The organism is Planctomycetota bacterium (genome assembly GCA_016125255.1).
Lineage (GTDB): Bacteria > Planctomycetota > Phycisphaerae > Phycisphaerales > Zrk34 > RI-421.
This window is the reverse complement of sequence record WGMD01000029.1, coordinates 1-57,671: the sequence shown is the minus strand read 5'-3', so window position 1 is coordinate 57,671 and position 57,671 is coordinate 1. Positions and strand designations below refer to the sequence as shown.

Sequence of the window (57,671 nt, the reverse complement as noted above, 5' to 3'; positions counted from 1 at the left end):
ACGCCCGACGGCCCGGAAATCACCACCAATAACCCGCGCGCCTCACTCATTTCCCATGACTCCCGCATATTGCGCTCCATGCACTAAAAATAACGTCGCCATCCTGACGGCCAACCCGTGCGTGACCTGCTGCAAAATCGCCGAGTTGGGCCCGTCCGCCACCGCCGACTCGATTTCGAGTCCGCGATTGATCGGCCCCGGGTGCATCACGACGACATTCTTCTTCATCCGCGCCAGCCGCGCCGCGCTCAATCCGAACACCGCCGAGTACTCCCGCAGCGACGGGAACGCCTGGCTGGTGATCCGCTCGAACTGCACGCGCAGCATGTTCACCACGTCGATGCGATCGAGCACCGAATCGAAATCGTAATGCACTTCGCAGCCGAGCTTCTCGAACGCCGTGCTGACAAGCGTCGGCGGACCGACGAGCAGCACCTTCGCGCCCAGCTTGTTGAGCCCGATGATGTTCGAGCGGGCGACGCGCGAATGCGCGATGTCGCCGACGATGGCGACCGTCAGCCCGCTCAGATCGAAGTCGGTGCGGCCATAGCGCTGCGCGATGGTGTACATGTCGAGCAGCGCCTGCGTGGGATGTTCATGTTGTCCGTCCCCCGCGTTGACGACCGAGCAGTTGACCGACTCGGCGAGCAGCTTGGGCACGCCGGACTGGCTGTGACGCACGACGATGATGTCCACACCCATCGCTTCGATGTTCCGCGCGGTGTCGACGACCGTTTCGCCCTTGCTGACGCTCGAACCGCTCGACGAGAAGTCCAGCGTGTCGGCGCTCAGGCGGCTGGCGGCGAGATAGAAGCTGCTCTTGGTGCGGGTGGACGGTTCGAAGAACAGGTTGACCACGACCTTGCCGCGCAGCGCCGGAACTTTTTTGATGCTTCGCGTCGACACCGCCTCGAAGCCCCGGGCCGTCTCGAACAGAAAGCGGATGTCCGCGGCGGAAAGCTGCTCGATGCCGATCAGATGCTTGTGAGGCCAGACATAGGGCGCGGCTTTGGCGTTCATGGCCGGCCCTCCGCGGCTTTGCGTGTCGGCCGGGGGAACATCACGATCTCGTCATCCGGGTCCGTCGGCGCCAGCCGCACCTCGACCAGTTCGTCCGAATCCATCGCCACGCGCTGCCCGACAAAATCCGGCGCGATCGGCAGCTCCCGCCCGCCCCGATCAACCAGCACCATCAGTTTGATGCACCGCGGCCGACCGAAGTCCAAGAGCGACTGAATCGCCGCGCGCACGCTCCGCCCGCTCATCAGCACATCGTCCACCAACAGAATGTTCGTCCCGTCCACCGGAAAATCGATCTCCGTCGTCCGCACCACCGGCTGCGGCCCGACCTCCGACAGATCATCCCGATACAACGCGATGTCCACCGACCCCAGATAATCGACCTTGACGCGCTTGGCCAGCCGCTCCGCCAGCACATCGCCCCGGCTCCGAATGCCGACGATCGCCCACGGACGATCCGACTGCTTCATCGCCGCCTCAAGCTCCCGCGCCAGCCGGGCGACCAGTTCCGCCACCTGCTTTTCATCCGCAATCACACGCATGAACCATACCTTTCGAGTTGCCCATCGTAGCCGACCCGGCGGGTGACGCCAAACACGCGCACGACTTGGGGATGGGCCGTCGATTTGTGACAGGCGGGGGGACTTAAGTCCCCCCGCCTCATGAGAATCGGGATCAAACGCAAACGCTCCTCATGGGTTCATTCATCAATCAGCTTCGCATCCGCGACGATGTTGATGGGGATCTGCACTTCGTCGACGGCCTGGCCGATCTGGTCGGTGACGGTGAGTTTGAGGTTGTATTTGCCGACGCCGAGGCGCGCGGGCAGGGCGACGACCTGGATGATGAAAAAGTCGCGGCGGCGATTGCGCGAGCGGTCGATGATCTCCGTCGGCGCGATGCGCCACACGGGCAAACCGTCCGCCTGATTGTAAAGGACAAGCTGCTGCGTGAGACTCACTTCGTAAAGTCCGTCCGAGTCGATGCGCGGCTTGAAGTTCTCCAACTCCGCATACACGATCGCGCGCTGCTCCTGACCGGCGAGGAACGTGTTGGACTTGAACGGCGTGAAGACGCCGTAGCCGTTGACGCGCGTGCACAGGTTGGCGTTGAGCAGCTTGAGCGTCTTGTGGCCGGAGCGCAACTGTTCGAGCAGTTCATCCGCGGCGATCTGAAGATTCTGGCGATCCTCCTCCGGGCTCTTGCCCAGCGAGCGGCCGAGCATCGTGAACGCTCGCTGATAGGCGAGCACGATCTGCCGATCCTCCGGCTTCAGGGACGCCATGTCCTTTTCCGTCAGCTCACGCCGCGGGTCCAGCAGCGTCAGCGCCGCATCCGAAATGTACGGCTTGAGCCCGTCGCTCCCGCTCGACGCCGAGGCGCGCAACTGCGCATCCAGCGCCTCGATCATCTGCGCCGGCGTCATCGCCTTGGGCTCCTTCGCCGTCGCCACGGGCGCGGGGGCGGTCGCCGGCTCGGCGGGTTTCTCCGGCGCCGTCGTCTTGGGCGTGGACGGGTCGGCCTTCTTGAGATTCGGGTTCGCCGCATCACCGCCGCTGTTCGGCGCGGGCGTCGTCCAGTTCACCTCGACGTTCTGCCGCGGCGGCGGTGCATTCTCGAGGCGCTGCGCAAATTGATCCGCATCGGTATTGAGCTTCTGAGCGGGCGTGGCCTGCGCGGCGGGCTTGGCCGGCGGGGGCGTCGTCTGACACGCCGCTAAAAGCAGCGCGATCAAAACGGCGGGCACGAAACATCGGAAGGGGATATCGAACATGAGATGCCTCCGCATCGTCGCCCTGTTGCATCCTGCGGGCGGTTCGAGGTCGAATCGATCGTCAGATCGTAGTCTACTTCATTTGATGGTATCGGCAAACTGCACGACAAAACGCTCAAGATTCCGCGTCGGATCGCCGAAACCGGACTTGGCCCGCTGGTCGAGCGAGACGATCTGGTCGAAGAGCTTGGCCGCACGGTGCGGTCCGAGCCGGCGCGCCGCCGACATGAACGGCCGCGAGCGGTCGCCCCACATTTTCAGCGTCCCGCAGATGCTCGCATCGCCCTGACCGGCGGCGAGCATGGCCGTCGCCTGACAAAGCTTGCGCATCAAGTCCGCCACGAAATACCCCACCAGCACGTCCGCCTGTTTCGCCAGATCCGTCAATTCGTGCAGTTTCGTCATCGCCGCCGCCGCGTTCCCCGAGAGCACCGCTTCCTGAATCGCCCATGCCGCCTCGTCGCTCGCCCGGCCGACGAGCACATCGACCTGTTCCGCCGTGATCGACCCGCCCGCCGGGACGCCTGCCGCGAGCTTGGCCAGCTCGCTGTCGATGCGACCCAGGTCCACGCCGACATGCTCCAACAGCGTCCGCGCCGCGTTGGGCTCGATGGCGACGCTGTATTTCTTCTTGCAGTATGCGACGGTCCATTTCATCGTGTCCGCCTCGCTGGGCGGGTCGCATTTGACGAACTGGCCGACTTTTTCGATGGCCTTGTCGATGTTGCCCTTGTTCCACTTGTCCGCCCGCAGGACGAGCGTCGCCGTATCCTCGGGCGAATCCACATAGCGCGTCACCGCCTCGCGATGGTTCTTGACGAACTCGTCCGCCGCGTCGACGACGATCATGCGATGCTGCTGCATCAGCCCGAAGCTGCGCAGCTCGTCGAACACATCGGACAGCGAAGCCGTCTTGCCGTCGCAGCGGACGGTCTCGACTTCCGAGCCGGTCTTGGATTCGATGGCGGCGCGAAGCTGCTGAAGGTAATAGGTGCGCAGGAAGTCCTGCTTGCCGTGAAACACGACGACGCGCTCGGCGCCGGTGAACGCAGGCGGGCCGGAGGATTTGGCTGTGGAGCGTCGGGCCATGGCGTGATTCTACACGAAGCGTCGGGCTTCTTACTCCTCCCCCTTCCAGGGGGAGGCGGGGTGGGGGTAAGACACATCAGTCCACGTTTGCGATCGCATCGATGCGGAAGCTGAATTGACTGATACGCCTCACCCTCCCCCAGCCCCCGCCCTCAAGGGCGGGGGTTTACGACTTGACCAGCAGCACGACGACATGACACGCGATCGAGCGGTTTTCGCCGAGGGAGTCGACTTTTTCGTGGGTCTTGCCCTTGATGTTGACCTGCGAGAGATCGCAATGGAGCAGGCGGGCGAGGTTCGATTTGATCTTTGCCTTGTGCGGGCTGAGCTTGGGGCGCTGCAGGATCACGGTGATGTCGATGTTGCCGATCGCATACCCCGCGGCTTCCATGCGCTTGACCGCTTCTTCGACGAAGATGACGGAGTCGGCGCCTTTCCACTTCGGATCGTTGTCGGGGAAAAGCTGCCCGATGTCATCGAACCCGAGCGCGCCGAGGATCGCGTCGACGACCGAGTGATACACGACGTCGCCGTCGGAGTGCGCATCGCATCCGCGATCGTGTTCGAGCTGCTCGCCGCCGACGATGAGCTTATGCCCGGGTTCGAGGCGGTGCAGGTCGAAGCCGTGGCCGATGCGGTAAGGTTGGTGAGGGATCGACAAAGTGAAGTCTCTATGAAGGGCAAATGACCAATGACCAAGCACCAATGACCAAGGGAATGTTCAAAGTCCCAATGTCAAAATGAAAGGCCGCAGGCCGTTCCTTCATTGGTCATTGGGATTTGGTCCTTGGTCATTCTCATTTCAAACCATATTCCTTGAGCTTCCGATACAGCGTCCGCTCGCCGATGTTGAGCAATTTCGCGGCTTGTTCGCGATTGCCGCCGGTCATGCGGAGGGTGTTGCGGATGGCTTGTTTTTCGATTTGTTCGAGACTCAGGCCGGCCAGGCCGTCGAGCGAATCGCCCGATGCGGCGGCGTCGCCGGCGGCGCGAATCTCCGGCGGGACATGATGCAGTTCGATCGTGTCGCCGTCGGCGATGACGACCATGTTCTGCACGACGTTGAGAAGCTGCCGCACATTGCCCGGCCAGGGATACTGCATCAGTGCCATCTGCGCCGGCTCGCTGATGTTGCGGACGGGCTTGTTCATCGTCTTGGCGAAGCGTTCGATGAAGCTGTGGACGAGAAGCGGGATGTCTTCGCGGCGCTGGCGGAGCGGGGGCAGGTGGATCTCGACGCCGCGGATGCGGAAGTAGAGATCTTCGCGGAATTTTCCATCGGTGATGAGCTTCTGAACATCGTGATTGGTGGCGGAGATGAGTCGGACATCGACATGGCGCGGGGCATTGTCGCCGACGCGGACGACTTCGCCGCTTTCGAGCACGCGCAGGAGCTTGGCCTGCATGTCCATGGGCATGTCGCCGATTTCGTCGAGCAGGAGCGTCCCGCCGTCGGCGTACTCGAAGACGCCCTCGCGTTCGCGCTCGGCGCCGGTGAAGGCGCCCTTCACATGTCCGAAGAGTTCGGATTCGAGGATCGAAGCGGAGAGGCCGGCACAGTTGAGCGGCTTGAAGGGTTTTTTGGCGCGGTTGGAATTGGCGTGAATCGCGCGGGCGATGAGTTCCTTGCCGGTGCCGGATTCACCGGTGATGAGGATCGGGATGTCGGAGGCGGCGACCTGTCGGACGGTGGTGAGGATGCGCTGGATGGCGGGGCTGTGGCCGATGATGCCTTGCAGGCCGAAGCGTTCGTCGACCTGCTGGCGGAGCTCGGTGTTCTGATTGCGGAGGATAACGGTCTGAGCCGCCCGATTGACGAGATTGCGGAAAACGTCGAGGTCGAGGGGCTTTTCGATGAAGTCGTAGGCCCCGCCGCGGAGGGCGGCCTTGGCGGTGGGTACGTCGCCGTGCGCGGTGACCATGATGACCTCGGCATTGGGCTGGGTCTCGGCGGCGACCTTGAGCACCTTCATGCCCGCATCCTCGCCGTCCATCACCAGGTCCGTCACGATCACGTCAAACGCCCCGTGCCGCAGTTCATCCGCGGCGGCGGTCGAGTCGTGCACGAGGGTGCACACGTGGCCGAGTCGCTGAAGCGCTTCGGCCATGACCTCGGCGTGCGCGACTTCGTCGTCGACGATCAGAATCTGAGCACTGACTGGTTCGCTTGGCTGACTCATCGCCCACTACTGTAGGCGCCGTCGCGGAACTGGCAAGTGGGCGCGATCAGCGGGGCGAATGCATGGGTTCGCCGGTCCGATGCACCGCGTCCGAAGTGCCGATGCGGGTCTGCACGATGCGGAACAGCAGATAGCCGCCGCCCAGATAGCAGGCCGCCAGATACGTGCTCAGCAGGACGATGCCCATGTGGTCACCCGTTCTTGGGCCGGCGGGGCCGACGTTGTGTGGTGCGTTGCATGATGTTCGCCTCGATGTGATGTGCGTGATGCACATGAAACACCATCGGCCGCGCACGTCGGACCCGTGCAGATTTTGCGGCGGGCGAAAGTCCGTCGTCGGTTATTTGGGGCAATAGATTGACTGAAAGTAGAGCAGGTCGGCGCTGCCGGGGGCGGGGGTGAAGAACCAGGTGATCTCCATCGTGAACGGATCGCGATGCTTGTAGTATTCGACGTGCGTGTCGGCGAAGCCGATGTTGACGCCGTCCAGATGCCAGGTGGCGGGCCAGTCGGTCCAGTTGCCGCCGGTGGCGGGGATGACCCATGACCCGGTGTTGGATCCGCGCGGGTCCTGATCGCCGAGGAAGACCATCGTGCGCGCCGGCTGCTTGAACCCGGTGATGCGCGTGATGGAGAAATGCGGCGTATCGCCGCCGGCGTACTCGCTGAACGAGTAGCTGCGGTAATAGGGCGGGCAAGGCACGTAGGTCGTGCCGTTGAAGCTCATGTTGCGCCGGTCGGAAGGGCATTTGTAGACGCTGGTCTGACCGATGTATTTGTAAAGTTTGCCGTCGAGGATGTTCTGAAGCTTGTCGGGATTGGAGCTGCGGGCCCATGCGTTGGCGACGCTGGTTTCGGCGCCGACGAGTTCCTGCTTGTTGTCCTGCGCGTACATGGCCCATGCGATGATGATCTGCCGCTGCTGGGAGCTGCACGCGGTGATGCGGGCGATGGCGCGCGCCTTGGTGAGCGAGGGGAGCAGGATCGCGATGAGCAGGGCGATGATGGCGACGACGACGAGGAGTTCGATGAGCGTAAAGGCGCGGTGCGAATCGCGCCCCGCACATGAATACGTTTCGAGATGGGTGGGTGTTGTATTCATTTGCGACGACGCATCGTGACCAGTCCGATCAGCGCCAATCCGCCGGGCAGCGCGGCCGGGGTCGGGGCGGCGACGGCGAAGACGACGTCCGACAGCTCCAGCCCGTTGGCGCCGTTGGACCCGCCGCCGAAGAATTGCACCTGAATCGTATCACCGAAATCGGAGGCGAGGAACAGAGGGTTGAAGCTGTTGTACTGCCACACGGAGGCGGTGCCGTTGAAGGTGATGTTCGTGGCGGCGAGGATGGTGCGGTTGTCGGTGATGTTGACGATTTTGACGGTGGGCGTGGCCTGGCCGGAGCCGGGAAGGCGATACGAGGCGAAGAAGTCGAGCAAGCCGGCCTGCGTGACGTCGAACGAGTTGGGCAGCGTCAATTCCGCGGTCAACGTGACTTGGCCGGCGGAGTCGTTGACTTCGATGCCGCCGCGGATGTTGATCGCTGTCGTCGCCGCATCGTTGTCGTGGTCATAGGTCGAGCTGACGGAACGGGCGCCGGCGCCGGAGGAATTGTAGAGTTCGAAGGTGCCGCCGGTGGTGTCGAACCAGTGGGGCGAGACGCCGGTCGAAGTCGGCAGGGAGGAACCGTTGAACAGTTCGTCGATGAGCACATCCGTGCCGGAGGCGTTGGTAGGCACGGCGCGGTGGACGCCATAGGTGACTTGATCGACGTGGGCCTGTCCGGAAGTTTTCAGCGCGACTTTAATGGTTTCACCCGGATCGATTTGAAGCGCAGCGACCTGAACACGGGTCCAGACGGAGGTGGACCCGCCGCTTGTCGTTCCGGTGGCGATGACGCCGGAACTGGAGCCGGTCACGGTGTAGGTCACCGGGTCGCCGGCGGTGCGCTGCCAGAAGTCGAAGGCCAGATCGCCGCGGACATCGTTGGCGTTGGTCACGATCTGCCAGTTGTCGACGTTGGCCTGCGAGGAGTTGAGCTCCAGGTGTTGGCCGGTCGGATTGCCGTCGGTGCCGTTGGTGGGTGAACTCGTGAATCCTTGCGCCCAGATTTCCAGCTTGTTGTCATTGGCGTCGGTACTCCAGCCCGGCACGGTGGCGGCATTGACCTGACTGAACGATGCGCCGACGTTGGGCGTCTCGAATTCACCGTTGACGATCAGATTCGTCGGCGCGGCGAAGGTCGAGGACGAAGCGACGAAGGCGAGGCCCATCGCGGCGGTCACCGAAGCGGCGCGACGCACGCCGCGGAATCGCAGCGCCACGATCAGCACCAGCAACACCAACCCCGCCGGCAGCGCCCCGGGCGTCGGGATCAGGAAGAACTCCAGTTCGCCCAGCGCGTGCTGGGTTCCGCCGGTCGCCAGCGCGACGTAGCGGTAGCTGATGAAGTAGTCGGTCACGGCGTAGTCGATGCCGGCGTCGAACTCGATGGTCTGGCTTCGGCCGGTCCACATCGTCGTCGCGGCGTTCTGTTCGAAAACGGTCGTCCAGTTCGTGCCGTCGTTGGAGCCCTGAATGAGCCAGTGGATCGGATCGCGGGCGGGGGTGTCATTGCTGGAGGTGACGGTGAATTTGTCGAGCTTGCCGCCGGAGGCGAAGGTCGCGCCGACGAACAGGAAGCCCTCGCTGGGCGTGCTTACGCCATCGCAGCACCATTTGTCACTCGTCGGCCCGGTGCGATTGTCGAAGACGTTGAACGACTGCTCGGGGGCGCCGAAGCCGGGCTTGTTGTTGGAGAAGAAGGTGGCGTTGTAATTGACGTTCGCATCGGCGGCCCCGTTGTTCTCGGGGTCGGTCGAGTCGCCGCCGATGAGGCCGGAGCGGAAGTGACCGGCGTTGACGGCGTAGGTGCTGCGCAGGTAGTCGAGGACGGTGTAGTTCTCGTCGGCGGTCAGGACGCGATTGAAGATGATGACCTCGGCGATCTGGCCGTCGAAGAAGCGGCCGTTGTACGGGGAATCCGCGTCCTTTCCATTGCCCAAGGCGAACGTGGCATAGTTCTGGTTTGCGGCGGCGACGGAGGTGACGATGTGCGGCGTGTTGACGACGTAGGGGTCGCCGATGTGACCGTTGATGGCAAAGGTACCGGTGCCGCCGGCGCCGGAGAAATCGTTGCCGTCCTGGCCATGACCGGGTGAACGGTAAAAGCTGGTGTCGTTGAGGCGGATGTCCAACTGATCATTGCCATTGGATACGACGCCCTTGAGCGACCCGCCGGTTTCAGCGTTGGTGACGACGAAGATCGTTCTTGCGGAGACGTTGGCGCCGGCGGCGGCGAGATAGTCGCCGTTGGCCTGTCCGTTGGCGCCGTCGAAGTCCACGACGGATTGGCCGTTGAACTGCGAATCGGAGGCGACGAAGATCGGCTGCTTGGCGGCGCTGCCTTGGGTGAGCGAGCCCCATGCCGACACGGACGCGCCGTCGCTCAGCGCCAGGTCGCCGGCTTTTAAGCGCAGCGAGATGGAGCCGATGTCGGTGATGACATCCGCATTCGCGGCGGCGGTCAGGGCGGTCAGCAGCAGGGCGGACAGGGTCGTGATTTGTCGGGTGATACGCATGACTGATTCTCCATTCGGGGTTCTCATTTCGGGCCTCGCTCTCGGTGAGACTCATTCTGGATTTGCCGGTTTCGCCGGCGTCGGACGCGGCGCCGGTGCCGCGATTTTCTGAATTTCTTCATGGCTCAGAGCGCGGTTGTAGATCGCCAGCTCGGCGATCGCGCCAAGCAGCGCGCGCTGGGCCGGCGGCTGGCTCGACTCCGGCAGCCATCCGCCGATGTGCGCCGCGCCGGGCTGGACACGCACCGCGTGCGCGATCGGTTGCTCGCCGATCAGTTGGCCGTCGCGGTAGGCGCGCATGAGTCCGTGCTCCGTGTCGTACGTCATCGCCAGGTGCATCCACTTGTGAAGCTGATCGGCGGTGACGGCGTCGGGGAAGGCGTAGCGATGATCGCCGGCGAGATCGAAAACCAGGTCGCCATTGCGTTCAATCTGCCAGTGCACGCGGGACCCGCCGCTGTCGCTCATGAGCAGCCCGTTGAAGTCGGGGCCGAGGGCATCGAGCCGGACGCGCACGGCGAATGTGCAGGCCTTGTAGCTGTCGCGAATCGGAAGCGCCACCAGATCCGCCCCGCTGGCGATGCGCAGCCCCCGCATGCCGTCGACCTCCGTCATCCGGGCGTTTTCGAAGGCCGCGTCACCGGCGTACCTGGGACCGATCAGGTTCACGGCATAGTCGTCGGCTGAATTCAAATCGAACCGGTACCAGACGCTCAATCCCACGCGCACCGGCGTCGTCGGCATCGCCCGGCCCGTGCGGACGAGCGTCCAGGTCCGCGCATCGTCCACATCCAATTTCCCCAGCGTGTCGCCGCCGGTGATGCTCCATCCGTCGCCGGCCTTGACCCATGTGGCGTACTTGTCTTCGTGCCGCACTTCGACGAGGCCCTGCCGCACGTAGCCGTACACGTTCCCGTCGGCGGTCCGCACAACGTCGAATTGCGTACCCAGATCGCGGACGGACCAGTCGCCGGGCAGGTCGATGGTGAACCCGCGCGCCTGCTCGGGCACATACGCGCTGAGCCAACCGGATTCGAGACTCGCCCGGTTCTGATCGGTCATGCGCATATTGCACGGCGCGCACAGGTCCACGACCGCACCGCTGTTGAAGAGCACCTGCGTGGAGCCCGATTCGAGACGCATCAGGCCCGTCGAAATCTGGTCGCCCTGCTGGCTGTCGGCGTTGACGATCGACCCCTGTCCCCAAGCCGTGTCGTGCATCTGCGTCAGAACCGCCACGGAGCGCACGCGCGTCAAATCCGTCTTCGTTGCGTCGCCCAGCGGGCGATACATCACCGCCAGCGCCGCCATGAGCACGATCGCCGCCGCGATCCCGAACCACGTCGCCCGCCGCCGCGGATAGACCATCAGCCGACGCGCCGGCACGGTCGCCGTCCTGGCCTTGACCGCGTGCATCCGCTTCATCACGCGCATCTGATAAAGCATTTCGACGAACGCCCGCCGCGCCTCGTCGCCTTCGCGGAGGAGGTCTTGCAGCGCCGCATGGTCGGCGTCATCGAGCAGACCGTCGCGATAGCGCAGGCAAAGTTCGTAGAGCTGTTCAGACATGGCGCTTCTCCATGTCCGCCAGGCGCAGCCGCACGCAGTTGGCCAGCGTGCGATGGGCGCGGCTGAGGGTGACGTACACCGTATTGAGCTTTTGGCCGACGACGTCCGCGAGCTTCTGGCCCGACAGGTCGTCCTGATAGCGCAGCTCGACGAGCCGGCGGATGTTCGGCGCGAGCTGATCCATGCACTGACGCAGGGCGTCCATCGTGTCCGTGCTTCCGTTGGCCGGAAGCTCATCGAAATGGCCTTCGAGCCGGTCGATCACATCGTCATCGAGGCGGCGGGGCTGACGCACGAGTTTGCGGATGGCTTCTTTGGATTTGTTGCGGGCGGTCACGCGAAGCCAGCGGACCAGATGGTGCTCATCGGCGATGGCGATGCACTGTTCGATCGCGGCGGCGAAAGTCTCCTGAAACACGTCCTCCGCGGCGTGATCGTCGTTGACGATGGCGTGAATATAGGCCAGCAGGCGATCCTGCTCACGCAAACCGATGCGAACGACGTCCTGTCGGCTCATGCCCATGGAAATGCCTCTCAATGGGCCTATGACCATCGCGGGGGCGCTTTGTACAGGGCCGCGAAAATATTTTTTGACTTTTTTTCGGCCTCAAAATGCCAAACTTCGGCGGCCGGTCAGTGACTGACCGCGTAAACGAGCAGATTGACGTTGACCTGCCGGGCGACTTTCACCTCGTTGCCCCCGCAGCAGCAGCAGTTGCCCCCGGCGTTGGCCGTATCGTTGAGTCCTTCGGGGCTGAATACGACGGCGATCCGCCCGTTGATCGTCAGACCGTAGAGCGTCGCCTGCACGGACCGCGACTTGGTCGGCAGTTCATTGATGTCGTAGACGGTATGAAAGATCGGATGCTTGAAGGGGATGGGCTCGAGCTTCAGATCGGGGAAGACTTCGCCGATCTCGCGGCGGAAGCTTTCGTTCCATTCCGGGGCGCTGCATCCGGCGGACGCCAGCAGGAATCCGCCGCCGGCAAGATACTGCTTGAGCGATTTGCGCTGTGCTTCGGTGAAGGTGAACTCGCCATTGCCGCTCATGACCGCGAACGGATGCGCAAATAAATCCTCGCTCTCCATGCGCACCATGTCAAAATGCTGCGCCGTCCAGATGTTCGTCCGTTGCTGTACGTCCGCCAGGAAATGGTCTGAGAAGCACACGGACGACTTGTTGTCGCCGTAGATCAGATTCGCGCATCGCACGACACCCGGTCGATCCTCGTGTCCGTCGTTCTCCGCCGCCAGCGCCGCCGTCAGAACGCACAGCAGGGCGGCCAAGCTCAGAAGCGATCGCTTCATGGATGATCCTCCGCGAGTCGACGGAAGTAGTCCTCGGCCAGTTGGCGATAGGGGGCGGGCACGCCCGATGTCGCCGCGTTCGTCGTCCTCTCAAGCGTACGCGCGTCCGGGTCGAATTTCTCGGGGCCTTCGCCCGCCGCCTGCGTCGTCGTCGATCGGCCGACCTCGTTGAAGCTGCGCGTGTCGTTGAGTTTCTTCGCGCCCGGCCGGGTCGAATTGGGGTTCGTGTACGGACCGACGAGCCGCGGTTCGCCATTGCCGCCGGTCGTCGACGCGCTGCTCCCGGCCGTCGTGCCCCCTTGCCCATTCGCGCCGGAGCCGGAGCCCTTGCCGCTGCTGCGTCCCTGCCGCGCCCGCGCCATCTGACTGAGGCACTGACCCAGCGCCGAGCGCGACATGTTCAGCGCCCCGTCCAGATCGTCACTCTGACACTGGCTCATGCTCTTGCAATCGGACAGGAGCGATTCGAGCTTTTTCGCCGCGCTGTCCGCCGCCAGCGACGCGACGAATCCCTGTCCGAACGCCGCATGTTCCTCCGCATTCTTCTGATCGCCGGCGATGTCCAGATCGCGGATCGTCATCACGATGTCGATCGCGCTGTCGGACATCTTCGGCAGTTTCGTCACCGACGCCTTCGCCGCCGCCTCCAGCTTGTCGACCGCATCGGTCAGTTCCTGCCGCAGCGCCCGCTGATCCTCGCTCAGTTCGTACATGCGAAGCTGCTGCGCCGGCGTGGGCTCGTCCGTCTCGCTGAACGCCGCGAGCTTCTCCGCCAGTTCCCGCTGACGCTCGGCGATCGACATGATCCGCTCCGACTGCCCCATCATCGCATCCGCCAGCCGCAGCTTCTCCATCTCCGCCGCCGTCCGCTCGTGCTGCTCGCGCTGCGCATCCTCCATTTGTCGATGCTGCTTGAGCTGCCGGATCGCGCGGTCCAGATCCGACGCATCGGGCGTCGTCGCCGCCTGCTGCGCCAACTGTTCCGACCTCTGCCGAAGCTCCTCCTGCACCGGTTTCTCGAAATCGTAAAGCGGATCCTGCTTCGCCCGCTCCGCCATCCTTTTCGCAAGTTCCTCCGACTGCTTCTTGTAGTCCTCGAGCCGATTCCCGATCGCTTCGAGCTGCTTCTTGTCCTCCTCCGTGGGCTTGCCGCCCTGAGCGTCGATCTTCTTCTTGAGCGTTTCCATGTCCTTGATGAGCGTGTCGCGCATCGCTTCGATCCGCCGCATCTGGCTCATCAGACCCTCGAGTTCCTTGAGCACTTCGTCCGCCCGCACTTCCTGCCGGGCGCGCTCTTCGTATTCCGCCTTGCTGATGACGTGAATCTCGAAGATCGGCGTGTCGGTCGAGTGGGGCGTCGGCGGGAAATTGTCGAAGGCCGTGCCGAACCCATAAATGACATCGCCCGCCGCGGCGTCCAGCTCGTCCAGATCGAGCGACGACGCACCCGTCGCATAGGTCGGTCCGCGACGCTCGATCGCCATCGCTTCGATCACCGGCTCCCGATCGCCCAGACGCGCCTGCACCATCACCCGATCGATCGCCACATCGTCCGAAGCCCCGATTTTGACCGGCACTTTCCAACCCACCGGCGCGACCAGCCGAAGGTCCGGCTCCATGAGCTGCACCGTCGGCGGCGCATCCGGCACCGCCTTGATCACGCCCGTCAGCGTCCCCTCGCCCGGCGCGCCGTCCGCCCCGGTCAGCGCGATCGTGTACGACCCGTCGTGCGTGATCTCGAAAGATCCGCTGACGGTCGTCGGATCGCCCGGCGTGGGCAGCAGCGTGAGATTCACCTCGCCCGCCGCCGCCCGCAGCGTCAATGATCCTTCCCGCAAGGGGAGATTGGCCCAAAGCGTCAGCGTCGCGCGCGTGCCGACAAGCGCCTTGATGCCCGCTTCGCCCAGCGCCTGCGTCGTCGTCGGCCATGTCGTGTAAAGCGGATATGCGAGCGTGACGGTCGCCTTCTCGACAATCGGCGTGGGCAGCACTTTCAGTTCGTATTTCCCTGACCGTCCCTCGGGCGTGTCGACGAAAAAGACCTGCGAATTCGTCGCGCGGTCGATCGGCAGGACGAACACGTTCTTGTCCCGCCGCAGCATCGCCGCGCGCGTCCGCTTGTCGCCGTCGACGAAGACGACGCTCGCCTGATCCGGCACGAGGGGGCCGCCCAGCTTGGCGGTGATCGAAGCGGGATGACCGTAGTAGATGTGCTCCGGTCCGGTCGCCACGTCGAACTGAACGAGCGTAAACGGCGGGAGGTCCGCCGTCGGATTCATCAGCCGCGGCAACACCGTCGAAAACACGCGCGGCGCGAGCATGATGAGCACGAGCATCCCCGCCACCGACCCGTTGGCCGCCAGCATCGCCCGCTTCATCGGCCGGCGATTCACGACGCACCCCGGTTTCACCACGCGCGCCGCCGCCTCGCCCTCGCCAATCACCATCCGCCGCAGCGCTTCGCTTGTCGCGCCGTCGGGGGCGTCCATGTCGATGGCGTTGATGAGTCGATTGTCAGCCAGGCCCAACCGTTCTTCGACGAGCCGGGCGATGCGCCGCCGGTCGTAACCATGACGCATCGCGCTTCGCATCAGATAGGCCGTCGCCGCACCCGCCGTCGCGATGAGCAGGGCGTCGAGTCCGATGAGCCCCCAGCTTTCAAGTCCCATCAGTGCGTCAATCGCCACCGCCAGCAGGAACGCCCCCATCAGCGCCGCCGTGACCAACCCCGCCGCGCGCAGCATGTCCAGGCCGCGCACCATCGCGTTCGTCTTCCGCAGCACCGATTCGAGCGTCGCCGCTTTCATCGCCGTACTCCGCTAGAGCCAGCCGCTCTGTCGCCGGACGATCCATTCTAGTCCCGCCCAGACCAGCAGCGTGGCGAGCAGCCACGGCGCATCCCACACATATTCCGCCCGCGGCGGAACGCGCTTGGCCGCCATCTGTCTTTCGAGCTTGTCCGCCAGATCGACCCGCTCGCCCGCCGCGATGAACATGCCCCCCGTCCGCTCCGCCAGATCGCGCATCACCGCCGGCCGCGCCCCGCTCTGTAACCGCTCCAGATCGACATCGTACACGTTGAACTTCCGTACGATCGGCTCCTTCGCCATCGCCGGCGCGTCAAGCCGAACCGACCACACGCCCGCCGCCCGCGGCTCGATCGTCGCCGTCATGCGCGTCGCCACGCCGTCCGTCGACTTGAGCGACAAATGCTGCGCATTGCCCGCCGGGTCGGTGAGCGTGACCTTCGGCTCAAAGTCCGCCGGCGGATTGAAACGGGTCGTCACATCGACGCTCAACGTGTCGCCGAGGCGCACCGATGATCGCCCCAGCTTCATCGCGATCTGCTGCCCCGGCTCCATCTCCCCGCCCGAAGCGAGCCACCGCACGCTGTTGGACCAGAACGCATCGAACACACCGCGGTACTGCTCCGACCCCGGCGGCAGAAAGCTCCATCGCCACAGCCCCTCGCCCAGCACCGCCATCACGCGCCCGCGCCCGTAGTCCATCGTGACGATGACCGGCTGCATGTTCGCGCCTTTGCCGATGCCCGCCAGCGTGATCGTCGCCGGCTTGAGCTTCGCCGTACGCAACACCACCGACAAATTCGGCAACGCCTGCACCACCTTGTCCGCCTCCGCCGCCACGCCCGCGAACGAGAACGCCGGATGACTCGCGCCCGCCGGCGTGAGCGAAAGCGGTTGATCATGCAAAAGCCCCGGCGCCCAATGCACCGGCTCGATGACGCCCAGCGACGCCTCCGCATCATGCCCCGCCGGCGTGACCGGATCGTACGCCCGGCCGCGCGCGAAGATGATGTGCCCGCCGCGCGCAACGTAATCGGGGAACATGTTCATTTTCGCCGGGTCGATCAGCCGCTCGATCCCTCGACCCAGCACGACGATGTCGTATGGCGCGAGTGCGTCCGCCGAGGCCGGCATCTTGACGGACGAATCGCCGCCGCGCGTGACAATCTGTTCGCGCCGCTCGGGAGAGACCTGCGTGATCTGCGTCAGCTCGACGCGCGGATCGGTCCGCAGCGATTGGGCCAGGAACTTGGTATCCCAGAACGGCTCGCCCTCCAGCAATAGCACCTTGACCATCTTCTGTGATACCTGCACGAAGACGCTCTGCTCATTGTTGCTGGTGATCGTTTCGCCGTCGGCCGGCTCGACGCGCAGCTTGTACTCGTAAAGCCCCGGCTCCTTGGGCATGATCGGAATCGGCACGGCGATCGACGCCTTGGCATCGAACGTGATCTTCCTGACGATCGCGCCGCCCGGCAGACCGGGCCCGTTCACATGCAGCACCGTCGACGCGCCATCCATGTCCGTCTGATAGATTTTTGCGATGATCCGCCCCGGTTCGCCTGTGAAAAGCACTTCCTGTGCGGGCAGGGCGACGAGCGCCAGATCGCGCGGCGTGGTCGCATCGCCGACCGCCACGACATGAATCGCGATCTTCTTGGACTGCGCCAGCGCGATGGCCGGCTCCATCGGCGCGTCCTGCGAATCGTGCCCATCGCCGATGAGCAGCAGCGCATCGGCCCCTTCGCCGCCGTACATGTCGATGAGCGTCTGCGTCAGCGCCTGCGCGTAGTCCGTGCGCTTGCCCGTGTCGAGCGACGCATCGTTGCCCGTCAGCGCGGACTTGGTGATCGCCCGCACCGATTCATCGAAGGTGGAGATTCGAAGGTCGTACAGATCGCCGAGGCGCGTCAATTCGTCGGCGTTGAGGTAGTCGTCGATGGCGTTGCGAAGGCGCGTCCGCGGCTGATCGCGATCCTGTGTGAGCATCGAGCCGGAGACGTCCAGGAGGATGCTCAGGCGCGGGCGGGCCGGCGTGGTGGTGACGGCGGGGAGGACGCTGGGGCCCAGGAGAATCGCGCCCAGCACGAGGATGACGATCAGGCGCATGAACCCCAGCAGGGCGGCGCGGAGGGGCATGCGGCGCGCCGCACGGATGTAGATCCACGCCGCCAGGGCCGCCAGCACCAGCACCACCACCGCGACATGCAAGGGAGCCAGCGCGGGGCGCCAGAGGATGTCCAGCGGCGCGAGCATCATCGGCTGTACTTCCGCAAGAGTAGCATTTCGACGGCGAACACGCCCATCGACGCGAGGACGAACCAGTACCACAGCGGCCGACCGCGCAGCTCCAGCGGCACATCGTCGGTCGCGCCATTGACGGCGACGGCCGCGCCCCCGGCTTTGAGTGACGCCTGCAGCACCCGCGGGTCGCTTTGCCGCAAATCGCTCTCGCGCGGATCGGGATTGACGGCCAGGTAGTGCACCGGCCGCTCGCCGTCGAAGATCGTGTAGAACCCGGTCTGAGATGCGTCGGGAAGCGTGAGCGTGGCGGAACCGAGGGTGCTGACGACCTGAATGGGAACGGTGCGATCATCGGGGCCGAGCGCGGTAAAGCGCGAGGACGGATGCGATATTGTGATCGAAAGCGGTTGTCCGGCGAGGCGGGTGTCATTGGACAGATGCTTCGGGCGCAGATGATTCACGAGCGACTGCATCAAGGCGACGAAGACGCCGCGACGGGCCAGATCGCCGAAGCGCGGCGAAGGCGAAAAATTGGCGAGCATGAAGCGGCCGTCGCCGAGGGATATTTCGGCGAGGGCGGGCGTGCGATCGTCGTAGCGGAGCAGGGCGGCGGCGTCAGCGGCGAGCGGACCGGCGGCGTAAGTGTGCGTGATGGGCAACTGGCTGATGGCGAGCTGGCTCAGTTCATCAAAGACATCAAGCGGCGGGCGGGACCATTTGCCTTCGTCGATGTGCACGAGGGCATCCTCGCGCAGCGTCAGCGGCGCGAACGGCGTGAGCCCGTCGGGCAGGGCGGTCGCCGCGAGGGACTGGACGTTGGCCGCCACAGGGCCGGGCCCGGCGAACAGGAGCACGCCGCCGCCGTGACGGATGTAGTTCACCAGCGACCGGACCGCCGTTTCGGGCAGGGGGCCGACGTCGCCGATGAGCACGGCTTGAGCGCTGCGCAATGTCACGTCGGACACGGCGTCGGAACGAAGATGGGTCACCTGCAGCGCATCGGTGGCGTCGCCGCGCGGCGCCAGGGCACGGAGCAGGTAGTAGCTGCTCCCGTCCGGCTGCGACGGATCATCATCGCCGACGACGACGATCGGCACGCGATCGACCGCTTCGACGACGAGGCCGACCGAATCATCGCTCGGCAAATCGTCCGGCGAGACGGATGCGGCGATGCGATGAAACCCCGGTGAAAGCAGCATGAGATCGGTCACGACATCGCGCTGCTCCCATGGGGCAAGCTCGATTTTCGTCGAGGCGACAAGCTGATCATCGACGCGCCATTGCAAGAGCGTCGTTCGCGCGGCGGCGGAGTAGTTCGACAGCGAGGCGCTGGCCTGAGCCGGTCTATTGACAATCGGTTCGGCGGGCACGAGCGTCAGATGCGACATGCCGATATTGGCCGCGTCGTCCCGCGCGACGCCCATGATCGAAAGCGTAATCGGCGCGGGCACTTTGACGGCGACATCGGCCCAGTTGGTGTGCTGAAGGTCGCTGATCACGACGATGCGGCGGGGACCGGTGCGCGCCGCGAGCGAAGTGGCGGCCATGTCGATGGCGGCGGCGAAGTCGGCGCGCTCGGTGGTCGTCGTCAGCTTGTTCACATCGTCGCGAAGCGCCTCGATGTTCAGGATCGGCTCATCGAAGGCGGGTTTGGGGCGAGCGCGGGCGATGATGAGATTGGCGCGATCGAGGCCGGGCGTCAGATCATTGAGCACGCGCAGGGCGGCTGCGCGAATCTGGCTGACGGCGCTGATGCCGGCGGCGATTTGGGCGGTGGAGGCGCTGGCGTCGAGAATGAGCGCGACGGAGGCGCCGTCGCCCGCGTCGGCATCGGCGGCGGCGAGCCAGACGGGACGCGCAAAGGCCATCGCGATCAGCGCGACCGCCAGCGCCCGCAGAAGCAGAAGCAGCGGACGCCGCATGCGAAACAGCTTCGACTGATCGGCGGCGGCGTCGCGGAGGAGCACCAGCGTCGGAAACACGATGCGCCGCCGCGCCCGGCGATTCAGTAGATGCGCAATGAGCGGCAGCGCCGCCGCGCTGACGCCCAGCAGCATCAGCGGTGAAGTCAGCGAAATGACGGCGAGCATCCTCATGTACGGGCGGCTCGCTTGAAAAGGTATTGCTCGAGCGCGGCGTGATAGTCGGCGGCGGTGCTGACAAGGTTGTAGTCGATGCCGCGACCAATCAAGGCGGCGGACCACGCATCGAGAAACGCCCGCATGCGCTGCTGATAGGCGTCGCGGAGATCATCGAGATTGAGCGTGAGACGCTGATCGGTTTCGGCGTCGATGAAGATGGCGGCGTTGTCGTCCGGGAGCGACAGCTCGTCGGGATGGAGCACGTGAAACACGATGACTTCGCCGCCGCGCGCTGTGAAGGCGGACAGCGCCCGCAATGATTCGTCACGATCATCCAGCAGATCGCTGAACACGACGAGCAGCCCGCGGCGGGGCGAGAGGGCGGTCACGCGCGCGATGGCGTCCGGCAGGTCGGCCCGCTCGCCGAGCTGGGTCTTTTCCAAGGCAGTGAGGATGTTCATGACATGCGTCAGCGCCCCGGCGGGCGGGTGATAATGACGCAGGCCGTGACGCGCGATGCCGAAGGCGACCTTGTCCTGCTGACGGGTGAGGAGGAAGGCGATGGCGGCGGCGAGGTGAGCGGCCTGGTCATACTTGCTGAGCGTCCTGGTCGGGCCGTCGCCTCGGTAGGCCATCGATGCGGAGGCATCGACGAGCAGATGCACGCTCAGGTCGGTCTGATGCTCGAAGCGTTTGACGACGAGGCGATCGGATCGGCCGTAGACTTTCCAGTCGATCGCGGTCAGTTCGTCACCGGGCATGTAGGGTCGGTAGTCGTTGAACTCGACGCTCTGTCCGCGCTGCGGCGAGGCGTGTCGCCCGGCGTAGCGGCCTTCGATGGGGCGGCGCGCGGCGAAGCGCACATAGCGCAGGCGGCGCAGATCAGCGGGGCGGAGATATTTGTGGGTCAGTTCGTTCATGATCGCATCGCGCCGCCGGGCGAATCAGGCGTACGCCGGCTCGCGCACTTCGGTGAGCACGTGGCGGATGATCTGCTGCGAGCGGATGCCTTCGCCGGCGGCGTTGTAGTTGGGCAACACGCGATGACGCAGCACCGACTCGGCGGCCTGACGGATGTGCTCGCTCGTCACCGCCGGCCGACCGTCGAGCGCCGCCAGCGCCTTGCCCGCCAGCACCAGGTTCTGCCCCGCCCGCGGCCCCGCCCCCCATTCGACGTACCGCTTCACATAGTCGCCCGCCTCCGCATCGTCCGGCCGGGTCGCCCGCGCGATCGCCACGGCGTACTTGACTACATGCTTGCCCACCGGCATCCGCCGCACGAGTTGCTGCAGCGCCATCATCTGCTCCTGCGTGAACACACGCTCGATCGACACGTCGCGCGGCGAAGTCGTCTGAGCGACGATGTCCTCCTCTTCCGTGCGCGACGGGTAATCGATCCACAAACTGAGCATGAACCGATCGAGCTGCGCTTCGGGCAGCGGATAGGTGCCTTCCTGCTCGATGGGGTTCTGCGTGGCGACGACGATGAACGGCCGGGCGAGCGGGTAACTTTTGCCCATCGATGTCACGTTGTACTCCTGCATCGCTTCGAGCAGGGCGGACTGCGTCTTGGGCGGCGTGCGGTTGATTTCGTCGGCGAGGACGAGGTTGGCGAAGACGGGCCCGTGCATGAATTGCCAATGCCGCCCGCCGGTCGGATCTTCTTGAAGCAGTTCCATGCCGATGATGTCGGCGGGCATCAGGTCGGGTGTGAACTGAATGCGCTTGAACGTCCAGCCGAGGGCCTCGGCGAGCGTTTTGACAAGCAGGGTTTTGGCCAGCCCCGGCACGCCGATGATGAGCACGTGCCCTTCGCAAAACACCGCGGAAAGAAGCTGGCGCACGATGGCGTCCTGTCCGACGATGACTTTGCCGATCTCGGCGGTGAGACGTTGGCAGCCGTCATGGGCTTGTTTGAGCAGGGCGACGTCGGACGGGTCGATCGAAGGTAGTGCGGTGCTCACGTGTGCTCCCGGTTGAAGGGGCGGGCGTCAATTGTTCTGGTCCATGATACCTCTTTCAATCAGACGCTGTCACGATGGTTCCGGTTCACCGTCCGGTATGTATGATGCACGCCATGACCGACCCCGCGACATCCTCGACGACTGGCGAGACGCATCAACGCCGGCGTAAATGGCCGTGGATCGTCGCGGTACTCCTGCTCATCATCACGGCATACGCGACATGGGTCGCCACGGTCAGGCATCAGGTCAATCTCATGCTCTCCGACATCCGGACGCGGGGCGAGCCGGCGAACGCCGCGGAGCTTGATGCGTGGTACGAGCGGGTTCCCGCGGGCGAGCCGAATCAGGCGGAGGCGATCCTTGACGCGCTGACGTACATGTGGATACCCAGCGATGACGACACGCTGGCGAAACTGCCGCTCATTGGGAAGGCAAGTTTGCCGAAGGCGGGCGAGGCATGGCCGCCGGAGGTGCGGGAGGCCGTGGATGATCTTCTGAAAACGGATAGCGGGGCGATTCAACGGCTTGTCGCAGCGCGGGGGATCCAAAAGTCGCGCTACCCGGTGAATCTGTCGCTGGGGTTCATGACGCCGTTGGCCGATCTGTCGCGGCTTCGCACCGCAATCAACCTGCTCGAACTGTATGTGTTGACGCGTATCGAAGACGGCGACGCGGAAGGGGCGATCAACGGCATTGAAGCGAGTGCGGGGCTCGCGCGATCCTTGCAGACGGAGCCCGTGCTGATTGCGCACCTTGTTCGAATCGCGATGGTCGGCATCGTCATACGGGATATCGAGCGTCTGTTGAATAACGCGACGCTGACGAAAGCGCAGCTCGTGCGCCTTGACGATCTGCTCGCACCGATGGATTTGTCAGTACCACTGGCGCGAGCGATGGCCGGCGAATTGGCGATGGGGAATGACATCTTCGCATTGTCGCCGTCCAAGATGATCGGCACCACCGGTATATCGCCCGGCGGCGGACTTGAAGGGGCGATCTTCGCGGCCCATGTCGCCAGCGGCATGATTCACCTCGATCATCTGACGTACCTTCAGATCATGGAGGATTACAAGGCGGCGGCGCAGGAGCCGGAGGAACGGCGCACAGCCGCGATGGAGGCGGTGGAGCGGCGAGCCAATGAATTGGGGGCGTACCCGGCGGTGTTGACGCGACTGATTGTTCCCGGGCTCGCGCGTTCGTTTCTGATCGATCAACGATACCGCACGAGTCTGCGTGTTGCGCGCGTGGTCATTGCGATCGAGCGATATCGCCTTTGTCATGGCAAGCTGCCGATGGTGCTGGATGAATTGACGCCGGAATTTTTACCGCAGGCGCTGATGGATCCGTTCACCGGCAAGCCGCTCATCTACAAGACGACGGCCAACGGCTACGTCGTCTACAGTGTCGGCGAAGACGGCGTGGACAATGGGGGTGTGCGTACCAATCCGGCGGGCAAAGAGTATGAAGCGGGTTCAGACATCTCCATCGAGATCAAGCGATAAGAATATTTGCGATCGCACAGAACCGCATCGCATCCTCGAACGTCTTTTCAATAGTGACAATTCGAAGGGGACGATTGGCGAATATGGTCAGACGGCTGGATGTTTTGGTTCGGATGGCGGATAATGTGTCGAGCCCTTGCGGGAGGCGTTCGCCGTGGATCAGAGCCAGGTCGGGATTTCGCAGTTTCGCGGACACGTCATGCGTGTGATGAGCATGCGTTTCGCCCTTGCGGGCATGGCGGCGTGGTTGCTGCTGCTGGGCACGGTCGTGCTCGTGTCGCGGGCGGCGGTCGGCGTGGCGCGGGAGCCCATGTTGTGGGGCTTCGCGGGGTTGGTGCCGGTCTTGATCGGGGCGATGGCGATGGCGCGGCGGCGCGTGCCGGAGGCGGCGAGCGTGCGGGCGCTATTGGATCGTCACGGGCGTGCGGGCGGATTGATCATGGCGGCCAACGAGACGCCGCTGGGGGAATGGGGGGCGCGGACGCCGCAGGTGCGCGGGCCGCGGGTTGAGTGGCGGAGCGGCAGGGCGTGGACATTGCTTTGGTGTGCGATGGCGTTCGCGGCGGTGAGCTTCGCGGTGCCGCAGCGACTGATGACGATTCACGCGCCGCGTCCGCTGGACATCGGCGACCAGGCCGACAAGATCGCCGAGCAGATCGACACGCTCAAGGAAGAGAAAGTCATCGACGAGAAGCGGGCCGACGAGCTGACCGAGAAGCTCGAACAGGTCAAGGCGGAGGCGTCGGCGGACGATCCGGTCAAGACATGGGAATCGCTCGATCATCTGAAGGACACGCTCGAGAAGGCCGCACAGCAGGCGGCGGAGCAGGGCGTGGCGCAGACGCAGAAGATGGCGCAGGCGCAGGCGCTGGCGGAAGCGGTGGCGGCGGATCAGCAGTCGCCTCAGCCGATGCTCGATGCGCAGCTCGCCGCCGCGGCGATGTCGGAGCTGAGTCAGACACTCAAGCAGCTTGCCGACCAGAATCAGCAGTTCAAGGAAGCGCTTAACAAGGAAAAGGCCGACCCGAGCAAGATGACGCCCGACGAGGCGAAGCAGATGAAGCAGGTGTTCCTGAGCGACAAGCTCGATCAGGCCACACTCGACAAGATTCGCGACGCCATGGAAAAGCTCGGCCTCTCGCCCAAACACATGAGCGAGGTCGATGAGAACCGGCTCAAGGAAATCCGCGATGCGCTGACGGACAACAAGATCGACAAGGCGGAGCGCGAGAAGCTCAAGAAGGAACTTGCGGACATGGAGATGGCCAAGTCGGAGCTTGGGCCGATCTCCGACGAGCAGCTTCAGACGCTGGAGCAGGCGCTCAAGGACATGGGACTCAAGGAAGATCAGTTCGCGCTGATCCCCAATGACCAGGCCCAGCGGCTCACCAGCGAGGAGCTCAAGCAGCTTCAGGAACTGATGCAGGCGGCGGCCAACGGCAAGAAGTATCGGCAGATTTACCTCCGCGAAGGCATCGACCCGGCGACGGTGCTCAAGGTGCATCTGGCGCTGATGCGCGTGCAATTCGAGGCGGAGCACACGACGATGGCCGAGCGCGCGGGGGCGAAGCTCATGTGGCAGCTCGCCACGCGGCAGATCGACGAAGCGGCCCTCAAGGGCGGCGAAGGACTGATCGATCCCGAAGGGCTGGCCCCGGCGGTCGAGTCGCTGACCGATCAGCTTCCGCAGATCGCCGAGCAGGCGAAGGCGGCGGGCGTCGTCAGCGACGAACAACTGGCGGACGTCAAGAAGCTGCTCGGCGGGAAACTGCCGTCGGCGAATCAGATCGGCGCGGCCTTAAGCCAGGTCGATCCGGCCATGATGAAAGCCGCCATGGGCGAGGCGGCGAAGCAGATGTCCAATGCCGGCGGGTTCAGTCGGCACGTGGGCATCGTCGATTCGCAGGCGATCGAGTTGATCTGGCGCCTGCTGGCTGACGACTGGCTCGAAGACGACGAGATGCAGATTCTCGAAGCCAAGCTCGAGTCGCATCAACTTGAGGCGAACCAGTTGCCGACGCTCAATGACGAGACGCTTGGGCTCATCGACTCGGCGATGCGCGACCTGCATTTGACGGAAGACGATTATGCGCTGCTTCCTCCGCCGCGGCAGCTTACGCCGGAGGAGCTCAAGCAACTGCTCGCCTCCGCGGGCGCGTGCCAGAACGGCAAGCTGGGGCTTTCGAATCGGATGGGCCGGCTGGTGAAGGTCAAGCTGGTGGACCCGAAGATGCTCAGCAAGATGGGAGAGGCGGGCCAATGCGATTCGAAGGGATTGGCGGCGTTCTTGGCGGAGAACGCGGGCAGTTCGTCGATGTCGTCGATGATGAGCGCGTGGGGCATGCCGGGGCAGGGCGGGATCAGCCGCGGGCGCGGCGATGCGCCGCTCACATGGAAAGACCCGGCCAGCGAGTCCGGCGCCAAGTTCACGCAGCAGGAATTGCCTGAAGCGGACATGGACGCACTCAAGAAGAGCCAGATGGTCGGCGTGAGTCTGGGCGCGCCGCAGCTTGTGGATGCCAAACCGGTCACCGCGTCGGGCGCCCTGTCGGGAACCGACGCCGGCGGGGGCTCGGCTGTGAAGCAAACCGTTCTGCCCAAGCATCGCGCGGCGGTGCAGGCGTACTTTCAGCGTGAGTAATTCGTCCATGAATCAGGCGACGCTTCTCCAACCCGCCGAACTCGAGCCCGCGTCTCAGGTCACCGGCAAACTGCTCGAACAACTGGATCGCATACTTCTGGGCCGCGCCGATGTGCATCGCATGGTGCTCGTCGGCATCCTGGCACGGGGGCACATTCTGCTCGAAGGTCTGCCGGGCGTGGGCAAGACCGCGCTGGTCAAAGCGCTGGGCGAACTGATGCATCTTCAGTTCGGCAGCGTGCAGTTCACGCCCGACCTCATGCCCGGCGACATCCTCGGCAATCACATCCTCCAGGAAGACGCGCAGGGTCAGCGCCAGATGGTCTTCCAGCCCGGTCCGGTGTTCACCAACCTCCTGCTCGCCGACGAAATCAACCGCGCTTCGCCCAAGACGCAGTCGGCGATGCTCGAAGCGATGCAGGAGCGCAGCGTCACGCTCATGGGCGTCACCCGCAAGCTGCCCGACCCGTTCTTCGTGCTTGCTTCGCAGAACCCCATCGAACTGGAAGGGACGTATCCGCTGCCCGAAGCGCAGCTCGATCGCTTCCTCTTCAAGCTGCACGTCGGCGACGTGAACGCGGAAGTGCTCGAGAAGATCATCGGCACGCGCCGCCGGGGCGAGACGCCCAAGGCGGAATGGGCCATGAGCGATCAAGATCTCCACACTCTTTTCGCCGTGATGGACCGCATCTTCTTGCCCAAGCCGGTCGCGCGTTACATCGCCCGGCTTGTGTCGGCGACGCATCCGGGCAACGCGGAGGCGACGGATCAGGTGACGCAATATGTGTCGTACGGCGCGTCGCCACGTGCGGCGATTGCGATGGCAGAGGCATCGCGCGGGTACGCCCTGCTTGCCGGGCGTCCGACGGTCGGGTTCGAGGATGTGCGGGCCATCGCCGCCGCGGTCCTCAATCACCGCATGATCCTCAACTACAAAGCCCGCTTCGACAAGGTCGGAACGCGCGACGTGATCGCCGGCCTGCTCGAACAGATGGACGAAACCGGGCTGAATCTTCCCGCCGACATGCAGATTTCCGGAGCGGCGCAATCCACATGATCCAATCACGATGGTCCATCAGGCGCCGGCGGGTTCTCGCCGGGGCGTGTCTCTTGATGTCTCTGATCGCGCGAAGCGCGAACGCGGAAACATTCGATGATCTGGAGATCACGCAGCAGTCCTATCCCGCCGGCGACACCGAGCACAGCTACGCCGAATATGCGTTCACGGTGGTGAACCACTCCGCCAAGTCGTCGCATGAGGTGACGCTGTTCGCACCGCGCGAGCAGGGGTACAACGCGGGCCTTTACCGCATGAGCCGCACGGTGACGGTCGCTGCGGGCGCGACGGTGCATGTGAGTCTGCTCCAGCCGCCGCTGGCGATCACGGGCAACAGCGTGGGCGTGACGATCGACGGCCGCGTCAGCCGCAAGACGCTGCACGGCGGCGGGTTCAGTCATATGGACTCCGCCAGCTACGCGGGCATCTACGGGTACGGCGGATACGGCGGCGGCGGGTCGCCGGTCACGATGGAGTTCTTCATCTCCAACACCATGAACCAGACCGACCTTGAGCGCAGCTACGACGCCGCCTATCCGGCGCCTGCGAGCGGATACAGCGGCTACGGCCGACACAGCGGATCAACGCGCGAATTCATCCGCAGCGATGTGCCGACGAGTGCATGGGGCGATCAATGGCTGGCGTACTCGCGGTTCGATGCGGTGATGGTCACGGCGCCGGAGATGAGCAAGCTCACGCAGCCGGCCTTCAACGCGCTGCAAAACTATGTCGAAGTGGGCGGATCGCTGATCGTCGTCGGCGACTACACCCCGCCGGCCGATTGGCGGAGCACGCCGGTGCGGCTCAATGCCGGCAATACGCGCTACTTCCTCGGCTTCGGCGTTGTGCAGGTCATTGCCGGAGACAATCCCGGCAAGTGGAACATCAGTCAGTGGTCCGCCGTCACACAGATCGCCAGCGCTTCCGCTGCGCCCTACGCGGGCGTCATGACCGTCAGCGACGCCAACAAGGCGATGCCCGTCATTGAAAACATCGGCGTGCCGGTGCGCGGGCTCTTCGTGTTGATGCTGCTGTTCGCCGTGCTTATTGGGCCGGTCAATCTCGTGGTGCTGAGCAGGATGAAACGGCGGATATGGCTGCTGTGGACCGTGCCGGCGATTTCATTCGTGGCCTGCGCCGCGGTGTTCACTTACAACTTCCTCGCCGAGGGCTGGACGCCGCACCGCCGCGCTCAGACGATCACCATTCTCGATCAGCGGACGCACCGTGCGGCGACGATCGGATGGACCGCGTTCTACGCCCCGATCGCGCCCGGCGACGGCCTGCATTTCAGCTACGATACCGAACTGATCCCGCAGATACGCAGCGCCAACTACAACGAAGGCGGCCAGCTTCGCGGCATCGACTGGACGACGGATCAGCATCTTGAAAGCGGATGGGTCACATCGCGCGTCCCGGCTCATTTCCGCCTCCGCAAGCCGCATTTGGAACGTCAGCGCATCGCCGTCGCCGTCGAGCCCGACGGCACGCTGACCGCCACCAACGGGTTCACCGCCGATCTCCGCCGGTTCTACTACGTGCACACCGACGGCAAGGCGTACGCCGCCGAGCATGTCGCCGCGGGGGCGAAGATGAACCTCGAGCCGTCGAAGATGAAGATCGCCTCGACGCCCGAGAGCCGCCGCATGATCTTCGGATCCAACTGGCTCGATTCGGAAATTCTATACAACGGCGAGAACGAAACCGTGCCGATGTTGGGACAGGGCGAATACCTGGCGGTGCTCGACAACGCGATTTTCCTGGAACCCGGCCTCGAAGGCGCGGCCGTGCGTCCTTCAACCAGTCTTGTCTACGGCATCACGGAGCTCGCACCACGATGAAAGTCGAAGTGACCCATCTTCAGCGATACTTCGGCACGACCAAGGCCGTCGATGACATCAGCTTCAGCTTCGAGTCGGGCCAGATCTTCGGCTTCGTCGGACCCAACGGCGCGGGCAAGACCACCACGATGCGCATCCTCGCCACGCTTGACGAACCGACCGCCGGCGACGCGACGATCAACGGGCACAGCGTCGTGGAGCGCCCCGAGCACGCCCGACGCATGATCGGGTACATGCCCGACGCGCTGCCCGTGCACCGCGACATCTCCGTGCATGAATACATCGACTTCTTCGCCCGGGCCTACGGCATTCACTCGCCCAAGCGCCAGCAGGTCGTCGAAAGCGTCGAGGAGTTCACGAACCTGATGGGCATCCGTCACAAGATGCTCAATGCGCTGAGCAAAGGCATGAAGCAGCGCGTATCGCTGGCGCGGGCGCTGGTGCATGATCCGCCGCTTTTGATCATGGACGAACCCGCCGCGGGGCTGGACCCGCGGGCGCGCGTCGAGCTGCGCGAGCTTTTGAAGATACTCTCCAAGCAGGGCAAGGCGATCCTCATCAGCTCGCACATCCTCACGGAGCTGGCTGAAATCTGCGACGGCGCGGTGATCATCGAAAAGGGCCGCATCCTTCGCGCCGGCACGCTCGCGACGATCGAACACGGCGAAGGCGCCGCGCCGCACCGGACGATGATCATCCGTCCCTTCGGCGACCCGCAAGTGCTCTGCAAGGCGCTGCTGGAGATGCCCAATGTCAACGCCGCCCGACTCGCCGGGCCGAGCGTCGAAGCTGACGTGCTCGGCGACGAGGAAACCTGCTGCGACCTGCTCGCCGAGCTGCTCCGCCGCAACTTCCGAATCGCCGAATTCCGCCAGCGTCAGGCGGACCTTGAGGAACTGTTCATGACCATCACCAGCGGAGAAGTCCAGTGAGCGCGTTCAACACGGTGATGACGAAGCTCGACGACCGGATGAACCCGATCGTCGTCAAGGAGCTGCGGCAGGCGGTGGCGGGGCGGTTCGTCGCATCAGTTCTGATGCTGTTCCTGATCGTGCAGATGGTCACGATCGGCCTGTTCCTGCTCATGGAGGACATGGACGCGTCGGACTTCACCGGCGGGCGCGATGTGTTCATCACGCTCATGGCGATCCTGCTCGGGACCTGCCTCCTGTTCATCCCCGCGTACGCCTCGCTGCGGCTCAACGCCGAGCGGTCCGACACGCATGTCGATCTGCTGTACGTCACCACGATCCGCCCGCGATCGATCATCTGGGGCAAATTTCTGTCCGCGCTGATCATCACGGTGCTCATCTACTCGGCCTGCATGCCGTTCATGTCGCTGACGTTCCTCTTGCGCGGGATCGACCTGCCGACGATTTTCCTGCTGTTGGCGATCGATTTCGTCGTGGTCGCGACATGCGTGATGTTCTCGCTGTTTCTGGCTTGTATCCCGGCGAATCGCGTGCTCAAGTCGCTGATGGCGCTGTCGGGCCTGGCGGCATTGATTATCACGTACGGATTCACGATCGGCATCACCTCCACCTACATCATGTTCGGCGGCCGAACCGGCGGCGGCGCCTGGGACTTCTGGGCGCCGATTGTGACTATCGTACTGTGCCTTCTGGCGTCGACAGGTCTGCTCTTCACGCTCGCGGTCGCCATGGTCAGCCCGCCCACATCCAATCGGGCGCTGTCCGTTCGGCTGTATCTGATGAGCGTCTGGCTCATCATGGGCCTGTTCTGCTTCGGCTGGAGCTATGCGGTGGGCGATCTGGAACCGGTGGTGTTCTGGCTGTGCATCGCCTCGGTCGTGGCGTGCGCGGCGATCCTTGTCTGCGTCAGCGAGCGCGATCAGATCGGACCCCGCATTCAAAGCATGATTCCCCGATTCGGTCTGCTGCGTTTGGGCGCGTTCGTGCTCTATAGTGGCGCGGCGGGGGGAATCGTATGGATCCTCCTCATGTCGGCGGCGACGTTCGGGGCGGCCTGGTGGTGGAGCATCCAGTTCTCATCATTCTCGCATCGATCCGACTTCGTCGACGTCATCAGCGCGATGATGCCGCTCGTCGGATATTTCGGAGCGTACGCGCTGACGGCGCTGTTCATCCGACACTGGCTCCTGCGCCGGTTCATTACGCCCAGCAATACCTACGCATTGGCGCTGATCATCATGGCGATCGGCACGATGGTGCCGTTCATCGTCGCGCTGTTGGCGGCGGATCGGCCGTGGGAGCGCCTGCCCGTGGGTTGGTTCATCACCGTGCCGTTCATGGTGTTTCAGGATCGTCACCTTTACGAAGCGCAGGTCACGGCGTCGATCTGGCTGGGCGTGTCGTTCGTGCTCAACCTCCGGTTCATCCTCTCGAGCTTCGCCGCGTTCAAGCCGCTGGAGACGGCGGCCCCGGTCGCCGAGGCGGCGGCGCCGACGCAGGCGGTGAGCTGATTCATGCGTGAGGCGTTGCGGCAATCTCTGATCGCGGGAGAGACGGCGGGGGCGCGCTACGCCCTGTCGATGCCACGGCGCGTGCCGATGGGCCTCACTGGGGCGCAGGTCGGACAACACGCCGGTTCGAGTCTCGAATTCAAGGAACATCGCGAGTATCAACCGGGCGACGATCTTCGCCGCATCGACTGGTCCGCCTACGCCCGCAGCGATCGGCTCAACATCAAGCTCTACCGCGAGGAGGTCACGCCGCACGTGGACCTGCTTATCGACGGGTCGGCCTCGATGGACCTGCCCGACAGCCGCAAGGCCGAAGGCACGCTGGGCGCCGCGGCGTCGATCACGGCGGCGGCGACGAACAGCTCGTACACCCATGCGACCTATCTCGCCGGCGAAGGATGCACGCCGGTATTGCGTGGCGCGGACGCACCGACCTTGTGGGATCATGTCGATTTCACTCACGCCGGCTCGCTGGCGGAGTCGATGCAACAGGCCCCGCCGTCATGGCGCTCGCAATCGATCCGTGTCATCATCAGCGACCTGCTGTTCATGAGCGACCCGCTGGCGGTGCTCGCGCCGATCGCGGCGCGGGCGTCGGTGCTCCTCGTCGTGCAGGTGTTGGCGCAGGCGGACGTCGATCCGCCGCAGCGCGGAAGCGTCCGGCTCGCCGACAGCGAGACGGGCGAACTGCGCGAAGTGTTCATCGACGCCGGCGCGCAGGAACGCTATCGCGCCGCGCTGGCCCAGCATCAGGAAAACTGGAGCCGGGCCGCGACGCAGGTCGGCGCGACGATGGTGACGATCGTGGCGGAACGGCTGCTGGCGACATGGGATATGAGTCCGCTCATCGAGGCGGCGGTGATGAGGGTGCCCTGATGCCGACGCTGATGGCTCCACTGGCGCTGATCGGTCTGGCGTCGCTGCCGGCGCTGGCGGCGATCTATTACCTGCGCAATCGGTATCGGCGGCAGACCGTGTCGAGTCTGATGCTCTGGGAGCATCTGACGCAGGCGCGCGAGGGCGGGATGCGCATGCAGCGTTTGCAGACGCCGCTGCTGTTTCTGCTGGAGCTGCTCGCGCTGTCGATGCTCACGCTGGCGGCGACCGGGCCGCGCGCGATGATCAGCACGACGAGATTGCCGCTGGTGGTCGTACTCGATGATTCATATTCCATGCAGGCGGCGGGGACGAAGAAGGCGACGGCGCGCGAGGAGGCGATCGACGCGATTCACGATGAATACGACCGGGGCCGGTACAACGTGCGGTTCGTACTGGCGGGAGCCGAACCGCAGATGCTCGGCGATGCGGTGTCGGATCGTGCGGCGATGGACCGGTTGCTCGAACAGTGGCGATGCGCCGCCCCGCGGGCGGACATCGACCGGGCGGTCGCCTTGGCGAGCGAACTGGGCGGCACAGTCGGGCGCGTCCTGGTGCTGACCGATCACGCGCCGATCGAAGCGCCCAAAGGCGGCAAGGTGCAATGGTGGGCCTTCGGGCGCGAAAGGCCGAATGTGGCGTTTGTCAGCGCCTCGCGCTCGTCCGACCTCGATGCACCGCGATGCCTCTTTGAAATCGTCAATCGCGGCGATGCGAAGGCGCATGTGCCCTTGCGCATCGACATGGTCGGTGATGACAAGCAGCGTCATGCGGTTCACGCTTCGACGATCGACTTGGACGCGGGGCAAACCAAGTCGGTGTTCATCGACATCAAACCGGATATGCCGACGCTCGTCGCGACGCTTGGGGCGAACGATCTGGCGATCGATAATGAGGTGACGCTGTTGCCGGCCAATCAGCGGGTCGTGCGCGTAGGGCTGGCGATCAATGATGCGAAGCTGCGCGGGCGCGTCGAGCGCGCCATCGCGGCGTCGCCGCAGGCGCTGATGACGACCAGCGGCGTGCAACTGCTCATCACGGACCATACGGTTCCGCAGACAGGCGCATGGACGCTTCAGATCGATGCCGAGTCGGACGCCGCGGCCTATGTCGGCCCTTTCGTGATCGACCGCGTGCATCCGTTGGCGGAGGGACTGTCGCTGGCAGGCATGATCTGGGCGGCGGGCAAGTCGGAGAATCTGCCGGGACGCCCGATCATCATGGCGGGGAATGTACCGCTGCTGAGTGATGTGGAGTTTCCCACGGGGCGGCACGAGCTGCACCTGCGACTGCGGGCCGATCTGTCGACGATCGTCGATTCGCCCAACTGGCCCATTCTTTTCTGGAACCTCGTGGCATGGCGGGGCGAGCATGTGCCGGGGCTGGAGCGGACGAATCTGCGGCTCGGTGAGGACGCGGCGTGGACTACCGACGCGATCACACAAGATGTGAAGCTCACCGATCCGGACGGCAAGACGCGGACGATTCCGCTTGCCGGCGATCGGGTCACGATTCCGACGCGCCTGCCGGGCGTGTACACGATCGAATCGCCGCGCGGTATGGAGCGCTTCGTCGTCAACGTGCTCGATCGCGATGAATCGGATCTGTCGCATCGTCATGCCGATCGACTCGGCGACTGGGCGGAGGCGCCGACGCTGCGGTGGGACTATCAGTCGGTGGCGTGGGTGTTCGGACTCATCGCTGCGGGGCTTCTGACGGGGCATCTGTATCTTGTCGGCCGCAGCGCCAGGCAGGGGAGTCTGTCATGATCACGCTGCTGACGCCGATCTGGTTGCTGCTGGCGCTGCCCCTGGGGCTTTCGCTGTGGGTCTGGCGCATGCCGACGCGCGTGCTGACGGTGATGCGGATCATCACGGTGGCGCTGGTGCTTGCCGGATTGGCGAGCGTGGCGGTGCGTCTGCCGAGCCGGTCGGGGACGGTCATCGTCGTCGCGGACCGGTCGCTGTCGATGCCGGGCGAGGCGGGGCGATCGGAGCTCGAATCGATCGGACTTGTGCACAAGAAGCTTCGCGGCAATGACCAACTGGGCGTCGTGACCTTCGGGCGCATCGCCGCCACGGAACAGGCCCCGCAGACGAGTGTGCTTAGCGCATTCGCCAACGATGTCGGCGACGACGCTTCGAATCTGCACGATGCGATTGACCGGGCGTTGTCGCTGATCCCGCCCGACGGACCGGGGCGCGTGTTGGTGCTCAGCGACGGTCGATGGACCGGCAAGGACCCCTCCGCCGGTGCGGCCCGCGCGGCGGCGCGCGGGGTCGGCATCGACTACCGCAGCATCGAGCGCCCCGCCACCAGCGACCTGGCCATCGCGTCGATCGATGCGCCGATGAGCGTCAACCCGCGCGAGGTGTACATGATCACCGCGTGGGTGTAGGCGCCCGTGCCGCAGCAGATCACCTATGAGCTGCGCCGCGGCGATCGAAGCATCGCGGCGGGGCGGCGCACTGTGCCGGCGGGATTGACCCGGCTGACGTTCCGCGATGCCGTCGATGAGCCGTCGACCGCCGTGTATTCGCTTCATGTGCAGGGCGACGGGCTCGACCCCGTACCGGAGAACAACACCGCACGCCTGCTCGTCGGCGTCGAGGGCCCCAAGCCGATGATCCTTGTCACCGAAAAGACGGAATCGGGTCTCGCGCGTCTGCTCCGCGCCGGCGGACTCGATGTGCAGGCGATCAAACCCGATGAGGCCAAGTGGGAGCTGGAGGATCTGTCGAGCTATTCGTCCGTGATGATCGAAGACGTCCCCGCCGGCCGTATTGGCTTGGCGGGGATGAACAATCTGGCGGCATGGGTCAAAGATACCGGCGCCGGGCTGATGCTCAGCGGAGGGCAAACATCTTACGGTCCCGGCGGCTACTTCAAGAGCCCGCTCGATCCGATCATGCCTGTGTCGATGGAGCTTCGCCGCGAGCACCGCAAGCTGTCGATCGCCATCGTCATCGCCATGGACCGTTCCGGTTCGATGGCGATGACCGTACCGGGCGGGCGGACGAAGATGGATCTGGCGGACCTGGCGGCGGTGCAGGTCGTGGACATGCTCACGCCGATGGATGAACTGGGCGTGCTGGCGGTTGATTCGGAGTCGCATGAGATCAGTCCGCTCGCGCCGCTGTCGGACCCGCAGGCGGTGCGCAACCGAATCCTGCGCATCGAATCGATGGGCGGCGGCATCTACATCTATGAAGCCCTCTCGCACGCCGCCGACCTGTTGCAGAAGGCGCAGGCCGGCACGAAACATATCATCCTGTTCGCCGATGCCGCCGACAGCGAAGAGCCCGGCAAATATGAGGAGCTTCTCGCCTACGCCCGCAAGGCGGGGATGACCTGCTCGGTCATCGGCCTCGGCACGCCGCACGACTCCGATGCCGACCTGCTGCGCGACATCGCCCGCCGCGGCGACGGACGCATCTTTTTCACCGAAAATCCAGAAGAATTGCCACGACTTTTCGCGCAGGACACGTTTGTCGTCGCCCGATCGAGCTTCATCGAAGACCCCACCCCCATCAAGCTCACCCCCGGTCTGACCACGCTCACCGGCGTCATCTACAGCGACGCTCCGCCCAACATCGGCGGTTACAACCTGACCTACCTCCGCGACGGCGCGAACCTGAGCGTCGTGACCACCGACGAGTACGCCGCTCCGGTCGTCGCGTCGTGGAACGCCGGTGACGGACGCGTGCTCTGCTACACCGGGCAAATCGACGGCAAGTTCACCGGGCCCATCACCAAGTGGTTGAAGCTCGGCGACACGCTGACGGGACTCGCCCGCTGGACCGCCGGCGAGTCGCGCGGCCTCGGTGACAACATGCTTCTGACGCAGCAGGTGCATGAAGGCATCGCCACCGTGTCGCTGCATCTGGACCCGCAGCGAACGACCAACGCGCTGGCCCATCTTCCGGAGGTCACCATTCTGCGCGGAACCGCCGGCGAAAAGCCACGCGCGGATCGGACGAACATGACCTGGACCTCGCCCGACACGCTCAGCGTCGACTTCGATCTGCGCGGCCGTGAAACCGCCATCGCCACCGTCAATCTCGCCGATCATCCGCCCATCGCCATGCCCCCCGTCACGCTTCCCTATTCGCCCGAGTTCAAGCCCGCCGGCACGGACCGGGGCGCCGCTGCGCTAAGGCGTCTCGCCGCAGCGACGGGCGGCGTCGAGCGCGTCGACCTCGGCGGCATCTGGGACGACCTGCCGCGCCTCCCGCGACTGGTCGACTTGAGCCCGTACATCTTCAGTGCCGCGCTGGGAATTTTCCTTTTGGAGATCCTCGAACGCCGCACCGGCGCAATCGCGTTGCTGCTGACGCGCCGCCCCCGGCACCGCGTAGTGATGAAAGACGAGCCGGAGCCCGCCGCAAAGGCGAGGCCCATGCGACCGCGCCGAGTCGCAGCCGAGTCCGTCGTTCAAGCCAAGCCCCAGACGCCAGCAGATTCGTCCGCTGCCGCCGCGCCAGCTCCGCCGCCTGTCGAACCGGAGCCGACCGGCAGCGTGCTCGACGCATTGGGTCAGGCCCGCCGCCGAGCGCGCGATCGCACGGATCGTTCGGAATGAGGTTGATGAGAGCGGGCCGGGTCATTCATGCGAACAACCGCACCCGCCGCCGCATTCCTCTTCGCCTTCGATTTTCGCCTGGGCCTTAAGCTGATCGACGTGCGCCTGAATGCGCTGATCGCGATGCTCGACCAGGTAATCCTCCGCCACCGCATCGCGCATCTCGTCAAACGGCTTGGGCATCGCCGATTCGCGCTCGGTCAACTTCACAAGGTGCATCCCGAACGGCGAATTGAACACCGGGCTCACCTCGTCGACTTCCATCGAAAACGCCACAATCTCGAATTCCTCCATCAACTCGCCGCGTTTGAAGTATCCCAGATCGACCGGGTCCCCGGCCTTGGCCTTCTGCTCCTCCGTCGCTTCCTCCAGTTCACGCACCTTGTCCGAAATTTCGCGAGCCACCGTCTCGAACGTCTCGCCGCTGAGGATGCGACGTCGGGCTTCGCGAAGCTGCTCATACGCCGGCGCGCGGTCCTCCCCGCGCTTGGGGCTGCGCAGAATGTGCGACGCCCGCACGCGCTCGTCGGTCATGTACCGCTCGACGTTGGCCTCGTAATACTTCCGCAGCCGCGCGTCATCAGGAACCTTGATGTCCGCGCACACCCGGTCGATGAGTTTGCGTACGCGCATGTTCGCCGCAATGTCGCCGCGCAGCATCGGCTCCTGATCGGGCGTGATCCCCGCCGCGGCGAAAAACTGCTCCTCCCCGCCGTGCTCCTGTTTGAGCTGTGCGATCGCCTCGTCGAGTTCTTCCTCGCTGATCGGATCGATATCCTGCTCCGCCTGCTGCGCCAGGAGCACGCGCCCGATGATGTTTCGTTTTGCATAGCCGCGGAATTCCTCGTCGCGTTCGCAGCATCCGTGGTAGGGCGACAGACGCTCGTACGACGCCTTGATGTTTGAAAACTCCTGCTCCAGCAGGTTCTCGTCGATGGCTTGTCCATTGATGATCAGCGACATGATGGCTCTCATTTACCCTGGTTGATCAGAACATACGTGCCGGATTTCCCGGCGACGAAAATATCCGTGCGGCCGTCGCCGTTCAGATCAGCCGTGCGGATCTGCAGGCCCGTGCCGACTTGGCCGACGTCGATCGTGTGACGCGTGAAGGTGCCGCTCTTGCGGTCAATGGTGTAGTAGTAAAGGCACGGCGCATCCATGCCGCCGGGGTCTTTGCCGTTGTGCGCGAACTTGCGCTTGCCCGTGATGAGTTCGGGCTGGCCGTCCCCGTCGAGGTCCGCCAGCGCCAGACTGTGCGGCTGCGAGTATTCCTTGTCGATCAGATGCTCCTGCCACTGCAATTTCCCATCCGCCGTCGGCGCGATCTGCTCGCGCCAGAACAGGCCGTAATCATGCCCGAGGCCGTAGATGATGTCATTGCGCCCGTCGCCGTTGACGTCCATCACGAGCATGGGGCAGCTCGCGTGCAGGTGCCAGTCCGCATGGTAGGTCCACGTCTGTTTGAAGGGATCGCCCTCCGGCCGTTCGTACCAGCCCTCGCCCACGAGAATGTCCTCGCGCCCGTTGCCGTTCAGGTCGCCGAAGCCCATGCCGTGTCCGTGCGGGCCTTCGCCGATGACATGCTTGATCGCGTTGAGTTCTCCCTTGGAATTGCGGGCGAGTTGATACACGACGACCGGCGATTTGACGTTCCAACTGTTCGTGATCCAGTCCGGGATGCCGTCGCCGTCGATATCGTGCATGAACGAAAGTTCGTTGGTCTTGTTTTCGGTCCTGATGAATTCCGTGCCCTGCCACAGCGTCTCGCTCGCCAGTCCGTCCTTGCCTGGATTGCGGTACCACTTGACGATCGGGTCCACGAACGCGCCGGCGATGATATCGACATTGCCATCGCCGTCGACGTCCACCGCGAAGTCGCCGTTGCTCGCCACGTAGCCGTTCCAATCATCGATCTGGCGCAGCGGATGCTTCGTGAAGTCCGGTCCTTCGTACCAGAACCGACCGGCGATCAGGTCCGGCTTGCCGTCATTGTTCACGTCGGCGATGTCCGCGCCTTCGTTGTTGTCCACATGAAGCTGCTTCACGGCGAACTTCACCGTGTCGTCAGCGAACAAACCTTGTGCGTACATCAATACCGCGGCGATAATAAACATCCAGCGCATGAAGGACCTCCAGTGGGAAGGCCTCATCATAGCATCGCTGCGTCATTCGTTCAGGCCCAGCACGCTCCGCGCCACCGCCAGCCGTTTCGCATCGCGGTTGCCGAACAGGCCGCGCAGACGCTGATGAATCCGCCCCGCGGCGTGATCGCAGAAGCCCTTGCCGATCGTCAGATCGCGCGCAATGTGCTCGACGCCGCCGTTGCTCTCGGCCGCGACGATCATCGACTGCATCCGGCTCACCACCGCCGTCATCGCATACAACTCCACCGCCGCCCATGCCACGCGCTGCTGCAAAAGCTGCATGTCCAGAATCTTCGTCTGGTGCTTGGCCAGCAGTCGTGTCACGCTCCGCGCCAGTTCGCGCGTCAGCTTCGTGAGCATTCGACCTTCGCGCGCCAGTTTCGGGTGCAGCCCCGTCGCCGCCGGCCCGAGAATTACATCGCGCCATTCGTGCCGGGCGAACGCCTTGAGCCGATCCAGATTCGACCACGGATGCCGCGCCGCCTTGAGCACCTGCTCCAACTCCTCGCCCACGCCTTTCATGCCCATCAGCGCCACGAAGCTCGTCATCACCTCGGTCGCGCCTTCGACGATTCGATTGATGCGGGCGTCGCGCAGCATGCGCTCCAGTCCGCCATCGCGCATGTAGCCCTCGCCGCCGTGGAGCTGCACCGCGTCATCGATGACGCGCCACGACGTTTCAGAGCAGAACAGCTTCGTCGCCGCCGTCTCGAGCATCAGGTCCTCGTCATGCCGATCGACCATGCCCGCCGCCAGGTACGTCATCGCATCCATCGCGAACGTCAGCTCCGCCATGCGCGCGATCTTGTGCTGCACCGCCTCGAAGTCCGCCAGCCGTCGGTCGAACTGCTGCCGACTCTTGACATGTTCGATCGTCTTGTCGAGCGCGACCTTCGCACCGCCGATGCAGCCGGCGCTGAGCGTACACCGCCCGAAGTCCAGCACCGTCAGCGCCACCTTCAGCCCGCGCCCCAGTTCGCCCAGAATGTTCTTCGCCGGCACCTTCATGCGGTTGAACTTGAGCGTCGCCTGCCATGTGCCCCGAATCCCGCACTTGCTGCGGTTGGGTTTGACCACTTCGAAGCCCGGCATGTCCGGCGTAACAATGAAGGCGGTCACTTTGTCATGCTTCGCGCCGTTGATTGTCACCTCGGTCCGCGCCATGACCGTCATCATTCCGGCGAGGGCGCCGTTGGTGATGAACTTCTTTTCGCCGGTGATGAACCACCACTTGCCGTCCTTGCTCGGCTCGGCGCGCGTCTGCACATTCGCCGCGTCCGACCCTGCCTCCGGCTCCGTCAGCGCGAACGCCGCCAGCTTCCTCCCACTCGCCAGGTCCGGCAGATACGTTCGCTTCTGCTCCTCCGTGCCGCTGAGGATCAGGGCCTTGAGGCCGATCGACTGATGCGCCCCGACGAGTACGGCCGTCGAGGAGCAGTACATGGCGATGCGTTCCAGCACGCGGCAGTACGCCGTGTGCGAATACCCGCCGCCGCCGTATTCCTTCGGGACGGTCATGCCCAGCACGCCCAGCTTGCCGAGCCCGCGGATGACGGTCTGCGGGATGCGTTCGGTCTTGTCGATCCGATCCGCATTGACGTGTTCACGCATGTAGCGATCGACCTTGTCGAGCAGTTCGTCCGTACGCTTCGCGTCCGCCGGGTCCTGCTGCGGGTAGGGCATGAGCTTGTCGAGGCGGAGGCGACCGAAGAACAGCGAGCGGAAGAAACCGGTCTCCTGAGCGCCCGACTCCATCAGATCCTTGGCCTTCTCAAGCTGCTGCTGATCGCGTTCGGAAAGCTTGACCATGTCACACCTCTTTGTGTCCGTAGGTAATTCGCTGAGCTTCCATGCGCTGCGTCGATCGTGGGCCTGGCTTCAGATCGCTCAGATGTTTGCCCGCATCGAGCAGGTCGCGCAGTTCGGGCGTCGGCTCGAAGCGAGAGCCGAGCCGCTGCGCCAAGCGGTCCATGTGAGCCGTGATGACATCGAGCCCGGTCGCGTCGATAAAATGCGCAAGTCCGCCACGAAACGGCGCCAGCCCCAGTCCCAGCACGCTGGCAAGGTCTATTGTGTCCACCCGATCGACGATGCCATCGTGAAGCAGCCGCGCCGTTTCGTTGATCATCGGCACGAGCAAACGCCACTGAATCGCATCGTCATCCGTCGGCACGTCCGCCGCCGGAGCGAATCGGATCAGGTCCAGCAGCTTCCCGTTGACGCGCGGCTCGCCACGCTGGCGATAGTCGTAGAACCCGATGTTGCTTTTGCGGCCCAGATACGCCGCCTCGATGATCTTCTCCACCCCCGCGGGCACGGCGACCGTCTCGGTGAGCCGTCCGCTCATCGACTTCAAAATTGAAATCGCCACGTCCAGCCCCACCTGATCGAGCAGCTCATACGGTCCCATCGGCATGCCCCATCGTTTCATCGCTTCGTCCACCCGCCCAATGTCCGCGCCTTCGCCGGCCATGACGATCGCTTCCGCCAAATATGGAATCAGCACACGATTGACGAGGAAGCCGGGCGCATCATTGATCAGCACCGGTGTCTTGCCCATGCGCAGCGCCGTCTCGACGCCGACAGACAGCGCCCGGTCGCAACTGTGCGGCGTGCGGACCACTTCGACGAGCGGCATCACGGGCACGGGGTTGAAAAAGTGCAGACCTATCACGCGCGACGGATCATGCGTCCCCGCCGCCATCTCGGTGATGCTCAGTGAACTGGTGTTCGAGGCGAGCACCGCATCGGGGCGCGTCAGCTTGTCGAGCTTGCCGAACACTTCGCGCTTGACGTTCATGTGTTCCGCCACCGCTTCGACGACGAAGTCGACGAGATTCAGGCCGGTCCAGTCGGTGCAGGGCGCGACGCGGCGCATCGTCGCCTTGCCTTCAAGCGGACTGAGTCGCTTGGCCCGCACGTCGGTGGTGATCATGTCGCTGATGCGCTTCAGAGCAGCGCCGACGGCTTCGGGGCTCACCTCGATAAGTCGCACGCGGAGCCCCGCCCGGACCAGTGCGTGCACGATGCCGGCGCCCATGACGCCGCCGCCTATGACGGCTGCGTGATCGAGATGCACGGGATCGCTTTTGATCGCAGCGCGAATGGTGCGCTTCGCATCATGGCGCAGGAAAAAGAGACGCATCAGATTCCGGCAGACATCCGTGCCGGCAAGCTTCAACGCCGCCGATCGCTCGGCTTCGAGGCCCGCCTGATGTCCCTCGCGGCAAACCGTCATGACCACATCGATCAGCGCCTCGGCGGCGGGATAATGGCCGTAAGTCTTTTTGAGCGTTTCACGTTTGGCCTTCGCGGCGACCTTGTCCCGCAGCCAGGCGAAACGCATCACCTGCCGTACGACAAACGGCGGGCGCTTTGATGTTTTCGATGTGAGAACCAATCGGTGCGCCGCGTGGTCTAGCGCTTCGGGGCGGACCACCTCGTCGATCAAGCCGGCGGAAAGCGCCTTGCGCGGGGCGAGGGTTTTGCCGGCGGCGAGCATCGGCAGCGTGTGCATCGGGCCGATCATTTCGGTGACGCGCGTCGTGCCGCCCCATGCGGGGAGGATGCCGAGTTTCGTTTCGGGCAGGCCGATGTTGATGGACCCGACGTCGGCGGCGACGCGCCATGTACAGGCCAGCGCCAGTTCGAAGCCGCCGCCGAGTGTGTGACCATTGAGCGCCGCGACCGTGGGAATGGACAGCTTGCCGATTCGTTCAAAGAGCCGCTGGCCAAGTTCGAGAAAGGCCTTCAGCGCCGGCTCGTCCATCGTACTCATGGCGAACAGGTCAGCGCCGGTGATGAACGAATCGGTCTTGCCGCTGGTGAAGATCAGGCCGCGGATCGATCGCTCGCCGCGCTCGATGGATGCGATAAGCTGGTCAAGCTCGGCGAGGGCGTCGGGCGTGAACGTGTTGACGGATTTGCCGGGTGTGTTGAAACACGCGGTCAGCACGCCGTGGGGACTTGTCGTGAGCTGGAAGTTGTGAGCCATGATTCACCTCCGCTCCAAAAGCATCGCGGCGCCTTGTCCGCCGCCGATGCACAGACTGGCGATGCCGAACTGGACATCGCGCCGACTCATTTCGCTCACAAGATTCTGCACGATGCGAGCGCCGGTCGCGCCGACGGGATGGCCCAGGGCGATCGCGCCGCCGTTGACGTTGAGTCGGTCGGGATCGACTTCACCGATCGCTTTGGCGCGGCCGAGGTGCTGCTGGGCGAAATGGTCGCTGGCGAGGGCGGTGGTGCAGGCGAGCACCTGAGCGGCGAAGGCCTCGTTGATTTCGATGAGGCCGATGTCGGACAGCGACATGCCGGTCATGTGCAGCAGGTGATCGATGGCGTAGACGGGGCCGAGGCCCATGCGCTGCGGATCAAGTCCGGCAGTGGCGTAGCCACGGATGTAGCCGTGAATCGTCATGCCCTCGCCGCGCGCCATGTCGGCATTGGCGACGAGCATCGCGGCGGCGCCGTCGGTGACCTGACAGGCGTTGCCGACAGTGACGGAGCCGTCCTTCCTGTCGAAGATCGGCTTGAGCTTCGCGAGCGCCTCCATCGTCTGCTCGGCACGCGGGCCGATGTCCTTCGTAACCGGCTTGAAATCCGCACCGGCGTAAACGGGCGCGATATCCTCATCGAACCGGCCGGCTTTGACGGCGGCGACGGCGCGCTGATGCGAACGGAGAGCGAAGGCGTCCTGGGTCTCTCGGCTGATGTGAAATTCGTGCGCGAGGATTTCGGCGGTCTTGCCCATGATCATCCCGGCGACGGGATCGGTCAGTCCGAGCATCAGGCCGGAGATCGGCTTGAAGTGCCGCGGACGGAGCGACGCGATCGCGCTCAGCTTCGCCAGCGGGCCGCGGGCGCGCATGATCTTCGCCATCGGTTCGAGCGTTTCGCTCGGGAAAAGCAGGGGAATCGTGCTCATCGACTCGGCGCCGCCGGCGAGAATGATCTGTGCGGCGCCGTCCTGAATGTGCGTCGCGGCTTGTGCGACGGCTTCCATGCCCGACCCGCAGTTGCGCTGCACGGTGTAGGCGGGGACATGCAGCGGGATGCCCGCTTCGAGCGCCGCGACGCGCGCCGGGTTCGGCGCATCGGGCGGCATGGACACGTTGCCGAGGATTACTTCGTCGAGCCGGGCCCCCGGGAAGCCGGCGCGATAGAGCGTCTCAATCAGCACGGTGCGCGCCAGTTCCGTCATCGGCGTTTGGGCGAGCGCTGCGCCCGCTTTGACAAGCGGCGTGCGAGCGCTGGAAAGAATCGCCACGCGATCGGGTTTCGTCTGCCATGCGACCATCACACCGCCTCCTTCCGGTCAGCTTCGGCGAGCTTGAATTTCTGAAGCTTGCCCAGCGCGTTGCGCGGCAGGGCATCGGCGATCTCGATTTCGCTCGGCACTTCGTAAGGCGCCAGATGCTCGCGGCACAGCGCCCGCAGCTCATGCATGAACGCATCCTTGTCGGTGATCACCTCGCGGGGCACGATGATGGCGGTGACGATCTGCGTGTGCACCGGATCATCGCGTCCGATCACGGCGGCGTCGGCGACTTTAGGGTGACGCATGAGCGTTTGCTCGACTTTGCCGGGATACACCTTCAACCCGCCGCGGATGATCATCTCCTTGGCCCGATCGACGACGCATGTATAGCCGTTATCGTCGATGCGGACGAGGTCGCCGGTATGGAGCCAGCGGTTGCCGTCGGCATCGGTCGAGAGCACGCGAGCCGTCTCCTGCGGATTATTGAAGTAGCCGCGCATGACCTGCGGCCCGCTGATCCACATCTCGCCAACTTCGCCGGGCGGGACATCGCGTGCCGTGTCCTGCGGATCGACGACGCGCATACGCGTGTCGGCGAGCGTCAGTCCGATCGCGCCGAGCTGTTCGTGACCCTGCGGATTGACATGCGTGACGGGCGACGCTTCGGTCAGGCCGTATCCCTGCAGGATATGCACGCCGGTGAGGCGCTCGAATCGCTGCTGCGTCGCGGGAAGCAGCGGGGCGGCGCCGCTGATGACGATCGTGTTTTCAAGGGCCTTGACGATGTCGGGGCGCGGCTGGGCCTCGAGTTGGTCGCACATGTGTTCAATGATGGCGGGGACGAGCGGCAGGACGGTCGGACGCTGGTTGGCGATCGCGGCGAGCACCTCTTCGACCTTGAATCGGGTCAAGGGATACATCGTCCCGCCGCAGAGCAGCGCGGTCGTCAGACAGGTCGAAAGCCCGTAGACATGGAACATCGGCAGCACGGCCAGCACGCGCTCCTGCCCATGCCGCAGGCGCACCCAGTTGGACATCTGCGCAGCATTGGCGATGAGATTCGCGTGCGTGAGTTCGGCGACTTTGAGCGTGCCGGTGGTGCCGCCGGTCGGCTGAAGCAGGGCGACGTCGTTGGGCAGCGGCGCGACGCTCGGCGGGCGCGCCGGGGCCTGCTCCATCATCGTCGCCATCGTCCGTTCATGCTCGACATCCGGACTTTCCGTGCGCTTGGTCCAGAGCTTGAGCCGATAGCCGACGCGGAGCCAGACGGTCTGATAGTCCTTGAGCGTGACCCAGAGTCGATGAATCTCGCGGTGACCGATGTGGTCGAAGATAGGCGCCTGCAGATCGAGGCCCACGATGAGGCGCGGGTGCGTCATCTCGACGATCTTGCCCAGATCGTCGACGCCCATGAGCGGGCCGGCGTTGACGACGACGGCCCCGAGTTTCTGAATGGCCATGAAACAGACGATGAATTCCGGGCAGTTCGGCAACGTGATGAGTACGCGGTCGCCCCGCCGCACGCCGATCCGGGCCAAGCCGCCGGCGCAGCGGTTGATTTGCTCGGCGAGCTGACGATAGGTCCATGCGACATCGACGTACACGACGGCGGGCACATCGGCGAAGCGTTGAGCCGTTTCATCGAACAACTGCGCGAGACTGACGCTCGGGTAGTGCAGGGAGCGAAGCAAGCCCAGCCGATCATGCGGGGTCATCGGCTCGCTCGGCGGCGCGACCGCGTGCCCGTTGGCCCGGCCGTTCGTCGAACGGCGCGGCCGGCGGGGGCGTCGCCACCATCGCCACATGGGCCCGATCATGTCGCGCATAGCTGGGCCTCCCTCTGCCATTCGAGCACCAGATCGTCATCGAGGTCGGTGACGTGCCCGGTGCGCAGAAATTCCATGATGAGGGGCAGCACTTTGAGCGGGCATTCGGCGAGCGGATTATGCCCCGCGTCCCGCACGAGGACGAAGCGGCTGTTGGGAATGGCTCGCGCCATGCGGCGTCCGTAACAGGCGGGGATGAGTCCGTCGAACTCACCGCTGATGACGAGTGTGGGCGCGAGAATGCTGTATTCATCTTCGCGCGGATCGCTCGCGCCCAGAGCGCGCAACTGCCGTCCGATCGCCATCCGCGAAATGTTCGTCTGCATCGACTCGATGACCTTCCGCTCGACCCGCCCCGGATCCTCATCGAGATACAGCGGCCCCGCGCTGAGCACTTCGAGGGCCGCCGCGAAAACACGGGAAGGGAAGCGACGCAGCATGTTCCCCGTGAGCAGCGCCATCTCTCGCAGGTAGGGCCCGAACTTGTGGGCACACGACATGAGCACTAGGCGATTCACGCGGCCGGGATGATCGACGGCGAAGCGCTGAGCGATGATGCCGCCCAGCGAGATGCCGACGATGTGAGCGCGTTCGATCTGCAGATGGTCGAGCAGTTCGATCAGGTCGGCGGAGTAATCGTGCAGAGTATGAACGGGACGATGTGCGATCGACTGACCGACGCCTCGATTGTCGACACCGAGCAGGCAGAACCCGTCATTGAGCGAGTAGACGATCGGATCCAGAAGTCTGCACGTTGAGCCGAGGCCAGGGATGAGCAGTACGACTTCGCCTTCACCGGTCAGTTCGTAGTAGAGTCTCGCATCTGTCACTTCTGCCCAAGGCATGTTGTGACCTCCTGCCAACTACATATATATCGCTACAAACGGCAGGGAAGTTCAGTCTGTGACGATTGATACGGCCTGGCGCGGCCGATAACGCGGTCGGACGAGGAACAGACGCGATGAAAAATGATCATCGTCCCTTGTGAATCGAATCACGAAGTTCGCTGAAAATGAAAACGCCCACGCCGCGAAGACATGGGCTTGAAAGATTATTGATCAAACGATGTCGTGTCTTGCGCGAATCGCCGCGCCACTGGCGCGACAATCGGCCGCGCGCCGAATCCGCGCATTGCGACCCGACGGTCGGGCGCTTTGGAATCCGTTGGGTTCGGTCAGAGCATCAGCGTCGCCACGACCAGGACGGCAATAAGCCGTTGGATCGTGATACGACGGCGCGATGCCCGTGCATGGGCGTACATGGCACACTCCCTGTGCTCGCGAATGGCAATCGCCGCACCGCCAACAGGGTCGGTGCGCGCTATGTTTCGGGAGTCGGGTAGCGAATACCATGCCAAAGACGGGGATGCTGGTCGTCATGGTCGTAACATATGATATTACATTGCCTTACAAACTGCGTCGGGTGTTGCCATTTGTGACGGCTTGATGGGATTGCAGTACCTTCATGGTACTGCGGGCGTGATTCTGAGGGTCTGGGGCGACCAGATCGGCACTACAGAAGGGGGCTGAGCAGGCGGGCGCAATCGTCGAAAAGCCGCCGATAAGCGGGGCGGTCGCCCCATTCGCGCTGGGTCAGGAGGTGGGACTTGGCGATGTACTGATTCTGCTGATAGCGGAGTTGTGCTGCGACCTCCGGGCCGTATAGCACCATGTTCAACTCGAAGTTGAGGTAGAAGGACCGCATATCGAAGTTGCCGCTGCCGACGAGCGCGATGGCGTCATCGACGCTCATCGTCTTGGCGTGCAGCAATCCCTCCTGATGCAGGTGCAGACGCACGCCCATCTCCATGAGCCGTGCGTAATACGCCCGGCCCGCCGCCCCGGCGAGCACCTGATCCGCCTGCCGCGGCACGATGATGTCCACCACCACCTCGCGCAGCACCGCCACCTCCAGCGCCTGAAGCAGCGCCTCGTCCGGCACGAAGTACGGCGTCGTGATGATCACGTGTCGCTTCGCCGCATACAGCGCCGCCACGATCAGCCGCTGGTAATTCTGCGTCGGATACGTCGGCCCGCTCGGTAAGGTCTGAATCGCAACTTTCCCCGTCACACGCGGTTCCGGGAAATACGCGTCCGCATCGAGTCGCTCCGACGTTTCCGAAAACCAGTCCTCGACGAACACGCTCTGAAGCTGCAACGACACTGGCCCCGTCACGCGCAGCATCAAGTCGTGCCACGCCAGATTCCCCCGGCCGTATTCCGGTTCGACGATGTTCTGCGAACCGACGTAGCAGATCGCCCCGTCGATCACAATCAGCTTGCGATGATTGCGCAGGTCCATCCGCGCCAGCCGCCGGCGAATGTAACTGACCGGCAGCGCCGGCTGCACGCGCACACCCGCTTCCGACATGAGCGCTGCCAACTCGACGAACATCGGCTTGGCGCCCACCGCATCCGCCAGCACCCGGCACGCCACGCCGCGCTGCTGCGCCGCGATCAGCGCCGCCGCCACCCGCCGCCCCACACGATCGTCGTGAAAGATGTACATGAGAATATGGACATGCTGCTTCGCCGAGGCAATGTCGGCGACGAGGCGATCGATCACCACATCCGTGTCCGTCATCATCTCAAAGTCATTGCCCCCGAGAATCGCCAGATCACCGAGGTTTTCAGTCAGTGCGATGAGCCCCGCCTGCTCGGGATCGACCTTGGGTCGCATGACATGCGGTTTGCTGCGCTGAAGGCGATGAATCATGTCCAGGACGCGCGTCGCCTGCGCATGTTGCGCGATGCGCCGCCGGGGCAGGCGATTGGTGCCGACCAGCAAGAAAAGCCCCAGCCCCAACAGCGGTTCAAAGAAAATGATCAACAACCAGGCCATCGCCTGCGCCGTCGTCCGGCGTCGCAACACGACGGGCATCATGACAAGGCGAATGCCCCATTCGAACAGAATCAGCAGCGTCGACCAGCTCCATGTCACGGGCGATCTCCACCGAGCAGCTTTTCGACAAGCTGCTGATAACGCCGCGTCTGTTCAGCAATGGTGAAATGCGACAGTCCGTGCGCGCGGGCCGCTTTGCCCATCGCGCTCCATCTCGGCTGGTCGTCGAACACGCGTCGCAGGCCCGCCGTCCAACCGGCGACGCTCGGGTCATTGATGTGCCAGCCCGTCACTCCGTCAATGACCGTCTCAGCGGGGCCGCCCAAGGCATGCACCGCGACCGGCTTGCTCATCATCATCGCCTCAATCACCGACAATCCGAACGGCTCGGGATCGACGCGCGCGTTGATCGCCACATCGATCGCCGGGTAATAGCACTCCGGCGCTTCGACCGTCGGCAGAATGTGAAGCCGATCCGTCACACCCGCTTGAGCCGCACGGTCGCGAATCTTCCCGGTCAGCGGCGCCTTGCCTGTGTCGCCGATCAATAGCAGGTGACACGCGCGCGCCGCATCGCCCAGCGCGATCATCGCTTCCAACACGCGATCCTGCCCCTTGCTCGGATCAATGCGACCGACAATGGCGATCACAAACGCATCGATTGGAATGCCCAGTTCCTCGCGCGATACCGGTGTGACGCGCGACGGATCGAACCGCTCGGCATCGACGCTCAGGTGACACACCACCGGCTGCACCGCCCCCGGTCCGAACGTCGAAGCGGTGTACGCACTGTTGGCCATCGGCTGAATCCGCCCGCGCCGACAGGCCCGCTGATAAAGTCGCTGGTTGAGCCGAAGCGGGACGCGACCGAGCGTGTTGGGCATCTCCCAAACCACCGGCACGCCCAGCTGCCGTCCGACTCCGCCGCAAAGACTTACCTGGTTGGGCCAAAGAAAATGCAGCATGTCGATCTTTTCATTCTTGAGCAGCGCGGCGATTTTCGGAATCGCCCGCCGCTGATATGACCAGAGCTTCGCCAGTCCGCACACCCGGCTCGACAGGCCGTTCCGCACCTCCGGCGGCATGCCCAGATGGGCGCTGACGATGTGCCACCCGCGCTCGCGGCACCGCTGCGTGAACTCGCCTTCGGCAAGCGCGACGATGACGACGCGCCAGCCGATCCGCGTTACGCCGGTCACGAGATTCACGATCGCGCGCTCGACGCCGAAGCGTTCGGAGCCGTGTATGACCCATGCGATGGTTCGGCTCGGTGAAGACATGCTCACAACGCCTGAAGAAGGACCGCCCGCGGCGGGGGCATTCTAAGACCGGTCCGCGGGACTCACAACCTCGCCGATCGTCCGCGCCACGACCGCCGCAAAATGATCGAACGAGAACGACGCCCGCACGACCGCCAATCCCTTGTCCGCCATCGTCCGCCGCAGCGCCGGATCTTTGAGCAGACGAATGCACGCATCCGCGATCGACGCCGCATCATCGCCTACCAGCAGCGACTCGCCTTCGAGCAGATGTTTCTCATACCCCCGATGCGCCGGCCGGGCCAGCACGCAGGTCCGCCCGCGCGAGAACGACTCGATGACCTTGATATTCGTCCCGCCACCCGCGAAGATCGGCGCCACCGTGAACGCGCATTGTTCGTACACCTGCGCCAGATCCTCGACAAAACCCATCGCTTCAACGCCCGGCGAACTCGACCATCGCTGACGCTGCTCATCCTTCATCTTCGAGCCGACGATGACCAGCTTCGCATCCGCGACGGTCGCACGGATGCGCGGCCAGACCTGCTCGACGAAGTAGTCCGCGCCTTCGATGTTGGGCCGATGACTCATCGACCCGATCATCAGCAGCGTGCGGCTCGCATCGTCGGCCGGGCACGGCGTGATGTTCTCCGCACCCTCGGCCCCATAAGGAATATTCGGCAACACCGTGGCGCGCTCCAGTCCGCGAATCGCCCGGTCATTCTCGTTGGCGATCCACAGTGCATCACACTTGGCCAACAGCGGCGGCACGATCCCTTCAAGTTGCCGCAGATGATGACGGATCACCATGTTCTCCCACTTCGCATTCGTCGGCACCGCCAGCCGTGTGCGATACACCTCCGTGTCCAGGTCATCGACATCGAGCACGACGGGATGATGCCCGATCAGCCCGGGCCGCGTCAGCCCGTACAGGTATCGCCCGACGATCACGTCGTATTGGTCGAGGTCGATGTGCTGCGTGATCCACTGTTCAATCGACGCCTGCGGGCGGTAGTCGACCTTGCGCGAACCGAGATTATGCGCCAGCCGGCGGATGAGTTTGGGATGTATCGGGGCGAACCATCGCCACGGAGCATGCATGTACCGATGCTCCGGCGCAAGGACCGCCCGCACGTTGTATTGGTCGAGCAGCTCCGCGCGCTGCTCATCGCTGAGCACTTCATGCGAGATGGCGATCGTGTCGACATTGCCGAGCCGGCGCAGGGCGCGCAGCAGCAGGTTGGTCCGCTGGGGACCGCCGATCACCGGCGGGGCCGGCAGGGAGTTGGGCACAAAGAGCAGCTTCATCGTCAGGCGGACCCCGTGGGCGCGCCGGCTCCGAAGACATGCTCCTCGAGCAGCGCATAGTTCGACTCGGCGGCGTCCTTGATGGCGGGCAGCTTTGCCTTGAGCTTCGACGCCGTGTCCTCACGCGACGCCCACGCCGACCGCACCTTCGCCGCGCCCGCACCGGGTTCGAGGAAGTCGGCGATGCTGATGAGCGATCGCTCGTGCATGACGGTCTTGTCGAGCAGCGAACTGAGAATGCCCTCGGCCTTGATCGAATAGCCGACGACGATCGTGGCGATCCCCGTCGAGAGGCCGGCGATGGCGGCATGCATGCGCTCGGCGACGAGCAGGTCGCATCCGCTGATGAGCGTCTTGTATTCGCCCGCCGTCAGGTCCGCGCCTGCAATCGTGACACGCGGATCAAACTGCAAGGCACGGTGCAGACGCGTGCAGGTCAGGGCGTCGTTGTTGGAAGCGTGAATCTCCTGTACGTGCGGCACGAGCAGCACTTTCGCCCCGATCTCGTCGAGCACGCATCGCGTCACCTGCATCCACGCCTCCAGATGCCGCTGCGGATCGCACCCGCTGAACATCTCGATGCCGCGGCTGACGCTCATGGCGACCGTCGGCCGCTCGCGGGTCATGCCGTGCGCCGCCCGCAGATGGTCCGCCAGCTCCCCAGTCAGCGGCGAAAGCAGGAACGCCGGGTCAGCGGTCAGGTGAATCCGATCGGCGGTGAGGCCGACTTTTTCGATGAGGTAATCGCGCGTGATCGTCTCGCGCACGCTGATGAGCGCCGCGTGCTGCGCCACGGATCGGAATAGTTCCACATCCTCCGCCCGTTTGAACGGGCCGATCGACTGAGCAAAAAGGACGAACGGCGTCCGTGCCTCGATGGCCAGTTGCAGCGGCTTCAGATGCGTCGACAAGTCGCCGTAGTCGCTGCTAAACACGTCGCCGCCGGAGGCGATCACGGCGGAGGAGCCGGCGATGCGCTTTGCCAGTGCGGCATGCCACGCGGCGGCCTTGGGCACTAAGCGCGACGCCTTGACCGCCCACTGCATTTTGCGGCTGCGCCGCATCAGATCGAAATTGTCGCCGATCGCCTGCACGTTCATCGGCGCCAGCCGAAGCTCATCGTAATCGCGCGTGCGCGTCATCACCGTGACGGGCGCGTTCGGTCGCCGGTGTCGTACGCCTTCGACGATGCTCACCACCAGCGCCTCGACGCCGCGGTTGCGCAGGCCCGTGATGCCTGTCACGAGAATCGGTCCGGTCTTGTGCGGTGAAGCGTCATCCATGATCGTCGTCATCCCTTGCGTGTGTTCTTGGAGGCGAATCGGTACGCCCGGACCCACCACTTGACCCGATCCCGGAACCCTTCGATGCGACCTTCCCGACGGGCGGCATCGTAAGCGCGATGGCTCGCCGCGGCCAGCTTCATGCGAAGCCAGTGACGCAGACGGAATCGCCAGTCGCCGATTCTCCCATCGGGCTGCACTCTTTTGCGCGGCCGCCAACGGCGTTTGCGATCCGTGTGGCTGAGCCGGTATGCAAGCCCGCGCCGACGATGATCAAATCCGCTCGACTGCGACTGGGTGATGTCGGCGGCTGCGAGCGGGTCCATGTGCAGACGGCCGTCGGCAATCGCCGCTTCGACCATTGCCGCAACCTGCGCATTGCGAACGATGACGACGTTCGTGCCTTCGCTGTCCTGCACGTAGCGCGGCAGCCATGCATCGCCGACCGCGATGTCCGCCGTCTCGCCCACGACGTCGTCGCAGTAGTCGCACGCTTTGTACTTGAAAAAGCCCAGACCCCAATCGGTGCCGTAGATTTTGCCGACGGGTTTGACAACTTCCTCAAGTTTGCCATCGCGCTCGGCTGTGACGCGGATGCCGTAACGATTCGCCGGTGCATCCGGCAATTTGTGTCGAAAGTCGATGTCGCGGAATTCCTCGGGTTTCACGCCTGCCTGCCAGGCCAGATACTCGCCGAAGCGCGTCGTCTTCAGATGTCCGCAGAAGATCGCCACACAGTAACGAATGCGCTCCGCGAGCACGGGGTCCTGACGCGCCAGTAGTCGCACGGCCTTGACGAAACAGGGCACGCCGACGAAAGCGTACCGCCCGGGGGTTGCGCGCACCGTCGCCATCGCTTCGGAAATCTCGACGGGATAATAGCGCGACTTGGCCCCGGCACGGACGGCGTCGGCGGTGTTCGAGACGGTGTAGGCGAAAAGCCGCGGATCGTTCGGCGTCGGCGTGCGCTGAGCGACATGCACCACGGCATCAACCTCCCCGTGTTTGAGAAGCTCGCAAAGAATCCAAGAGCCCATGCCTCCCGAACTGCCGCGCTGTCGATACCCGTCTTCAACGACATAGCCGGCGTAGACATTCAGGTAGCGCCCGATGTGCTCGCTCTGCTGCGTGTGCTGAGCCCTGAAGATCGCTCGGCCGATTTCGTCTTCGTTGACCGAGGCGTCGGCGAATGGGCACACGCTCGCGACGGGCGCGCCCGTGTCCGAACCGGTGACGGATGCCTGAAGATGCCCGGTGGCGTTGAGCGTCACCTGCATCGGCGATTGAGCCACACTCGCGCATGCGCCGCAGCCGACGCAGTACCCGCCGTCGATGACGGTCCGCCGAAGCGCCTGCGCATCGGCGGGGGGCCGGTTCGCATTATCAGCGGGTTTATTCAATGGGCGGCCTCCTGCGTGCGGCGGGGCGGGGCGTGAAACCGGCGCTGCACGCGATTCCAGATAAGGGCGAGCCGACGCAGCGGGCCCGGTCGGCCCAAGTCCGGTTCAAACCCGTATTGCTTCATCAGGTCGTAAACTTCCGTTTCGATCAGCGCCACCTGCCGGCGCGGCATCTGATTCCGCCAGGCGTCAATGCTCTGCGTATGAATCGGCTGCTGGGCCTGCTCGATCTGTTCGCGGGCCCATCCCTGACGCCGGGCGAGCTGCGGCTGACTTTCCGCGCCGCGATTGGTGAGCATGCCCGACTCAAATTGCTCGCCGATCAATTCGCAAACGCGCCGGCACGTCTGCTCCGGCTCCGCGACGAGGTCGGCGTACTTGATTAGATGGATGCGCCCGCCGGCCTTGTGCGACTCGTAGGCGACGATCGCGTTGCGCCACCGCCGCGTATGCGTCACGACATCGTTCCCGCCCCAATCGGTTTTCTGAAGCGAGGCGGACACGGCCCGGGGATCGCGCAGCATGAAGATCACCTGCGCCTGCGGGTACCACTGCATGAGTCGATCCAGATGCTGATAGTGATCGGGCGTCTTCTCGCCCCAGCGCGGCTTATTGAGCGATCGGGCGTACGCGCTGAGTAGGACCTCGAAGACGCCGCGGTAGGTCCAGTCGCCCGCGGCGACGATGCAGTCATGACACAAGGCGGCGTCGAGGCACATGTTGCCGAAGCGATCGCCGGCGATGAACGTCCGCCAGAATTCCTCGAACATTTCGCGCGAGGTCAGCTCGTCGTGCCGGAACTTGTGGACGTAGAGCGAGAGGAAATGTGTCTCGGGGGAGATGGCGATGCGTGAATGGGCCGAGAGCATGGAGCTGAGCAGCGTCGTGCCCGAGCGCGGCATGCCGATGATGAAGATGGGCGTGTTATCGCTCACGACGCCACCACCCGACGATTTCGAAGCGTGCGCCACATGCCGTGCAGTTCGAGCACGAGCGGGCGGAAAGCCGTGAAGATGACGGCGACATAGACCACCGCGCCGAGCACGATCAGCACCGCTAGCCGCGCCCCGTCCGGCACCCCCGTGATGTGCACCCGCATCGCAAACGAGATCGCCAACGCCATCGTCAGCGTCCCGAAAATCGGACCCGACAGATGCTTGAGGTAGTCGGCGAGCTTGAGGTGCAGGCACTTGTTGGTGACAAAGAACGAGAGCGGCATGACCAAGTACGCCACGCTGACATACGACGCCGCGACCCAGAAAATGCCGTAATGGACGGCGATGAAGAAGCCCGTGACGTTGCCGGTCGAGGTGATGAGCATCAGGTAGAAGCGCCAGCGGGGATGGCCCGTGCCGACGATCATCGCGCTGTTGAAGTAGAGCATCGAATGCACGATGCCGATCAGAGAAAGCACCTGCATGACCGGAATCGAAGGCATCCATTGGCTGCCAAATACGACCGGCACGATCAGCGGCGCCAGCAGCGACATGCCGATGAAACACGGGAATGAGAACAGACACGTGAGGCGCGTCGCCTGATAGTACGCGCTGCGGACGCGGTGCGGTTCATGCTGCACGCGCGCGACGGCGGGCATGGCGACGTTGCTTACCGTGCCGACGAGGCGCTGAATGAGCATGTAGTTGAGGCGATACGCGACGGAGTAGTAGCCCAGTGCGACCGGTCCGAGGAAGTAGCCGATGAGCATGTCGTCGGTGCGTTCGTTGATCGTGGTCAACAGGCGGGCGCCGGAGATGGGCATGCCGAAGCCGATCAGATCGCGGAGGCACTGCTTGTCGAACTTGAAGGTGGGGCGGAATTCGCAGTTGGTCCAGAGGAGGATCAGCGAAGTGAACACACCGGACAATTGTTGTGCGACGAGCGCCCAGACGCCGTAGCCCATGATGGCGACCGTCACGCCGACGACCCCCCCGACGACGCCGCCGACGAGCGTGCGCACCGCCAGAAATTTGAAATGCAGATGCCGCCGCAGCATGGCGATCGGCACGCTGTTGAGCCCGCCGAACAGAAGCAACAACGACATGGCGCGGATGACATGGGCCAGTTTGCTGACAATTTCAGGTGGGCTGTTGTGGCTCAAGAGTTGCGCGATGGAGTCGGCAGTGCACATCAAGACCGTCATGAGCGTGAGACCCATCGCCAGCGCGGTCCAGAAAGCCGTGTCCAGATAACGCTCCGCCAGCGTGTACCTTTGCACGATGGCTTCCGCGAACCCGAAGTCGATCAGTGCGACGCAGAGCATGATCCCGACATTCGCCCATGCCACCAGCCCGAATTCCGAGGGCTTGAGCAGGTGGGTCAGGACCAGCAGCACCGCCATCGAGATGATCTGGGCGCCACCCGCCTGGGCGATCGACCAGAACATGCCCTTGACCACCGCGTGGCGCATGTTGGTTGGTGCGTTCTCTGTCATGGTCATTTATATCGGTCCATCGCCCCCGCGACTGTCAATCAGCAGCCGGGGTCTCTTCCGCATCAATATCGTGCTCCTGCGTCGGATCGATCCGCAGGTAACGCGATAGATAATAGACACCCAGATAGAACGGAATCGTGTCCAGCGCGGCGACGACGAACTTGAAGGCGTAACTGGTCCCGATAAAAGTCAAAAGCTGCGGCCAGAGCGGCTGATCCTCCTGCACGGGCAGGGCGTGTGCGTAAAAATGAGTGATCAGAATGACCGCCACCGTGTCCACCATCTGGCTGACCATCGTTGACCCATTATTTCGGAGCCAAAGATGTTTACCTTTGGTGAGATCCTTCCAGAAATGGAATAAAAACACGTCGCAGAACTGAGCGGCCATGTACGCACACATCGAGGCGGCGACGGCGCCGAAGGTCAGCGCCTTGATCTGGTAGAACGTCCAGCCCGTCTCGACGAAGACATGCTTGGCCGCATCGTACACCGGCTGCGGGGGGAACCCGGTCGTCGGATCGTTGGGCACGAACCCCGGCAGCACGCCGCCGAGCCAGAGAATGAACACCACCCAGAAGTTGACCGCGAGGCCAACCCATACCAGGAAGTTGGCGCGGCGCCGGCCGTAGAACTCGCTGATGAAATCCGTGCACAGGAACGTCAGCGGATAGGGAATCACGCCGACCGCCACGGCGAAGACGATCTCGCGTGTTTGGGTCCCTTGTCCGACCGTCATCGTGGCGAGCTTGATGAACCGGCTGATGCCCAGAATGTTGAGCATCGTCATCGAGCCGAGGAACAACCCGGCGAATACGAGAAAGACGCGCTCGCGCCGCTCGTGCAGGACGGAGTTGATGTAGCGATAGGGGAGGCCCTGATCCATGCGGGACAGTTTAGCGAGTGAGTAGTGAACTCGCGATAACAATGATCCCAATGCGACTCACATGATGCTCACGTATCGGTGCGTTCGTAAACAATTCCTCACACATCCTCACGCATTCATCTTGATCGCCTGATTCATCACATACAAAAGCTCCGTAACTTTTCGGACGTGTGATCTGCGGGCCGTGTGCGTCCGTGGTTTTGTTCATTGTCAGATCTCTTGGGAGATATCGTTATGAAACGGAAGTCTGTGTTTCTCAAGTCGGTTTCTGCTGCGAGCGTCGCGGCCATGTTGGGGTCATGTCCTAAACTTGCTGTAAATTGAGAAGGGGTGGACCCTATCGGTTGGACCAACAACCCACAAGGAGCCACCCCATGAGTCAGAGAGTACCACCGAGCGTGCGAACGGGCCAGAAGATTCGGGATTTGATCGCC

General features: G+C 64.1%; 42 protein-coding genes (1 of these 42 running past the window's edge). 10 read left to right on the top strand and 32 right to left on the bottom strand.

Annotated elements, in window-relative coordinates; translation table 11 throughout:
• The 17 genes from GC162_18275 to GC162_18195 form a co-directional block, all read right to left on the bottom strand.
• Nucleotides 1–80, bottom strand: partial view of a guanylate kinase gene (locus tag GC162_18275; protein ID MBI1370588.1) — the beginning only. The gene continues 529 nt to the left of window position 1, outside the view; only the first 80 of its 609 coding nucleotides appear in the window; the start codon lies at nucleotides 78–80; the stop codon falls past the left edge of the window.
• Nucleotides 43–1,020 (bottom strand): aspartate carbamoyltransferase catalytic subunit, encoded by a 978-nt coding sequence (locus GC162_18270; GenBank protein MBI1370587.1) that lies wholly within the window; start codon nucleotides 1,018–1,020, stop codon nucleotides 43–45. Before GC162_18270 ends, GC162_18275 begins: the two co-directional genes overlap by 38 nt.
• Nucleotides 1,017–1,562: a bifunctional pyr operon transcriptional regulator/uracil phosphoribosyltransferase PyrR gene (gene pyrR / locus GC162_18265; protein MBI1370586.1), complete on the bottom strand. Its 546-nt coding sequence runs from the start codon at nucleotides 1,560–1,562 to the stop codon at nucleotides 1,017–1,019. The genes GC162_18270 and pyrR overlap by 4 nt, the downstream gene beginning before the upstream one ends.
• A 158-nt stretch (nucleotides 1,563–1,720) precedes the next feature.
• Nucleotides 1,721–2,446, bottom strand: a complete 726-nt coding sequence (locus tag GC162_18260; GenBank protein MBI1370585.1) for a hypothetical protein — start codon at nucleotides 2,444–2,446, stop codon at nucleotides 1,721–1,723.
• A gap of 426 nt (nucleotides 2,447–2,872) precedes the next feature.
• Nucleotides 2,873–3,883, bottom strand: coding sequence for a DNA polymerase III subunit delta (gene holA, locus GC162_18255; GenBank protein MBI1370584.1), 1,011 nt, complete (start codon nucleotides 3,881–3,883; stop codon nucleotides 2,873–2,875).
• A 166-nt stretch (nucleotides 3,884–4,049) separates the two neighbouring features.
• The gene (ispF, locus tag GC162_18250) at nucleotides 4,050–4,538 is read right to left on the bottom strand and encodes a 2-C-methyl-D-erythritol 2,4-cyclodiphosphate synthase (protein MBI1370583.1); all 489 of its coding nucleotides are present in this window, start codon (nucleotides 4,536–4,538) and stop codon (nucleotides 4,050–4,052) included.
• A gap of 142 nt (nucleotides 4,539–4,680) precedes the next feature.
• Entirely contained in the window at nucleotides 4,681–6,063 is a 1,383-nt protein-coding gene (locus GC162_18245) for a response regulator (protein MBI1370582.1), read from the bottom strand.
• A gap of 340 nt (nucleotides 6,064–6,403) precedes the next feature.
• Entirely contained in the window at nucleotides 6,404–7,165 is a 762-nt protein-coding gene (locus GC162_18240; protein MBI1370581.1) for a prepilin-type N-terminal cleavage/methylation domain-containing protein, read from the bottom strand.
• Entirely contained in the window at nucleotides 7,162–9,681 is a 2,520-nt protein-coding gene (locus GC162_18235; GenBank protein ID MBI1370580.1) for a hypothetical protein, read from the bottom strand. The genes GC162_18240 and GC162_18235 overlap by 4 nt, the downstream gene beginning before the upstream one ends.
• 51 nt (nucleotides 9,682–9,732) lie before the next feature.
• Complete coding sequence (locus GC162_18230) at nucleotides 9,733–11,250, bottom strand: hypothetical protein (GenBank protein MBI1370579.1); 1,518 nt, start codon at nucleotides 11,248–11,250, stop codon at nucleotides 9,733–9,735.
• A complete protein-coding gene (locus GC162_18225) occupies nucleotides 11,243–11,803 on the bottom strand; it encodes a sigma-70 family RNA polymerase sigma factor (GenBank protein MBI1370578.1) in 561 nt (186 codons plus the stop codon). Before GC162_18225 ends, GC162_18230 begins: the two co-directional genes overlap by 8 nt.
• 80 nt (nucleotides 11,804–11,883) lie before the next feature.
• The gene (locus GC162_18220) at nucleotides 11,884–12,558 is read right to left on the bottom strand and encodes a DUF4159 domain-containing protein (GenBank protein ID MBI1370577.1); all 675 of its coding nucleotides are present in this window, start codon (nucleotides 12,556–12,558) and stop codon (nucleotides 11,884–11,886) included.
• A complete protein-coding gene (locus GC162_18215; protein MBI1370576.1) occupies nucleotides 12,555–15,365 on the bottom strand; it encodes a hypothetical protein in 2,811 nt (936 codons plus the stop codon). Before GC162_18215 ends, GC162_18220 begins: the two co-directional genes overlap by 4 nt.
• Nucleotides 15,366–15,377: 12 nt before the next feature.
• Nucleotides 15,378–17,624, bottom strand: a complete 2,247-nt coding sequence (locus GC162_18210) for a hypothetical protein (GenBank protein MBI1370575.1) — start codon at nucleotides 17,622–17,624, stop codon at nucleotides 15,378–15,380.
• Nucleotides 17,621–19,705: a hypothetical protein gene (locus tag GC162_18205; protein MBI1370574.1), complete on the bottom strand. Its 2,085-nt coding sequence runs from the start codon at nucleotides 19,703–19,705 to the stop codon at nucleotides 17,621–17,623. The genes GC162_18210 and GC162_18205 overlap by 4 nt, the downstream gene beginning before the upstream one ends.
• Nucleotides 19,702–20,610 carry a DUF58 domain-containing protein gene (locus GC162_18200; GenBank protein ID MBI1370573.1) on the bottom strand — a complete coding sequence of 303 codons (909 nt, stop codon included), beginning with the start codon at nucleotides 20,608–20,610 and terminating at the stop codon, nucleotides 19,702–19,704. The genes GC162_18205 and GC162_18200 overlap by 4 nt, the downstream gene beginning before the upstream one ends.
• Nucleotides 20,611–20,634: 24 nt before the next feature.
• A complete protein-coding gene (locus GC162_18195; GenBank protein ID MBI1370572.1) occupies nucleotides 20,635–21,612 on the bottom strand; it encodes an AAA domain-containing protein in 978 nt (325 codons plus the stop codon).
• Between the two features lie 155 nt (nucleotides 21,613–21,767).
• Between GC162_18195 and GC162_18190 the strand changes: the two genes are divergently transcribed.
• The 10 genes from GC162_18190 (at nucleotide 21,768) to GC162_18145 (ending at nucleotide 36,596) form a co-directional block, all read left to right on the top strand.
• Complete coding sequence (locus GC162_18190; protein ID MBI1370571.1) at nucleotides 21,768–23,156, top strand: hypothetical protein; 1,389 nt, start codon at nucleotides 21,768–21,770, stop codon at nucleotides 23,154–23,156.
• Between the two features lie 214 nt (nucleotides 23,157–23,370).
• Nucleotides 23,371–25,797, top strand: a complete 2,427-nt coding sequence (locus tag GC162_18185; GenBank protein ID MBI1370570.1) for a hypothetical protein — start codon at nucleotides 23,371–23,373, stop codon at nucleotides 25,795–25,797.
• 7 nt (nucleotides 25,798–25,804) lie between these two features.
• Nucleotides 25,805–26,854: an AAA domain-containing protein gene (locus tag GC162_18180; protein ID MBI1370569.1), complete on the top strand. Its 1,050-nt coding sequence runs from the start codon at nucleotides 25,805–25,807 to the stop codon at nucleotides 26,852–26,854.
• Between the two features lie 56 nt (nucleotides 26,855–26,910).
• A complete protein-coding gene (locus tag GC162_18175) occupies nucleotides 26,911–28,695 on the top strand; it encodes a hypothetical protein (GenBank protein MBI1370568.1) in 1,785 nt (594 codons plus the stop codon).
• Nucleotides 28,692–29,627, top strand: coding sequence for an ATP-binding cassette domain-containing protein (locus GC162_18170; GenBank protein MBI1370567.1), 936 nt, complete (start codon nucleotides 28,692–28,694; stop codon nucleotides 29,625–29,627). Before GC162_18175 ends, GC162_18170 begins: the two co-directional genes overlap by 4 nt.
• Nucleotides 29,624–31,138 (top strand): hypothetical protein, encoded by a 1,515-nt coding sequence (locus GC162_18165; GenBank protein MBI1370566.1) that lies wholly within the window; start codon nucleotides 29,624–29,626, stop codon nucleotides 31,136–31,138. The genes GC162_18170 and GC162_18165 overlap by 4 nt, the downstream gene beginning before the upstream one ends.
• 3 nt (nucleotides 31,139–31,141) lie before the next feature.
• On the top strand, nucleotides 31,142–32,014 hold the full coding sequence (locus GC162_18160) for a DUF58 domain-containing protein (GenBank protein MBI1370565.1): 873 nt from the start codon (nucleotides 31,142–31,144) through the stop codon (nucleotides 32,012–32,014).
• Nucleotides 31,537–33,783 carry a hypothetical protein gene (locus GC162_18155; protein ID MBI1370564.1) on the top strand — a complete coding sequence of 749 codons (2,247 nt, stop codon included), beginning with the start codon at nucleotides 31,537–31,539 and terminating at the stop codon, nucleotides 33,781–33,783. Before GC162_18160 ends, GC162_18155 begins: the two co-directional genes overlap by 478 nt.
• Nucleotides 33,780–34,412: a hypothetical protein gene (locus GC162_18150; GenBank protein MBI1370563.1), complete on the top strand. Its 633-nt coding sequence runs from the start codon at nucleotides 33,780–33,782 to the stop codon at nucleotides 34,410–34,412. Before GC162_18155 ends, GC162_18150 begins: the two co-directional genes overlap by 4 nt.
• Nucleotides 34,413–34,418: 6 nt before the next feature.
• On the top strand, nucleotides 34,419–36,596 hold the full coding sequence (locus tag GC162_18145) for a VWA domain-containing protein (GenBank protein ID MBI1370562.1): 2,178 nt from the start codon (nucleotides 34,419–34,421) through the stop codon (nucleotides 36,594–36,596).
• Nucleotides 36,597–36,617: 21 nt separating this feature from the next.
• Here GC162_18145 and GC162_18140 read toward each other — a convergent pair whose 3' ends face one another.
• The 15 genes from GC162_18140 to GC162_18070 form a co-directional block, all read right to left on the bottom strand.
• Nucleotides 36,618–37,571: a hypothetical protein gene (locus tag GC162_18140; GenBank protein ID MBI1370561.1), complete on the bottom strand. Its 954-nt coding sequence runs from the start codon at nucleotides 37,569–37,571 to the stop codon at nucleotides 36,618–36,620.
• Nucleotides 37,568–38,674 carry a VCBS repeat-containing protein gene (locus tag GC162_18135; GenBank protein ID MBI1370560.1) on the bottom strand — a complete coding sequence of 369 codons (1,107 nt, stop codon included), beginning with the start codon at nucleotides 38,672–38,674 and terminating at the stop codon, nucleotides 37,568–37,570. The genes GC162_18140 and GC162_18135 overlap by 4 nt, the downstream gene beginning before the upstream one ends.
• Nucleotides 38,675–38,764: 90 nt before the next feature.
• Entirely contained in the window at nucleotides 38,765–40,552 is a 1,788-nt protein-coding gene (locus tag GC162_18130) for an acyl-CoA dehydrogenase (protein MBI1370559.1), read from the bottom strand.
• A gap of 1 nt (nucleotide 40,553) precedes the next feature.
• Nucleotides 40,554–42,737: a hypothetical protein gene (locus GC162_18125; protein MBI1370558.1), complete on the bottom strand. Its 2,184-nt coding sequence runs from the start codon at nucleotides 42,735–42,737 to the stop codon at nucleotides 40,554–40,556.
• A gap of 3 nt (nucleotides 42,738–42,740) precedes the next feature.
• Nucleotides 42,741–44,045, bottom strand: coding sequence for an acetyl-CoA C-acyltransferase (locus tag GC162_18120; GenBank protein ID MBI1370557.1), 1,305 nt, complete (start codon nucleotides 44,043–44,045; stop codon nucleotides 42,741–42,743).
• Nucleotides 44,045–45,853: an AMP-binding protein gene (locus GC162_18115; protein ID MBI1370556.1), complete on the bottom strand. Its 1,809-nt coding sequence runs from the start codon at nucleotides 45,851–45,853 to the stop codon at nucleotides 44,045–44,047. The genes GC162_18120 and GC162_18115 overlap by 1 nt, the downstream gene beginning before the upstream one ends.
• Complete coding sequence (locus GC162_18110) at nucleotides 45,820–46,677, bottom strand: alpha/beta fold hydrolase (protein ID MBI1370555.1); 858 nt, start codon at nucleotides 46,675–46,677, stop codon at nucleotides 45,820–45,822. The genes GC162_18115 and GC162_18110 overlap by 34 nt, the downstream gene beginning before the upstream one ends.
• Nucleotides 46,678–47,344: 667 nt before the next feature.
• Nucleotides 47,345–48,772 carry a cardiolipin synthase gene (cls, locus tag GC162_18105; protein MBI1370554.1) on the bottom strand — a complete coding sequence of 476 codons (1,428 nt, stop codon included), beginning with the start codon at nucleotides 48,770–48,772 and terminating at the stop codon, nucleotides 47,345–47,347.
• The gene (locus tag GC162_18100; protein MBI1370553.1) at nucleotides 48,769–49,953 is read right to left on the bottom strand and encodes a glycosyltransferase; all 1,185 of its coding nucleotides are present in this window, start codon (nucleotides 49,951–49,953) and stop codon (nucleotides 48,769–48,771) included. The genes cls and GC162_18100 overlap by 4 nt, the downstream gene beginning before the upstream one ends.
• A gap of 42 nt (nucleotides 49,954–49,995) precedes the next feature.
• Entirely contained in the window at nucleotides 49,996–51,240 is a 1,245-nt protein-coding gene (locus GC162_18095; GenBank protein MBI1370552.1) for a glycosyltransferase, read from the bottom strand.
• A gap of 2 nt (nucleotides 51,241–51,242) precedes the next feature.
• Nucleotides 51,243–52,535 (bottom strand): polysaccharide pyruvyl transferase family protein, encoded by a 1,293-nt coding sequence (locus GC162_18090; GenBank protein MBI1370551.1) that lies wholly within the window; start codon nucleotides 52,533–52,535, stop codon nucleotides 51,243–51,245.
• Nucleotides 52,532–53,923 (bottom strand): coenzyme F420 hydrogenase, encoded by a 1,392-nt coding sequence (locus GC162_18085; protein ID MBI1370550.1) that lies wholly within the window; start codon nucleotides 53,921–53,923, stop codon nucleotides 52,532–52,534. The genes GC162_18090 and GC162_18085 overlap by 4 nt, the downstream gene beginning before the upstream one ends.
• Entirely contained in the window at nucleotides 53,920–54,858 is a 939-nt protein-coding gene (locus tag GC162_18080; GenBank protein MBI1370549.1) for a hypothetical protein, read from the bottom strand. Before GC162_18080 ends, GC162_18085 begins: the two co-directional genes overlap by 4 nt.
• Nucleotides 54,855–56,360 carry an oligosaccharide flippase family protein gene (locus GC162_18075; GenBank protein MBI1370548.1) on the bottom strand — a complete coding sequence of 502 codons (1,506 nt, stop codon included), beginning with the start codon at nucleotides 56,358–56,360 and terminating at the stop codon, nucleotides 54,855–54,857. The genes GC162_18080 and GC162_18075 overlap by 4 nt, the downstream gene beginning before the upstream one ends.
• Before the next feature lie 28 nt (nucleotides 56,361–56,388).
• Nucleotides 56,389–57,237 carry a queuosine precursor transporter gene (locus GC162_18070; protein ID MBI1370547.1) on the bottom strand — a complete coding sequence of 283 codons (849 nt, stop codon included), beginning with the start codon at nucleotides 57,235–57,237 and terminating at the stop codon, nucleotides 56,389–56,391.
• Between the last annotated feature and the right edge of the window lie 434 nt (nucleotides 57,238–57,671).

Bases quoted from the DNA above. Each gene is read 5' to 3' on its own strand.
- GC162_18140 (MBI1370561.1), bottom strand. From the start codon at position 37,571: ATGAGAGCCATCATGTCGCTGATCATCAATGGACAAGCCATCGACGAG.
- GC162_18095 (MBI1370552.1), bottom strand. From the start codon at position 51,240: ATGAAGCTGCTCTTTGTGCCCAACTCCCTGCCGGCCCCGCCGGTGATC.
- GC162_18220 (MBI1370577.1), bottom strand. From the start codon at position 12,558: ATGAAGCGATCGCTTCTGAGCTTGGCCGCCCTGCTGTGCGTTCTGACG.
- GC162_18200 (MBI1370573.1), bottom strand. From the start codon at position 20,610: ATGAACGAACTGACCCACAAATATCTCCGCCCCGCTGATCTGCGCCGC.
- GC162_18120 (MBI1370557.1), bottom strand. From the start codon at position 44,045: ATGGTCGCATGGCAGACGAAACCCGATCGCGTGGCGATTCTTTCCAGC.
- GC162_18110 (MBI1370555.1), bottom strand. From the start codon at position 46,677: ATGCCTTGGGCAGAAGTGACAGATGCGAGACTCTACTACGAACTGACC.
- GC162_18125 (MBI1370558.1), bottom strand. From the start codon at position 42,737: ATGGCTCACAACTTCCAGCTCACGACAAGTCCCCACGGCGTGCTGACC.
- GC162_18215 (MBI1370576.1), bottom strand. From the start codon at position 15,365: ATGAAAGCGGCGACGCTCGAATCGGTGCTGCGGAAGACGAACGCGATG.
- GC162_18175 (MBI1370568.1), top strand. From the start codon at position 26,911: ATGTCTCTGATCGCGCGAAGCGCGAACGCGGAAACATTCGATGATCTG.
- GC162_18225 (MBI1370578.1), bottom strand. From the start codon at position 11,803: ATGGTCATAGGCCCATTGAGAGGCATTTCCATGGGCATGAGCCGACAG.
- GC162_18185 (MBI1370570.1), top strand. From the start codon at position 23,371: ATGCGTTTCGCCCTTGCGGGCATGGCGGCGTGGTTGCTGCTGCTGGGC.
- GC162_18090 (MBI1370551.1), bottom strand. From the start codon at position 52,535: ATGACGACGATCATGGATGACGCTTCACCGCACAAGACCGGACCGATT.
- GC162_18270 (MBI1370587.1), bottom strand. From the start codon at position 1,020: ATGAACGCCAAAGCCGCGCCCTATGTCTGGCCTCACAAGCATCTGATC.
- GC162_18115 (MBI1370556.1), bottom strand. From the start codon at position 45,853: ATGGCAGAGGGAGGCCCAGCTATGCGCGACATGATCGGGCCCATGTGG.
- GC162_18210 (MBI1370575.1), bottom strand. From the start codon at position 17,624: ATGATGCTCGCGCCGCTGGACATCCTCTGGCGCCCCGCGCTGGCTCCC.
- GC162_18160 (MBI1370565.1), top strand. From the start codon at position 31,142: ATGCGTGAGGCGTTGCGGCAATCTCTGATCGCGGGAGAGACGGCGGGG.
- GC162_18070 (MBI1370547.1), bottom strand. From the start codon at position 57,237: ATGGATCAGGGCCTCCCCTATCGCTACATCAACTCCGTCCTGCACGAG.
- GC162_18155 (MBI1370564.1), top strand. From the start codon at position 31,537: ATGCACGCCGGTATTGCGTGGCGCGGACGCACCGACCTTGTGGGATCA.
- GC162_18235 (MBI1370580.1), bottom strand. From the start codon at position 9,681: ATGCGTATCACCCGACAAATCACGACCCTGTCCGCCCTGCTGCTGACC.
- GC162_18075 (MBI1370548.1), bottom strand. From the start codon at position 56,360: ATGACCATGACAGAGAACGCACCAACCAACATGCGCCACGCGGTGGTC.
- GC162_18170 (MBI1370567.1), top strand. From the start codon at position 28,692: ATGAAAGTCGAAGTGACCCATCTTCAGCGATACTTCGGCACGACCAAG.
- GC162_18150 (MBI1370563.1), top strand. From the start codon at position 33,780: ATGATCACGCTGCTGACGCCGATCTGGTTGCTGCTGGCGCTGCCCCTG.
- GC162_18100 (MBI1370553.1), bottom strand. From the start codon at position 49,953: ATGTCTTCACCGAGCCGAACCATCGCATGGGTCATACACGGCTCCGAA.
- GC162_18180 (MBI1370569.1), top strand. From the start codon at position 25,805: ATGAATCAGGCGACGCTTCTCCAACCCGCCGAACTCGAGCCCGCGTCT.
- GC162_18245 (MBI1370582.1), bottom strand. From the start codon at position 6,063: ATGAGTCAGCCAAGCGAACCAGTCAGTGCTCAGATTCTGATCGTCGAC.
- GC162_18190 (MBI1370571.1), top strand. From the start codon at position 21,768: ATGACCGACCCCGCGACATCCTCGACGACTGGCGAGACGCATCAACGC.
- GC162_18260 (MBI1370585.1), bottom strand. From the start codon at position 2,446: ATGACGCCGGCGCAGATGATCGAGGCGCTGGATGCGCAGTTGCGCGCC.
- GC162_18230 (MBI1370579.1), bottom strand. From the start codon at position 11,250: ATGTCTGAACAGCTCTACGAACTTTGCCTGCGCTATCGCGACGGTCTG.
- GC162_18205 (MBI1370574.1), bottom strand. From the start codon at position 19,705: ATGAGGATGCTCGCCGTCATTTCGCTGACTTCACCGCTGATGCTGCTG.
- pyrR (MBI1370586.1), bottom strand. From the start codon at position 1,562: ATGCGTGTGATTGCGGATGAAAAGCAGGTGGCGGAACTGGTCGCCCGG.
- holA (MBI1370584.1), bottom strand. From the start codon at position 3,883: ATGGCCCGACGCTCCACAGCCAAATCCTCCGGCCCGCCTGCGTTCACC.
- GC162_18240 (MBI1370581.1), bottom strand. From the start codon at position 7,165: ATGAATACAACACCCACCCATCTCGAAACGTATTCATGTGCGGGGCGC.
- GC162_18130 (MBI1370559.1), bottom strand. From the start codon at position 40,552: ATGGTCAAGCTTTCCGAACGCGATCAGCAGCAGCTTGAGAAGGCCAAG.